Annotated in this window: 49 protein-coding genes (1 of these 49 running past the window's edge); 27 read left to right on the top strand and 22 right to left on the bottom strand. The window is 71.9% G+C overall.

All coding sequences use genetic code 11. From position 1 onward, the window contains the following. The 4 genes in view from CRP27_RS09255 to CRP27_RS09240 are tightly spaced (at most 51 nt apart) and all read right to left on the bottom strand, a layout consistent with a single transcriptional unit that may run on beyond the window. On the bottom strand, nt 1–1,279 hold the start of the coding sequence (locus tag CRP27_RS09255) for a LuxR C-terminal-related transcriptional regulator (protein WP_097180428.1). 1,322 nt of this gene lie to the left of the window's left edge; 1,279 of the gene's 2,601 nt are visible here — the first part of the coding sequence; it begins with the start codon at nt 1,277–1,279; the stop codon falls past the left edge of the window. 51 nt (nt 1,280–1,330) lie between these two features. Then, complete coding sequence (locus tag CRP27_RS09250; RefSeq protein ID WP_097180427.1) at nt 1,331–3,025, bottom strand: SulP family inorganic anion transporter; 1,695 nt, start codon at nt 3,023–3,025, stop codon at nt 1,331–1,333. A gap of 7 nt (nt 3,026–3,032) precedes the next feature. After that, a complete protein-coding gene (locus tag CRP27_RS09245; RefSeq protein ID WP_097180426.1) occupies nt 3,033–5,375 on the bottom strand; it encodes an arylsulfatase in 2,343 nt (780 codons plus the stop codon). Nucleotides 5,376–5,390: 15 nt separating this feature from the next. Then, complete coding sequence (locus CRP27_RS09240; RefSeq protein ID WP_097180425.1) at nt 5,391–6,284, bottom strand: mechanosensitive ion channel family protein; 894 nt, start codon at nt 6,282–6,284, stop codon at nt 5,391–5,393. A gap of 196 nt (nt 6,285–6,480) precedes the next feature. On the opposite strand from CRP27_RS09240, the gene CRP27_RS09235 reads away from it, so the two are divergent. Next, on the top strand, nt 6,481–7,422 hold the full coding sequence (locus CRP27_RS09235; protein WP_255257516.1) for a formylglycine-generating enzyme family protein: 942 nt from the start codon (nt 6,481–6,483) through the stop codon (nt 7,420–7,422). A 27-nt stretch (nt 7,423–7,449) separates the two neighbouring features. On the opposite strand, the gene CRP27_RS09230 is transcribed toward CRP27_RS09235, so the two are convergent. Both CRP27_RS09230 and CRP27_RS09225 read right to left on the bottom strand, forming a co-directional pair. Beyond that, nucleotides 7,450–7,944, bottom strand: coding sequence for a DUF1269 domain-containing protein (locus CRP27_RS09230; protein WP_097180423.1), 495 nt, complete (start codon nt 7,942–7,944; stop codon nt 7,450–7,452). Between the two features lie 32 nt (nt 7,945–7,976). Beyond that, nucleotides 7,977–9,851, bottom strand: a complete 1,875-nt coding sequence (locus CRP27_RS09225) for an alkyl/aryl-sulfatase (protein WP_097180993.1) — start codon at nt 9,849–9,851, stop codon at nt 7,977–7,979. A gap of 254 nt (nt 9,852–10,105) precedes the next feature. Between CRP27_RS09225 and CRP27_RS09220 the strand changes: the two genes are divergently transcribed. Further along, complete coding sequence (locus CRP27_RS09220) at nt 10,106–10,738, top strand: hypothetical protein (protein ID WP_097180992.1); 633 nt, start codon at nt 10,106–10,108, stop codon at nt 10,736–10,738. Between the two features lie 77 nt (nt 10,739–10,815). Here the strand turns inward: CRP27_RS09220 and CRP27_RS09215 are convergent, their stop codons facing one another. Beyond that, the gene (locus CRP27_RS09215; protein WP_097180422.1) at nt 10,816–11,847 is read right to left on the bottom strand and encodes an LLM class flavin-dependent oxidoreductase; all 1,032 of its coding nucleotides are present in this window, start codon (nt 11,845–11,847) and stop codon (nt 10,816–10,818) included. Nucleotides 11,848–12,048: 201 nt separating this feature from the next. Between CRP27_RS09215 and CRP27_RS09210 the strand changes: the two genes are divergently transcribed. Together CRP27_RS09210 and CRP27_RS09205 are read left to right on the top strand one after the other, a co-directional pair. Further along, on the top strand, nt 12,049–13,158 hold the full coding sequence (locus tag CRP27_RS09210; RefSeq protein WP_097180421.1) for an acyl-CoA desaturase: 1,110 nt from the start codon (nt 12,049–12,051) through the stop codon (nt 13,156–13,158). Between the two features lie 11 nt (nt 13,159–13,169). Continuing rightward, on the top strand, nt 13,170–13,382 hold the full coding sequence (locus CRP27_RS09205) for a cold-shock protein (RefSeq protein WP_097180420.1): 213 nt from the start codon (nt 13,170–13,172) through the stop codon (nt 13,380–13,382). Nucleotides 13,383–13,473: 91 nt separating this feature from the next. Here the strand turns inward: CRP27_RS09205 and CRP27_RS09200 are convergent, their stop codons facing one another. Then, nucleotides 13,474–14,430, bottom strand: coding sequence for a zinc-binding dehydrogenase (locus CRP27_RS09200; RefSeq protein WP_097180419.1), 957 nt, complete (start codon nt 14,428–14,430; stop codon nt 13,474–13,476). Between the two features lie 85 nt (nt 14,431–14,515). Between CRP27_RS09200 and CRP27_RS09195 the strand changes: the two genes are divergently transcribed. Continuing rightward, entirely contained in the window at nt 14,516–15,148 is a 633-nt protein-coding gene (locus CRP27_RS09195) for a TetR/AcrR family transcriptional regulator (protein WP_097180418.1), read from the top strand. Between the two features lie 467 nt (nt 15,149–15,615). Beyond that, nucleotides 15,616–16,377, top strand: coding sequence for a glycoside hydrolase family 16 protein (locus CRP27_RS09190; RefSeq protein ID WP_097180417.1), 762 nt, complete (start codon nt 15,616–15,618; stop codon nt 16,375–16,377). Nucleotides 16,378–16,393: 16 nt separating this feature from the next. Here CRP27_RS09190 and arr read toward each other — a convergent pair whose 3' ends face one another. Then, the gene (arr, locus tag CRP27_RS09185) at nt 16,394–16,804 is read right to left on the bottom strand and encodes an NAD(+)--rifampin ADP-ribosyltransferase (RefSeq protein ID WP_097180416.1); all 411 of its coding nucleotides are present in this window, start codon (nt 16,802–16,804) and stop codon (nt 16,394–16,396) included. Nucleotides 16,805–16,890: 86 nt separating this feature from the next. On the opposite strand from arr, the gene CRP27_RS09180 reads away from it, so the two are divergent. From CRP27_RS09180 to CRP27_RS09170, 3 genes are all read left to right on the top strand, one after another. Beyond that, a complete protein-coding gene (locus tag CRP27_RS09180) occupies nt 16,891–17,526 on the top strand; it encodes a hypothetical protein (protein ID WP_141399727.1) in 636 nt (211 codons plus the stop codon). 93 nt (nt 17,527–17,619) lie between these two features. Beyond that, entirely contained in the window at nt 17,620–18,540 is a 921-nt protein-coding gene (locus tag CRP27_RS09175) for an ABC transporter ATP-binding protein (RefSeq protein ID WP_097180991.1), read from the top strand. After that, nucleotides 18,537–19,373, top strand: a complete 837-nt coding sequence (locus CRP27_RS09170) for an ABC transporter permease (RefSeq protein WP_097180414.1) — start codon at nt 18,537–18,539, stop codon at nt 19,371–19,373. The genes CRP27_RS09175 and CRP27_RS09170 overlap by 4 nt, the downstream gene beginning before the upstream one ends. Nucleotides 19,374–19,430: 57 nt before the next feature. Here CRP27_RS09170 and CRP27_RS09165 read toward each other — a convergent pair whose 3' ends face one another. From CRP27_RS09165 to CRP27_RS09135, 7 genes are all read right to left on the bottom strand, one after another. Next, the gene (locus CRP27_RS09165; RefSeq protein WP_097180413.1) at nt 19,431–20,039 is read right to left on the bottom strand and encodes a dihydrofolate reductase family protein; all 609 of its coding nucleotides are present in this window, start codon (nt 20,037–20,039) and stop codon (nt 19,431–19,433) included. Between the two features lie 75 nt (nt 20,040–20,114). Then, the gene (locus tag CRP27_RS09160; RefSeq protein WP_097180412.1) at nt 20,115–20,609 is read right to left on the bottom strand and encodes a tetratricopeptide repeat protein; all 495 of its coding nucleotides are present in this window, start codon (nt 20,607–20,609) and stop codon (nt 20,115–20,117) included. 51 nt (nt 20,610–20,660) lie between these two features. Beyond that, nucleotides 20,661–22,541 (bottom strand): DUF6807 family protein, encoded by a 1,881-nt coding sequence (locus CRP27_RS09155; RefSeq protein ID WP_097180411.1) that lies wholly within the window; start codon nt 22,539–22,541, stop codon nt 20,661–20,663. Further along, nucleotides 22,538–24,226, bottom strand: coding sequence for a hypothetical protein (locus CRP27_RS09150; RefSeq protein ID WP_097180410.1), 1,689 nt, complete (start codon nt 24,224–24,226; stop codon nt 22,538–22,540). Before CRP27_RS09150 ends, CRP27_RS09155 begins: the two co-directional genes overlap by 4 nt. Continuing rightward, nucleotides 24,226–25,164 carry a carbohydrate ABC transporter permease gene (locus tag CRP27_RS09145; RefSeq protein ID WP_255257515.1) on the bottom strand — a complete coding sequence of 313 codons (939 nt, stop codon included), beginning with the start codon at nt 25,162–25,164 and terminating at the stop codon, nt 24,226–24,228. The genes CRP27_RS09150 and CRP27_RS09145 overlap by 1 nt, the downstream gene beginning before the upstream one ends. Next, nucleotides 25,161–26,135, bottom strand: coding sequence for a carbohydrate ABC transporter permease (locus CRP27_RS09140; RefSeq protein WP_217990719.1), 975 nt, complete (start codon nt 26,133–26,135; stop codon nt 25,161–25,163). Before CRP27_RS09140 ends, CRP27_RS09145 begins: the two co-directional genes overlap by 4 nt. A gap of 164 nt (nt 26,136–26,299) precedes the next feature. Next, nucleotides 26,300–27,580 carry an extracellular solute-binding protein gene (locus tag CRP27_RS09135; protein ID WP_255257514.1) on the bottom strand — a complete coding sequence of 427 codons (1,281 nt, stop codon included), beginning with the start codon at nt 27,578–27,580 and terminating at the stop codon, nt 26,300–26,302. A 236-nt stretch (nt 27,581–27,816) separates the two neighbouring features. Here CRP27_RS09135 and CRP27_RS09130 point away from each other — a divergent pair, with 236 nt between their 5' ends. The 4 genes from CRP27_RS09130 (at nt 27,817) to CRP27_RS09115 (ending at nt 32,635) form a co-directional block, all read left to right on the top strand. Next, a complete protein-coding gene (locus CRP27_RS09130) occupies nt 27,817–28,857 on the top strand; it encodes a LacI family DNA-binding transcriptional regulator (RefSeq protein WP_097180408.1) in 1,041 nt (346 codons plus the stop codon). 435 nt (nt 28,858–29,292) lie between these two features. Beyond that, the gene (locus tag CRP27_RS09125) at nt 29,293–30,522 is read left to right on the top strand and encodes a Gfo/Idh/MocA family protein (protein ID WP_097180988.1); all 1,230 of its coding nucleotides are present in this window, start codon (nt 29,293–29,295) and stop codon (nt 30,520–30,522) included. Further along, the gene (locus tag CRP27_RS09120; protein WP_097180407.1) at nt 30,519–31,730 is read left to right on the top strand and encodes a DUF993 family protein; all 1,212 of its coding nucleotides are present in this window, start codon (nt 30,519–30,521) and stop codon (nt 31,728–31,730) included. The genes CRP27_RS09125 and CRP27_RS09120 overlap by 4 nt, the downstream gene beginning before the upstream one ends. Beyond that, a complete protein-coding gene (locus CRP27_RS09115; protein WP_097180406.1) occupies nt 31,727–32,635 on the top strand; it encodes a sugar phosphate isomerase/epimerase in 909 nt (302 codons plus the stop codon). The genes CRP27_RS09120 and CRP27_RS09115 overlap by 4 nt, the downstream gene beginning before the upstream one ends. Before the next feature lie 139 nt (nt 32,636–32,774). Here CRP27_RS09115 and CRP27_RS09110 read toward each other — a convergent pair whose 3' ends face one another. Beyond that, nucleotides 32,775–33,419: a bifunctional 2-polyprenyl-6-hydroxyphenol methylase/3-demethylubiquinol 3-O-methyltransferase UbiG gene (locus tag CRP27_RS09110; RefSeq protein WP_097180987.1), complete on the bottom strand. Its 645-nt coding sequence runs from the start codon at nt 33,417–33,419 to the stop codon at nt 32,775–32,777. 329 nt (nt 33,420–33,748) lie between these two features. Here CRP27_RS09110 and CRP27_RS09105 point away from each other — a divergent pair, with 329 nt between their 5' ends. Next, nucleotides 33,749–37,543: an SGNH hydrolase domain-containing protein gene (locus CRP27_RS09105; RefSeq protein ID WP_097180405.1), complete on the top strand. Its 3,795-nt coding sequence runs from the start codon at nt 33,749–33,751 to the stop codon at nt 37,541–37,543. 227 nt (nt 37,544–37,770) lie between these two features. Here the strand turns inward: CRP27_RS09105 and CRP27_RS09100 are convergent, their stop codons facing one another. Next, nucleotides 37,771–38,511, bottom strand: coding sequence for a FadR/GntR family transcriptional regulator (locus CRP27_RS09100; protein ID WP_079238696.1), 741 nt, complete (start codon nt 38,509–38,511; stop codon nt 37,771–37,773). 165 nt (nt 38,512–38,676) lie between these two features. Between CRP27_RS09100 and CRP27_RS09095 the strand changes: the two genes are divergently transcribed. Genes CRP27_RS09095 through CRP27_RS09070 form a run of 6 tightly spaced genes read left to right on the top strand, consistent with a single transcriptional unit; the run spans nt 38,677 to nt 44,814 of the window. Then, the gene (locus tag CRP27_RS09095) at nt 38,677–40,050 is read left to right on the top strand and encodes an MFS transporter (protein ID WP_097180404.1); all 1,374 of its coding nucleotides are present in this window, start codon (nt 38,677–38,679) and stop codon (nt 40,048–40,050) included. Further along, nucleotides 40,047–41,783: a dihydroxyacetone kinase family protein gene (locus CRP27_RS09090; protein WP_097180403.1), complete on the top strand. Its 1,737-nt coding sequence runs from the start codon at nt 40,047–40,049 to the stop codon at nt 41,781–41,783. Before CRP27_RS09095 ends, CRP27_RS09090 begins: the two co-directional genes overlap by 4 nt. A gap of 10 nt (nt 41,784–41,793) precedes the next feature. Continuing rightward, nucleotides 41,794–42,282: a ribose-5-phosphate isomerase gene (locus tag CRP27_RS09085; RefSeq protein ID WP_097180402.1), complete on the top strand. Its 489-nt coding sequence runs from the start codon at nt 41,794–41,796 to the stop codon at nt 42,280–42,282. Continuing rightward, the gene (locus CRP27_RS09080; protein WP_097180401.1) at nt 42,279–43,070 is read left to right on the top strand and encodes a triose-phosphate isomerase family protein; all 792 of its coding nucleotides are present in this window, start codon (nt 42,279–42,281) and stop codon (nt 43,068–43,070) included. Before CRP27_RS09085 ends, CRP27_RS09080 begins: the two co-directional genes overlap by 4 nt. Continuing rightward, nucleotides 43,067–43,900: a sugar phosphate isomerase/epimerase gene (locus tag CRP27_RS09075; protein WP_097180400.1), complete on the top strand. Its 834-nt coding sequence runs from the start codon at nt 43,067–43,069 to the stop codon at nt 43,898–43,900. Before CRP27_RS09080 ends, CRP27_RS09075 begins: the two co-directional genes overlap by 4 nt. Beyond that, nucleotides 43,897–44,814, top strand: a complete 918-nt coding sequence (locus tag CRP27_RS09070) for a phosphogluconate dehydrogenase C-terminal domain-containing protein (RefSeq protein ID WP_097180399.1) — start codon at nt 43,897–43,899, stop codon at nt 44,812–44,814. The genes CRP27_RS09075 and CRP27_RS09070 overlap by 4 nt, the downstream gene beginning before the upstream one ends. On the opposite strand, the gene CRP27_RS09065 is transcribed toward CRP27_RS09070, so the two are convergent. Then, on the bottom strand, nt 44,804–46,402 hold the full coding sequence (locus CRP27_RS09065) for a hypothetical protein (RefSeq protein WP_097180398.1): 1,599 nt from the start codon (nt 46,400–46,402) through the stop codon (nt 44,804–44,806). The two genes, CRP27_RS09070 and CRP27_RS09065, sit on opposite strands and share 11 nt — an antisense overlap. Before the next feature lie 82 nt (nt 46,403–46,484). Between CRP27_RS09065 and CRP27_RS09060 the strand changes: the two genes are divergently transcribed. Beyond that, a complete protein-coding gene (locus CRP27_RS09060; RefSeq protein WP_097180397.1) occupies nt 46,485–47,243 on the top strand; it encodes an SDR family NAD(P)-dependent oxidoreductase in 759 nt (252 codons plus the stop codon). A 317-nt stretch (nt 47,244–47,560) separates the two neighbouring features. Here the strand turns inward: CRP27_RS09060 and CRP27_RS09055 are convergent, their stop codons facing one another. Further along, nucleotides 47,561–48,517, bottom strand: a complete 957-nt coding sequence (locus tag CRP27_RS09055) for a DUF1648 domain-containing protein (RefSeq protein WP_097180396.1) — start codon at nt 48,515–48,517, stop codon at nt 47,561–47,563. Continuing rightward, complete coding sequence (locus CRP27_RS09050) at nt 48,514–48,864, bottom strand: GntR family transcriptional regulator (RefSeq protein WP_097180395.1); 351 nt, start codon at nt 48,862–48,864, stop codon at nt 48,514–48,516. Before CRP27_RS09050 ends, CRP27_RS09055 begins: the two co-directional genes overlap by 4 nt. A gap of 223 nt (nt 48,865–49,087) precedes the next feature. Here CRP27_RS09050 and CRP27_RS17840 point away from each other — a divergent pair, with 223 nt between their 5' ends. The 3 genes from CRP27_RS17840 (at nt 49,088) to CRP27_RS09040 (ending at nt 51,313) form a co-directional block, all read left to right on the top strand. Continuing rightward, on the top strand, nt 49,088–49,276 hold the full coding sequence (locus CRP27_RS17840) for a hypothetical protein (protein WP_101686003.1): 189 nt from the start codon (nt 49,088–49,090) through the stop codon (nt 49,274–49,276). Beyond that, nucleotides 49,273–50,337: a helix-turn-helix domain-containing protein gene (locus CRP27_RS09045; protein ID WP_101686002.1), complete on the top strand. Its 1,065-nt coding sequence runs from the start codon at nt 49,273–49,275 to the stop codon at nt 50,335–50,337. The genes CRP27_RS17840 and CRP27_RS09045 overlap by 4 nt, the downstream gene beginning before the upstream one ends. Nucleotides 50,338–50,437: 100 nt before the next feature. Further along, nucleotides 50,438–51,313, top strand: coding sequence for an alpha/beta fold hydrolase (locus CRP27_RS09040; RefSeq protein ID WP_097180393.1), 876 nt, complete (start codon nt 50,438–50,440; stop codon nt 51,311–51,313). Here the strand turns inward: CRP27_RS09040 and CRP27_RS09035 are convergent. After that, nucleotides 51,304–52,791, bottom strand: a complete 1,488-nt coding sequence (locus tag CRP27_RS09035; protein ID WP_176505539.1) for a PLP-dependent aminotransferase family protein — start codon at nt 52,789–52,791, stop codon at nt 51,304–51,306. The two genes, CRP27_RS09040 and CRP27_RS09035, sit on opposite strands and share 10 nt — an antisense overlap. Nucleotides 52,792–52,813: 22 nt before the next feature. Between CRP27_RS09035 and CRP27_RS09030 the strand changes: the two genes are divergently transcribed. The 3 genes from CRP27_RS09030 to rlmN all read left to right on the top strand — a co-directional run bounded on the left by CRP27_RS09030 (nt 52,814) and on the right by rlmN (nt 55,958). Continuing rightward, on the top strand, nt 52,814–53,560 hold the full coding sequence (locus CRP27_RS09030; RefSeq protein ID WP_097180391.1) for a pyridoxamine 5'-phosphate oxidase family protein: 747 nt from the start codon (nt 52,814–52,816) through the stop codon (nt 53,558–53,560). 204 nt (nt 53,561–53,764) lie between these two features. After that, the gene (locus tag CRP27_RS09025; protein ID WP_097180390.1) at nt 53,765–54,703 is read left to right on the top strand and encodes a C40 family peptidase; all 939 of its coding nucleotides are present in this window, start codon (nt 53,765–53,767) and stop codon (nt 54,701–54,703) included. A 22-nt stretch (nt 54,704–54,725) separates the two neighbouring features. Continuing rightward, a complete protein-coding gene (gene rlmN, locus CRP27_RS09020) occupies nt 54,726–55,958 on the top strand; it encodes a 23S rRNA (adenine(2503)-C(2))-methyltransferase RlmN (RefSeq protein WP_097180389.1) in 1,233 nt (410 codons plus the stop codon). Nucleotides 55,959–56,576 lie beyond the last annotated feature (618 nt).

Genomic DNA, 56,576 nt, shown 5'->3' with positions numbered 1-56,576 from the left:
CCTCTGCGAGTCGCTCGCGACTGCCGATCCGGTCCGGGAAGGACGGGATGTCCATGCCGAGGCGCAGGACGGCGATGGCGAGGGTGTCCGGCAGGTTCGCGAGGGTCCTGAGCGCGGTCGTGACGGTCGCGCTCCGCCCTTGCATGAGGAGGGCCGCACCCGAGCGCTCGAGCTGGTGCGCGATCATGCCCAGGTCGCGGGAGAGCAAGGCCTGGTGGACCGCGGCGTCGTGGTCGCCGTGCAGTTCGTACCACTCGGCCGCGAGCATGTGGTTCTGGATCGCGAGGTGCTCGTCCCGTCGACGGAGCTCGGCGCGCAGGTAGCTGGTGAGGATCGGGTGGAACCGGAAGCCGTCCCCGCTGCGGTCTGGGTCCACCAGGACGTTCCTGGCACTGAGCCGTCGGAGCACACTCCCGGCGTCCCGGCGGCGGGTGAGGGTGACCGCGAGGTCCAGTGGCACGTGGACGCCCACGGCGGTGCGCATCAGGACGTCGCGGTCGTGCGGGTCCAGCGCGTCGAGCACCCGGACGAGCAGGTAGTCCGCGACCTGGTGCTGGTCGCCGTCGAACTGCGCGATGGCGGCGACCGGGTCGGACTGCGCCGCGAGGTACGGCATCGCCAGTGCCAGTCCGGCGGCCCAGCCGTCGGTCCGCTCCGCGAGGGACTCGGCGTCGGCGACCGCGAGGCGCAGTCCGAACGAGCAGGCGAGCTCGATCGTCTCCTGCACCGTGAACGCGAGGTCGCGGTTCGGGATGACGACCCGGCCCGCTGCGGCGAGGGTGACCTCGGCGAACCCGCTGGGCTCGTACCGTCCGGCGATGACGAGACGGGTGCGGGGTGGGAGCGATGCGACGAGCCGGACGAGTGGTGCGACGCCGCGTCCGTCGAGGAGGCTGTCGATGTCGTCGATCACGAGCCACTCCTCGGCGTCCACGATGCTCGTGCTCGTGCTCGTGCTCGTGCTCGTGCTCGTCGCGTCCGGGTGGGTCGTCGGACCGAGGTCCGCGCTGGTGAGCCAGCGCGCCGTCAGGCCGTCCTCGGCGAGGGCAGCGGCCCACTGTGCGAGGAGCGTGGACTTGCCGGCGCCCGCAGCGGCCCAGATGGTGAGCAGCCGCTGGTCGGATCGCCGGAAGGCACGGAGCTGCGCGAGCAGGCGTGGTCGGTCGAACGCCCTCGTGGTGGACGCGGTTCGGTCGTGCGTGCGGGATCGGGCATCGCCGGACGGCCGCGCCGTCAGCTCCGTCCGTGTGCTCCGTGTCGTCTCGTCGAGCGTGTACATGCTTGCCTTCCCCTGAAAAGGCCCTGATGAGGTCACACACTACGTCGGGGACTATCCGTTCTGTGCGGTGTCTGCCTCAGGAGGGACAGGATCACCCCTCTCGGGTGAGGGAGCCTCGGCTGGGGCTGGGGCTGGGGCTGGGGCTGGGGCTGTCGCCGTCCGCGCTCGGCCGGCTTCCTCGAGGTGACGGAACCACACCGTGCGCCGTGCAACGGTGGCGGCACCATCGGGCACCGACAGGACGACGAGCTGCACGCCGTGCGCCTCGAGTTCGTGGTCGAGGTCCTCGAGGGCGTCCAGCACCGTCACGGACGTCTGTCGCATCTGGTGCAGGTCGAGCAGGACCCGCCGGGTGTCCGGGTCGACGGCCGAGAGGACTGCCCGGCTGTAGCCGAGCACATTCGCGGTGTAGAGCGGACCGCCCACCGTCAGCGCGAGGTCGCCACCGGACCGGTGCACGTCGTCCATCCGGACACGGTTCAGCTCGCGGAGCACGACCCCGAAGGTGCCGAGCACCCCGACGAGCACCGCGGGGAGCAGCCCGACGGTGAGGCCGGCGAACGCGGTCGCCGCGGCGATCCAGAAGTCGCGACGGCTGATGCGGGCGAGCCGGATCAGGGCGCGGACGTCGATCAGGCCGATGACCGCCGTGAAGACCAGCGCCGCGAGGGTCGCCTGCGGCAGCAGCCCGAGCACCGGGCCGAGGAACAGCGCCACGACGACCGCGAGCACGGCGGTGACGATGCCGGACAGCTGCGACCGGGCGCCGGCCCCCTGGTTGACCGCGCTCTGCGAGAAGCCGCCGGCGGCGGGCAGGACCTGGAAGAACGAACCCAGGGTGCTCGCCGCGGCGGTCGCCAGGAGCTCACGGTCGCTGTCGATCGGCGGGTCCTCACGGCGGCGGATCCCGCGTGCCACCGCTGCCGACTCGAGGAACGCCATCGTCGCGATCGCGAACACCCCCGGGAGCATCGCCGGCACGTGCTGGAACGTCGGCAGGTGGGGGACGGGCAGACCGGACGGCACCGGGTCGATCAGCCGGAGGCCGCCCGCCGCGTCCGGCCCGGTGATCGCGACGAGCACGATGCCCGCCACGACGACGACGAGCGGCCACGGCACCCGCGGCAGGAAGCGACGTCCGAGCACGAGGACGGCGATCGAGGCCGCCGCGAGCAGCATCGTCGGTCCGTCCGCCCGGGGGAGCGCCTCGACCGCTGCCACCACCGCGCGGACGAACCCGTGCCCGGAGAACCCGGTGTCGACGCCCAGGACCTTCGGCAGCTGCCCGACTGCGACGGTCGAACCGACGCCGACCTGGACGCCGACGAGGGTGGCCGAGCTGATGTTCTCGACGAGGGATCCCAGGTGGAGCACGCGTGCCGCGAGCAGGACGAGCCCGACGAGCAGCGTGAGGGTGGTCAACGAGCCGAGCGCGTCGGGGGAACCGGCCGCAACGCCGGCGGTGACGAGGGTCGTGGCCGTGAGGGTCGCGATGGTCGACGTCGTGGACACGCTCATCGCCCGGGAGCCGCCGAGCACCGCGTACACCAGCATCGGCACCATGCAGGTGTAGAGACCCACCTGGACCGGCAGGTCGGCGATGGTCGCGTACGCCATCGCCTGCGGGACGACCACCGCGCCGGCGCTCAGCCCCGCCAGGACGTCGGGTCCGCCCCAGGCGCTCCGGTAGTGCCGGAGCGTCGGGGCGAACCACGGCGCGCGGGCGCGGTCGGTGGTGACCGTCACGGTCGGGTCAGTCGCGTGAGTACGCCGCGGCGAGGTGCGCCTCGAGGTCGACGTAGGCGTCGTCCGCGATGTCGAACACGACCTTGTGGATGGTGCCGTCGTGGAACGCGAACCGGTCACCCGCGTACGCCGCGGTCACCGCGTCGCCGCTGTCGTACCCGATGCAGAGCCCTTCACCGCAGAGCGAGAAGTGGCCGAGCACCGTCCGGATGCGCATCTCGGCGACCTGTTCGTCGTCGATGTACAGCGCGAGCGGACCGACGCCCTCGCGGTACTCGCCCATGCCCTCCTTCGTGAACGACACCCCGACGAGGTGCCGCCCGGACGTGGGCGCCGGCGCCTGGACGACGTTCTCCGGCGGGATGCCGAGGAAGTTGTACACGTAGGTGAGCTGGCCGTCCTTGACGTAGAGCGCGTGACCGCCGAACCGGGATCCGTGCGCGAACACCACGCCCTCGGTGTCCGGGGTGAAGTCGACGTCCGCGATGATCCGGTACGAGACGCCGTGCACGTTCGCGGCCGAGCGCTCGGGGACCTCCGTCGTGCCGGGGTAGTAGGTGTACTGCCCGGTGGGTGGCACCGGAACCTTGAACTCCATGTTGACGAAGGTCTCGAAGTCCTTCGGGTTCCCGATGATCTGCAGGTCGTTCAGCGGCAGGACGTCGTTCGCCGTCGCCTCCTCGAACCAGAGCGCCTTGAGCTCCTCGACCTTCTCCGGGTGCTCCTCGGCGAGGTCGTGGGCCTCGGCGCGGTCGACGTCGGTGTGGAACAGCTGCCAGCGGTCCTCGGCGAACCCGCTGATGCCGGAGACCGGCCCGTGCTCGGTGACCGCCTTCCACCCGTCGTGCCAGATGCCGCGGTTGCCGAGCATCTCGTAGTACTGCGTGTGCTTCTCGGTCGGCGCGTCGGCCGAGTCGAAGCTGTACCGCATCGAGACCCCGTCCAGCGGGTTCTGCGGCACACCCGCGTAGGTCTCCGGGAACGTCACGCCGCACGCGTCGAGGATCGTCGGCACGATGTCGGTCGAGTGGTGGTACTGGTTCCGCACCTCGCCCTGCGACGCGATGCCGGCGGGCCAGTGGATGACCAGCGGGTCGCAGATGCCACCCTGGTACGTGTAGCGCTTGAACATCCGGTACGGCGTCGAGAACGCCATCGCCCACCCGGTCGGGTAGTGGTTGTAGGTGTCCGGGCTGCCGAGCTGGTCGACCATCGTCAGGTTCTGCTCGAGGTCGTCCGGGTAGCCGCCGAAGATCTTGCCCTCGTTGACCGAGCCGTTCGGGCTGCCCTCACCGGACGCCCCGTTGTCCGCGCAGTAGATGACGAGGGTGTTGTCGAGCTGGCCGGACTCCTCGAGGTAGTCGACGATGCGGCCGACCTGGGCGTCGGTGTACTCGGAGAAGCCCGCGAACACCTCGGCCATCCGGCTGAACATCGTCCGTTCCTGGTCGTTCAACTCGTCCCAGGGGCGGACGAGGTCCGTCTCGGAGAACGTCCCCGGCAGCATCGGGTTCTCGTCCGTGAGCTCCGTGCCCTCGGGCAGGAGGCCGCGCTCGATCATCCGCGGGAGCACCCACTCGCGGTACGCCTCGTACCCGTCGTCGAACGCACCCTTGTACTTGTCGATGTACTCCTGCGGCGCGTGGTGCGGCGCGTGGTTCGCCCCGGGGCAGAACCAGAGGTACCAGGGCTTGTCCGGTTCGGTCTGCTTCGAGTCGCGGATCATCTTGAGGGCCTGGTCGGCGAGGTCCTTCGACAGGTGGTAGCCGTCCTCGGGCAGGTACGGCTGGTCGATGTAGTGGTTGTCCTCGGCGAGCGACGGGTACCAGTTGTTGGTCTCACCGCCGATGAACCCGTAGAAGCGGTCGTAGCCCTGGGCGAGCGGCCAGTTCTTCTTCGACGCACCGGCGGTCCACTCGTCGATCGGGACGTTGTGGTTCTTGCCGACCCAGAACGTCGACCACCCGGCGTCCCGGAGGACGTTCGCCATGGTGGCGTTCTCGGGCGGGATGTGGGAGTTGTAGCCCGGGAACCCGGTCGACGACTCCGAGATGGTCGCGAACCCGTTCGAGTGGTGGTTCCGACCGGTGAGCAGCGTCGACCGCGTCGGCGAGCACAGCGCCGTCGTGTGCCACTGCGAGTACGTCAGTCCGCCGGCCGCGAGCCGCTCCATCGTCGGCATCTGGATGCGCCCGCCGTACGGCGACCACGCTGCCTGACCGGTGTCGTCGTAGAGGACGACGAGCACGTTCGGCGACCCCTGGGCCGCCTTCTCGGGGATGAACGCGTCCCAGTCGGAGACCGAGTCGCGCACGTCGAGCTCGATCTTCCCGGAGAACCGCTTTGCCATGATCCGCTCCCTCGTTCAGTGGTGCTCCCCAGGGTCCGGGCCGCCGGACGCCCGGCCCACGCCCGGAACGGGTGAGTTCGGCGTGTTCAACGGATCGTCGCCGACGCGCATCGCCGGCCGGGGCTCCGACGTCACGGAGCCGCGCAGCCCCGCTGCCCCGATCACCTCCCGCACCGCGCGGACGACGTCGGACCGAGCGGTCTCCCGCTCGTCGAAGGTCGACCAGAACCGCAGGTCGAGGTCGACGTGGTCGGGAGTGGAGGTGCGGAGCAGCAGCTCGGTGGTCGACCCCGGCAGGACGCCCGCACGGTCGACGGCCTGCACGAGCGACGTCGAGAGCTGGTCCAGGTCACGGACCGCGTGCACCCGCACCCGGACCTCGTTCCGCAACCGCCCCGTCTCGGACGCGTTGGTGAGCGGTCCCTCGAGGAGCATCGTGTTCGGGACCCGGACGGTCCGACCGTCCGAGGTCAGCAGCAGCACCGCGCGACCCGTCAGCTCGATGATGCGTCCGTCGACGTCCGCCAGCTCGATGTGGTCGCCGATCGTGACCGGTCGGCGCGCCTGGATCACGAGTCCCGCGCCGAAGTTCGCGGCGATACCACGGAGCGCCAGGAAGGCCACGATCCCGATGATGATGACCGCGGCGAGCACGGGTTGCAGCGGGGCGCCGAGCACGGTCAGGACGACACCCACGGTGAGCAGCAGGATCGCGTACCGCACCAGCCGCGCCACGAGGTTCGTCGAGCTCGGCGCGAGCCCGCTCCACCGCGCCAGGATCTTCGCCGTGCCACGTCGCGCCCAGACCGAGGCGAACCAGCCGGCGACCAGGACCGCGGCGGCGAGGAGCACGTCCCACAGCCCGAACGAGGAGTTCTTCAGGAGGTCGTCGACGAGGTCGTCCAGCATGCCCGTCGTCCCTTCGCTCGTCCCTCCGGCCGTTCCTCCGGTGGTCGGTGACGGTACGGCTCGTACCGGTGCCGTTCTTCACCCGGCCAGGGTGAGGCCTCGGCACGACGCCGGTGGTGGGCTGTTCCGCATGGAGGAGTCCGCTCACCACGACCACGCGTGCTGCGCGCCGTCGTTCGATCGTCCGACAGAGACGGTGACCGCGACCGACCGCGGGCCGCGCACCGGCGAGCACCACCACGGGGTGGAGCAGGCGCGGATCCCGGCCCAGACGTTCCTGATGGGGGACACCCTCGGTGACGGGAAGTGGGCCGACGGCGAGCAACCGGCGCACTTCGTCTCACTCGCGGCGTTCGACATCGACGTCACCTCGGTGACGAACGACGACTTCGCCCGCTTCGTCGACGCGACCGGGTACCGGACGGAGGCCGAGCGCTTCGGGTACTCGGCGGTGTTCCACCTCGCGCTGGCCGCCGACGACGAGGACGTACTCGGCCAGCCGCCGCAGACTCCGTGGTGGCTCGGTGTCCGCGGGGCCGACTGGAGCCACCCGGGCGGCCCGAGGTCCGACCTCGTCGGGCTCGGCGACCACCCCGTCGTGCACGTGAGCTGGAACGACGCGTCGGCGTACGCGCGGTGGGCGGGGCGGGCGCTCCCCACCGAGGCGCAGTGGGAAGCGGCGTCCCGCGGCGGTCTCGAGGGGGCCCGGTACCCGTGGGGTAACGACCTCGCCGACACCGACGCACCCCGGTGGCGGGTGAACATCTGGCAGGGGACGTTCCCCACCGTGAACACGGCCGAGGACGGGTACGCGACGACGGCGCCGGTACGGAGCTTCCAGCCGAACGGCTACGGGCTGTGGCAGACGGTCGGGAACGTCTGGGAGTGGTGCAGCGACGTCTGGGCCGAGGAGACCTACGCGGCGGACGCGGCAGCCGGACTCGTGCACGAGCCGGTCGGACCGCCGGCCCGGAACGCGGCGCAGGACGCCCGGGTCATGCGCGGCGGTTCGTACCTCTGCCACGACTCGTACTGCAACCGGTACCGGAACGCGGCGCGGTCGTCCAACACCCCGGACTCGTCGATGGGCAACGCCGGCTTCCGGACGGTCGCTCGCCAGGGCGAGCGACGAGGCTGACGAGCAGTGCCCGCTTCCGGGGACGGCCTAGTCGAAGGCGCGCATCTCCCGGACGAGTTCCTGTTCGTCGGAGTCGGTCAAGGTGGTGCGTACGATGTCGCCGCCGGAGCCGTGCAGGCCGTCGTCGAACTCGTCACTCTGGACCCGAGTGGCGTAGACGACCACGGCGGAGTGGCCGTTCGGGACGGCCGCCCTGACGCGTCCTCGGAACGCAGCGTCGACGTTCGTCCGGTCGAGGCCGGCGAACAGGGCGCCGATCGCGCCGCCCGCGGCGAGTCCCAGCAGTGGGATGAAGAAGAGCGCCCCGAGGACCGTCCCGAAGACCGCGCTCGTCGCCGCCCGCGTCGCGAGGTCCGACGTCCTGTCCGGGCTCTCGAGATGGAGCTTCCCGTGTTCGTCGATGTGGACGAACGCGATGCCGGCGATGTCGATCACGAGCCGGTCGCCGAGGTCTTGCACCGCATCGAAGGTGGCGCGCGCTCGTGTCTCGTCGTCGAACGCGATCACGATCAGCTCGGACATCACGCTCCTTCCGACGTACTCAACACGGGGCCCTACGGCACGACGATGTTGAACGAGGGGTCTCCCGGCTGCAGGACGGACAGCAGTGTCGACAGCACGGTCTGGTCGCCCAGCACCTGCAGTCCGTTCGCGCTGGTGTCGCCGCCGACGAGGCGGAGCAGCCGGCTCTTCGTCAGTGTCAGCGTGACGTCCGCGGTCGACGGGTTGGCCGCCTTCTCGACGTACACCAGGGCGCCGTTGCGGAGGGTGAGCCGGTACGAGGTCTGTTCGTCCTCGAGCACGATGTCCAACGCCAGCGTGAGATCCCAGGCGCGGGGTCCGTCGACGGTGATGGCGATCGCGTCGAACAGCTGCGGTGCGGTGAGCTGCGCGAGGATCTCCGGCGCGTTCGTCGTGGTGGGGGTGCCGAAGTTCTCCCCCCGGAGCTCGGTCGCGCCGGAGAGGAAGAAGTTCCGCCACGTGCCGTTCTCGGCGCCGTACGCGAGCTGCTCGAGCGTGTCCGCGTACAGCGTCCTGGCCGGGCCGTGGTCGGGGTCTGCGAAGATCGCGTGGTCGAGGAGCGTGGCGGCCCACCGGAAGTCGCCGACGTCGTAGGCGACCTGCGCGAGCTCGACGACCCGGTCGAGTCCGCCGATTGCGCCGACGTACCGTTCGGCGAGGGGCTTCGGGGGGTGCGGCCAGAGCCGGGCGGGGTTGCCGTCGAACCAGCCCATGTACCGCTGGTAGATCGCCTTCACGTTGTGGCTGACCGACCCGTAGTAGCCGTGCGCGTGCCAGGCGTTCTCCAACGCGGGCGGCAACTGCATCTCCTCCGCGATCTCCGCACCGTTGAGCCCACGGTTGAGCATGCGGAGCGTCTGGTCGTGCAGGTACGCGTACAGGTCGCGTTGCAGCTCGAGGAACTCCCGGATCGCATCGCGACCCCACGTCGGCCAGTGGTGTGAGGTGAAGAGGACGTCCGTGCGGTCGGAGAAGAGTTCGATCGCCTCCGAGAGGTACCGGGACCACCCGTGCGGGTCGCGCACGAGCGCGCCGCGGAGGGTCAAGAGGTTGTGCAGGGTGTGCGTGGCGTTCTCAGCCATGCACAGTGCTCGACGTCCGGGAAACAGGAAGTGCATCTCGGCGGGTGCTTCCGTTCCGGGCGCCATCTGGAACTCGATCTCGATCCCGTCGATGGTGTGCCGTTCCCCGCTGGTGGTGATCTCCAGCGTCGGCGCGACGATCCCGGCGTGCCCGGTCGAGGTGGTCAGCCCGAGGCCGGCACCGACCATCCCCGCTGGGCCCCGCTCCAGCGCTGCGCCGTACATGTACCCGGCCCGTCGGCCCATCGCGGTGCCGGCGTACACGTTCTCTGCCACGGCCTCCGCGACGGTGCCCTCGGGTGCGATCACCTGCACGTTCCCCGATGCGACGTCGTCCTTCGTGGTGACGCCCAGGACGCCGCCGAAGTGGTCGATGTGGCTGTGGGTGAAGATGACGGCGACGACGGTTCGGGCGCCGCGGTGTTCCCGGTAGAGCGCCAGCGCCGCCGCGGCGGTCTCCGCCGAGATCAGCGGGTCGATGACGATCACCCCTGTGTCACCTTCGACGAACGTCACGTTCGACAGGTCGAGTCCGCGCACCTGGTAGATGCCCTCGACGACCTCGAAGAGCCCCTGTTTCGCGACCAGCACGGACTGCCGCCAGAGGCTCGGGTTCACGGTGTCGGGGGCGTCGCCGCGCAGGTACTCGGACGCGTCGGCGTCCCAGATGACGTCGCCGGTGTCGGTGCGAACCTGCCCCGGCGTCAGTGCGGCGACGAACCCCCGGTCCGCACTGGCGAAGTCACGTCGGTCGCTCATCGGGAGTGACTGCAGGAGGTCGGCCTGCTGCTGGCGGATGGCTTCCGATGCGTCGTTCTGCCTCATGGTGTTCTCCTCCTGGTCGCCGTCGGCGCCGCGATCCGGTACGCGGCTGATCACCGGCCGTGACGAGCAGGACTCGGCGATGCCGACACTGTGCTGCGGTCTGCTGCCGTGTGCTTCCCCCGTCTCGGGTGATTCGTCTCGATGACGACGACGGCGACGCCGCCGCGCTCGTCGAGCGGTGTTCACCCGCTCCGGGCGACGACGGGCACGCGGATCCCGACGAGGCTGAGCGGTCTCGGGTCGAAGGGTGGATCATGACGGCGGCAGACAGTTCGGGTCGAACCGGGCGGTGGACGGAACGCCGTGATCTCGTCACGGTCGTCCTGCTGTCCCTGACTGCCGTACTGACCGCCTGGTGCGGGTTCCAGGCGTCGAAGTGGAGCGGGGAGATGTCGATCTCCTTCAGCCAGGCCTCCAGCGCCCGTGTCCAAGCAGGCGACGCCGCCTCGCAGGCACGTGACGCTCGCCAGTGGGACCTCACCATCTGGGTGCAGTGGGTCCTCGCCGACGGCCGCGACGACGCGGCACTCCGCAGCTACGTCCAGGAGCGGTTCTCCGCGGAGCTCCGGACAGCATTCGAGCAGTGGGAGGCGAACGGACGGGCTGCGAACGGACCGTTCGCGACGAAGGCGTACGTCCCCGAAGGGCAGGTGCGCGCTGATCAGCTCAACCACCGCGCCGACACCGAGTTCGCACGCGCGCTCGAGACGAACCAGCTCTCGGACGACTACACGCTGCTCACCGTGCTCTTCGCCCTCGTGCTCTTCCTCACCGCCATCTCCCAACGCGAGCTCCAGGACTGGGCGCGGACCACACTGCTCGTCACGGCACTCGTCGGCGCAGCGGGTGGCGTGGTACTGCTCGCGCTGTTCCCGATCGACCTGTGATCCCACCGGGGGTCGGGAGCGTCGGGGTCGGCCCGTGGCAGACCACTGCGCCTCCGGTCCGAGGATCCGACGTGTTCTCAGACCGCTGGCTCCGGCTCCCACCCCAGCTCCGGCCCGAGCCGCTCCGCCATGTCCGTGATGATCTGCGCGTAGTCCTCCGGCTCGAAGGCGAACGGCAGGGCGAAGGCGACCTCGGTGACCGCCTGGTACCCGGCATCGGCGCGCAACCGGTCCGCGATCTCCGCGGAGGACCCGACGAGGTCGGCGGCGAAGAGCATGCCCGCCGGCCCCATCGGCACGCCGACCCGCCCGGAGCGCCCGTCGGCGTACGCGCGGTAGCGGGCCTCCTGCTCCCGTGTCGCGGTGTCGGTCGGGATGACGACCAGGCCCTGCGAGACCCGGGCGGTGCCGGGGTCGGGGTGGGCTGCGAGGTACGCGTCGATCTGCGCCCGCTGGTTCGTGGCGAAGTCGGTGCCGTCCTCGCTGCGCGTGACGCTCGAGGTCAGCAGGTGGAAGCCGTTCTCGCCGGCCCACACCGCTGATCTGGTGCTGCCGGTCCCGTACCAGATCCGGTCCACGAGGCCGGGGCTGTGCGGCTGGACGGTGCTCGCGAACTCCTCGATCCCTCGACGTTCGACGGCGTCGGTTCCGGTCACCGTGTCGCCTCGCACGAGGTCGCGGAACCGCAGCAGACGGTCGTTCCCGAGGTCCTCCTGGTCGGCGGTGTCGGGGTAGATCGCCTCGCGGTACAGGTCGTAGTGCATCGGGGTGCCGACCGAGAAGCCGGGGTTCAGCCGTCCGCCCAACAGCACGTCGACGGTGCTGAGGTCCTCGGCGAGCCGGAAGGGGTTCTCCGCCCCGATCGGCGTGACCGCGGTGCCGAGGTCGATCCGCGACGTCCGCTGCGAGGCGGCTGCCATCACCGCCACGGGGGAGGAGATGCCGTGCTGCAGGTGTCGGTGCCGGAGCCAGGCGCTGTCGAAGCCGAGTGCCTCGGCGCGCTCGATGACCCGCAGCGTGTCCTCGTGGCCCGCGGACGGCCGGGCGGGGTCGAACGACCCGATGGTCAGGAAGCCGAGCCGTTCCAGGGGAGTTCCGTCGAGGGGCATGCCCCGATCGTGCCAGACCGGCAGCAGACGGGCTGCAGACGGCGCGCGCGGGCTGCACCGGGGTCCCCCGAACCGCGGACCGACGCAAACCGGACTGCCAGGCGAACACGCATCTTCGGCCCCTAGGGTCGCGTCAAGCGCAGATGCGTGAACTCCCTCGTACCGGTTGAAGGACCGATCCGTAACGGAAGGTCGGTCCTGATGACCACCACTCCGCTCGCGCCGGGTTACACCCGCACTCGTCCCGGATCGGGGAGCCGCAACGGCACCTCGACCTACTCCTCGCTCCTGGCGCAGGTGAAGGAGAACGGCCTCCTGCGCCGTCGCACCGGGTTCTACTGGTCGCTGTTCGGCAGCCTGATCGGGACCCTGGCGCTCGCCTGGGTCGCGTTCGCGTTCCTCGGCGACTCCTGGTTCCAGCTCATCGTCGCCGGAGCCCTCGGCGTCATCTTCACGCAGTTCGCGTTCCTCTCGCACGAAGCCGCGCACCGGCAGGTCTTCGCCTCGCAGCGGTGGAACGACCACGCCGGCCGCTACATCGGCACGTTCCTGGTGGGCCTCAGCTACTCGTGGTGGATGAACAAGCACACCCGCCACCACGGCAACCCGAACACCGTGGGCAAGGACCCGGACATCGCGCCGGACGGCATCCGGTTCCTGCCGGAGGACGCCGCGGCCGTCAAGGGCCCGCTCATGACGACGTTCATGCGCTTCCAGGGCTGGCTGTTCTTCCCGCTGCTCACGCTCGAGGGCCTCAACCTGCACCGCTACGCGGTCATGTCGATCGTCACCGGGAACGGCACGAAGGCCGACGTCAAGCACCGCTTCATCGAGGCCGGTCTGCTCGTCGCCCGCTTCGGCATCTACCTGACGATCGTGTTCTGGTTCCTGCCGTTCGGCATGGCGTGCGCGTTCCTCGGGGTGCAGCTCGCCGTCTTCGGCGTGATGATGGGTGCCTCGTTCGCCCCGAACCACAAGGGCATGCCGACGATCGCGCACGACGCGAAGGTCGACTTCTTCTCCCGCCAGGTCCGCACCTCCCGCAACATCCGCGGCGGCTGGTGGGTCTCGTTCCTGATGGGCGGCCTGAACTACCAGGTCGAGCACCACCTGTTCCCCTCGATGCCGCGTCCGGCCCTGAAGCAGGCGCGCCTGCTCGTCCGGGACCACTGCGACACGCTCGACGTGCCCTACACCGAGACCACGCTGCTGCGCTCCTACGGCATCGTCGTCCGGTACCTCAACCGCGTCGGGCTCGCCGCACGTGACCCGTTCGCCTGCCCGATGGTCGCGCAACTGCGCATCCACTAGGGGCGGGGAACATGCCCACCGGAACCGTGAAGTGGTTCGACAGCAGCAAGGGGTTCGGTTTCATCACCCCGGACGACGGATCCCAGGACCTGTTCGCCCACTTCTCCAGCATCGTCGTCACGCAGGGGCTCCGCTCCCTCGAGGGATCAGAGCACGTGCGCTACGAGGTCGGGCCCGGCAAGAAGGGTCCGCAGGCGGACAAGATCTCGGTGATCCGCGGCTGACGCAGGCCGACGGATGACGGACGTCACCACGTGACGGACAGGAGGCACGGTGCCAGCTGGCACCGTGCCTCCCGTCCGTCACTGGTCCGGTCTAGGGCGTCAGGACGATCCGTCCGAACACCTCGCCGTCGTCCATCCGGCGGTGCGCCGCCGCCGCGTCCGCGAGCGGCAGGACGTCGTCGACGACCGCCGTCAGCGTGCCGGCCGCGGCCGACCGGAACAGCTCGGCCCGCTCCGCGGCCAGCGCGTCGCGCGGCACGGAGTCGAGGCTGAACGTCGCGAAGGACCGCGACTGCTGGAACGCCGCGAGCAGCCGGCCGCCGAAGTCCGCCAGCGGCATCCCGGCCACCGCGCCGACGAGCACGAGCCGGCCGTTGGGTGCGAGCCGGTCGAGGAAGTCCGACATCGCGGGCCCGCCGACGATGTCGAGCACGAGGTCGTACGACGACGGTCCGTCACCCTGCCCTTGCCGGTCGAGGACGTGGGTCGCGCCGAGCGCACGGAGCCGATCCCCGCGGGCGGGCGATCCCGCCGTCACCGCGACGGCCGACGCCCCGAGCCGCACCGCGAGCTCGACGGCGGCGATGCCGATGCTGCCGGCGGCGCCGCGGACCAGGACCCGCTCGCCGGCCGCGAGGTGCCCGTGCCCGAGTGCGAACCGGGCCACCGGCGCGGCGGACCCGAGTGCGACGGCGTCGATCGCGCTGAACCCGTCCTCGAGCGGTGTGAGGTCACCGGCCGCCGCGACGACCTGCTCGGCGTACGCGCCGCCGACGCCCGTGAACGCCCACACCCGGCGGCCGAGCCACGCCCGGTCGACGTCCTCCGCGACGGCGACGACCGTCCCCGCCGCCTCGCTGCCGGGGACGTACCCGGGCTCGATGCCGGCGCGTCCGATGGTGCCGCGGCGGATCACCGCGTCGACGCCGCCGACGCCGGTCGCCTCGGCCGCGATGACGACCTGGCCGGGGCCCGGGAGAGGATCGGGGAGGTCGGTCGGGACGAGGCCCTCCGGGGGTCCGAACCGTTCGATCGTGACGGCGCGCATGACTGCTCCTTCGAGATCCCGGGGGTCGGACCAGGACGGAGCGACGCTAACGGACGCCCGCGTCCACTTGGCTAGAGTGAGAGCGATGCACAACGATCTGTCTCACCTCCGCGCCGACGCGCAGGAGAACCGCGACCGCCTGCTGCAGGCGGCCCGCGACCTGTTCGGTGCGCGCGGCCTCGACGTCACGATGCGCGAGGTCGCCCGGCACGCCGGGGTCGGACCCGCCACGCTCTACCGGCGCTTCCCGACCAGGCAGGACCTCGTCGACGCGGCGTTCGAGGACGAACTCGACCTGTGCCGCGCCATCGTCCTCGAGGGAGCCGCGCACCCCGACCCCTGGCACGGACTGCGCTCCGTCGTCGAGCGGACCGTCGAGCTGAACGCCCGCAACCAGGGGTTCGTCGACGCGCTCGTCGCCGCGGGGCAGGTGTCCGACCGGCTCACCCGGCACCGCGCCGAGCTCCTGCACGCGATGGCGGGGCTCGCGGTCCGGGCGAAGGCGGCGGGGCAGCTCCGGGCGGACTTCGTCGTCGACGACCTGGTGCTCGTGCTGCTGGCCGCGCGAGGACTCCGCGGCGACGACCCGGGGGAGCGGCTCGTCGCCGCCCGGCGGTTCGCGGCGCTCGCGCTCGACTCGTTCCGGGCATCGGCCACGAACGAGCGCTTGCCCGAGCCGGCCCGTGTCGCGGGCGCGGCGCTCCGCGTCGCGGTCTGACGCGGGTGGCGCTCGTCCGCGACGCCGAGTCTCGGCCTGGGCGACGTTCCTCGCGTTCGCGGACGCGAGATCGGTCGCCCGGCGCGAGTCTCGCGCGCGCCGCGTTGCCGGGCGCAACCGCCTGACGGCCTGGAGGCGCGGTGCGGGCCCGCCCCGCGCCTCCAGGCCCGTGGTGGTGTGGCCGTGACGTTCCTTCCCAGAGCGCCCACGATGGAAAGTGAAATCGGGCGTACCTGGTCGAAAGTTCTTGGCAAGTACGCCCGATCCCGGCAGGTACGCCCGGAACGACCAGGGGGACAGACCGCCCCGCACACCCTCGGACTGGGTACCGGCGCACCCTCGTACTGGGGACGGAGCTGCCCGGATCCGCGTCCCTGCGCCGATTAGCGTTCACGGCGAACGGCCGACACCCGGTCGTTCCGGCGCCTCGGGACGGGCGCCGCGGGTCACCGAGGGAGTGACAGCGCATGCAGCAGCGCTCGACGGTGCGGGTGACGGTCGCGGCCGTCCTCCTCAGCGCCATGATCATCGCCGTACCGGTGGGGCAGAGCTCCACCGCCGAGGCCGCCGCTGGGGCGCCCGTCGGCAACATCGGCAAGTTCAAGCAACGGGTCATCGAGAACTTCGGCACCACGGCCGTCGCGGCCAAGGGGAAGTTCGCGAAGACCTACGCGAAGAACTGGCAGCCGTACCCGGACGGGACGGGCGGCATGTACTTCTCCGGGTCGCAGATCAGCGGCCACGACGGTGTGATGGACGTCCTGCTCGACGGGAAGAAGGGCGCGGCCGGGACGTTCGGCACCGCTCAGGAGGCCTGGACCCACGTCGGCGGGAAGTTCACCGTCCGGGCCCGGGCGACCGGCGGCGACGGGAACGGTGCGGCGTTCATGCTCTGGCCGAACTCGAACCGCTGGGCCGACGGCGAGATCGACTACCCGGAGGGCAACTTCGAGGCGTCGCCGATGGTGTTCCAGCACTCGATGACCCCCGGCCGGGAGATGAACACCACCGAGCACTGGACGGGTGTGTCGTGGCGGGCCTGGCACACCTACTCGATCGAGTGGATCCCGGGGAAGTCGGTGACCTACCAGCTCGACGGCAAGGTCATCAAGACGATCACGCGGGACGTCCCGACGACCGGGCATCGGTACATGTTCCAGGTCGGGAACTGGGGAAAGCAGGGGCACCTCTACATCGACTGGTTCACGACGTACGACTACGTGAAGTGACCCCGGTCGAGCGCCGTCAGTTGATGATCTCGCCCCGCTCGTCGGCCCGCAGCACGGCCAGCCGGTCGCGCCACGCCTGCAGGGCCTCTGGCGTCAGCCGCGGCCAGTCGAGCACCTCGGCGACCACCCGCAGCGGCTCGACACTGCGGTACGAGCGCGTCGGGTTGCCGGGGAACTTCTTGTCGGTGACGTTCGGGTCGTCCTCGTACGGGCCGGTCGGCTCGACCTCGTAGACGCGGGGGAGCCCGTCGCCCGTCGCGAGCTCGGCGGCGAGCCCGGCACCGTCACGGAGCGCGGTGAAGTACACGTGGTTCATCACGACCTCGGGCCGGTAGTTCGACCGGAATCCGGCGGTCAGCAGGTCTCCCACACGGAGGTCCGCCTTCGTCCCGTGGAAGAAGGGCCCGTCGTCCAGCGCGTCGCTCACGGCGACAGGCTAGCGCTGCCGATCGTGCGCTGCACCGTGCGGATGTGCTCGCCGAGGTCGCCCCGGCTCGCGCGTACGCTGCCCGCATGACGTGGCAGACCGACCTCCTCGAGCGGATCCGCTCGCAGGTACCCGCCGGCAGCACGGTCGAGCCGTACGGTTCGGTGACCGAGCCCGGCACGCTCGACGGCTGGAGTGACGTGGACGTGACGCTCACCCTCACGGCGGACGTCGACGCCGAGGCGCTGCTCGACAGCACGCCGTGGGCGTGGCAGGAGCACGAGACCGAGACCACGCAGACGCTCCGGCTCGTGCTGGTCGACGGGCGGCGGGTCGACCTGACCGTGCTGGGGGAGCGCGTCCGGCTGCCGACACCGCCGGCGGACGACAGCGTGCGGTTCGACGCCGCGCTCGCCGCGGTCCGGTTCGGCCGTCGGAACGACCTGATCGGGATGCACCTCGTGCTCGGCATCGTCCGGACGGCCCTGGTCGACGTGATGGTCGCGATCGACGCTGAGACCGGCACCGACCACCACCGGTCCGGATCGCCACTGGACGCCCGCGCGTCGGAGGCGCATGCGCTGCTCGCGGAGCCGCTCGGTCCCGACCTCGCACTGCGGGCAGCCGAGTTCGCGGGACGCTGCCGGACGGCGATCGACCCCGGCCACCGTGCGGACTGGTCCGGTCTCCGTGCCGTGATCGCGCTGGGCGCGGGCGGCTGACGGATCGGACGCGTCGGGTCCGTCGCGCGGTGCACGGCATCTCCCCCTCAGGGCGGACGCGGCCGGGGGCACCGCTCCCGTAGCGTGGCCGCCGTGATCGAAGTCGAGCACCTCACCAAACAGTACGGTCCGAAGACCGCCGTCGACGACGTCTCGTTCGTCGTGCGGCCGGGCAGCGTGACCGGCTTCCTGGGCCCGAACGGCGCCGGGAAGTCCACCACGATGCGCATGATCATGGGACTCGACCGCCCCACCGCGGGACGGGCGACGGTGAACGGTCAGCCGTACCGGAGCTTCCGCGACCCGCTCCGGCAGGTCGGCGCGCTGCTCGAGGCGAAGGCGGTGCACCAGGGTCGGAGCGCGTACAACCACCTGCTCTCCCTCGCCGCGACGCACGGCATCCCGAAGTCCCGTGTGCACGAGGTCATCGACATGACCGGCCTGGAGTCGGTCGCCAAGAAGCGCGTCGGCGGGTTCTCCCTCGGCATGGGTCAGCGGCTCGGCATCGCGGCGGCACTCCTCGGCGACCCGAAGAGCCTCATCCTCGACGAGCCGGTGAACGGACTCGACCCGGACGGCGTGCTCTGGGTCCGGCAGCTCGCTCGACGGATGGCCGCCGACGGTCGAACCGTCTTCCTGTCGAGCCACCTCATGAGCGAAATGGCGCAGACAGCGGACCGCGTGGTCGTCCTCGGCCGTGGCCGGGTGCTCGCGGACGCCCCGATCCAGGAGTTCGTGGCCGGCGGCGCGGCGAACGGCGGCGGCAGTCGTGTCGTCGTCCGGACGCCCGCGCCGGACCAGTTGTTCCAGGCGATCGGCCCGAACGCGTCGATCACCCCGCGCGAGGACGGCACCTTCCTGGTCGTCGGTCCGGACGCCGTGACGGTCGGGAACATCGCCGCGCAGGTCGGCGTGCCGCTGCACGAGCTCACCCCGGTGGGCGCCAGCCTCGAGGAGGCCTACATGGCCCTCACCCGCGACGACGTCGAGTACCGATCGGAGGGCACCCGATGACCGCCACCGCCACCGCCCTGCCCGTCACCGTCCGGCTCGGGTTCGGCCGACTGATCCGCAGCGAGTGGATCAAGCTCCGCAGCATCCGGTCCACCTGGTGGTGCTACGCCATCCTCGTCGCCGTGACGGTCGGGATGGCGGCACTGCTCGGCGGTGCCGTCGGCGCGCCGGGCAGTGACGTCCCGCAGGACGCCCTGAACGGCAGCTTCGTGAGCATCAACACCGCCAGCGTCAGCTTGACCGCGCTCGTGGTCGGCGTGCTCGGCGTGCTGATCATCACGGGCGAGTACGGCACCGGCCAGGTGCGCTCGACGTTCACGGCCGACCCGGGCCGGACCGGTGTGATCCTGGCGAAGGCGACCGTCCTCGCGGTGACGACGTTCGTCGTGAGCATCGTCTCCACCTGGATCGGCGTGCTCCTGTCCACCGCGCTGCAGTCGGCGAAGGGTGCCGACGTCGCGATCGGCGACCCGTCGGTCTTCCTGCCGATCCTCGGCTCGTCGGTGTACGTGACGCTCCTCGCCCTGCTGGCGTACGGCATCGGGCTGCTCCTGCGGTCGAGTGCCGGTGGCATCGCCGTGACCGTCGGCATCCTCCTGGTGCTCCCCATCGTCCTGTCGGGCATCGGCAACCTGATGCGTCAGCAGTGGGTGCTCGACATCGCGAAGTTCCTGCCCGACCAGGCGGGGATGCAGCTCTACACGTACTCCTACACGGGCGCGCAGCAGGACGGGGTCGTGCTGAACGGCTGGGGTGGGTTCGCCGTCCTCGTGGCCGAGGTCGTGGTGATCGGTGCGCTTGCCCTGTCGGTCGCGCGCCGACGCGACGTCTGACGCGACCGCGATGCGGACTGGAGGCGCGGTGCCAGCTGGCACCGTGCCTCCAGTCCGTCACTTGGTCGCGGTCCGCAGGATCTCGTACCGGTGCATCGTGACGCCGTTGTCGAAGCGGCGCTGCTCCAGCAGCTCGAGCTGCAGCGGCTGCCGGATCGCGTCGGCGGGGGAGTCGAACAGCGGCCGGCCGGCTCCGAGGACCGCCGGGTGGGTGAAGAGCAGGAGCTCGTCGAGGAGGCCCGCGGCGAGCAGTTGCGTGGCGAGGTCCGCACCGCCGACGCCGATGTCGCCCTCGGACTCCTGGCGGAGCTCGGCGAGCCGGGCGATCGCGTCGTCGCCGTAGATCGTCGTGTTGTGGTCTGCCGCGGTGCGGGAGCGTGACACGAGGATCTTCGGCTGCTCGGTCCAGATCTCGCCGTACTCGCGGAGGTAGTCAGGCAGCGACTCGTCGGTCCGGGCATCGGGCCAGAACGGGTCCATCATGTCGTGGATCACGCGGCCCTCGACGCCCATCGTCATCGCCTTCGCCCGTTCGTTGAAGAAGCGGTGCAGTTGCTCGTCGATGCGGATCCAGTCGGGTGCGCCGAGGTCGCCAGCCGGCGCCGGACGGCCCTCGATGAAGCCGTCGAGCGAGATGTTCATCCAGTACACGAACCGTGCGGGCATCGCTGACTCCTTCGTCGGGCGGTGGCGCCGAGCATACGCGCGCGGGGCAGGCGCGTGCGGGTGGGCGAATGCTCCCTACGCGGGGTCGGGCTCGGTGAGCGCTGCGGCGTAGGCGCGGACCGAGCGGTTGTAGCGGGGAAGGGTGGGCTCGACGGCCTCGATCGCGACGCGCAGGGCCTCGTCGTACCGGCCGGCGCTGTGCAGGGCGAGCGCGAGGAACACCCGCGGGGCAGCGCCCGTCGACGGGTGGGTGGGTGCGTCCCGGAGCATCGCGATCGCCTCGTCGACCCGGTCCAGGTTCCGGAGCGTCGACGCGTGCTGCACCACGAGCTGGGCGGCACGGGTGGGGTCGATCTCCGCGAGGCCGGCGGCGGTGGCGGCGGTGTAGTGGACGTCGGCCTCGGCCTCGTGGCCGGCGGAGTCGAGCGAGCCGCCGAGTTCGAACGCTCCGAGGGCGGGGTGCGGGGCGGCCGAGGCGAGTTCGTGCATGCGGTCGATGCGCGTGGTGTCGTCGATCGTGTCGTCGGCCCAGAGTGCGACGACGCGGGCTTCCCAGTCGGTGTCGGTCATCCGGACACCGTAGCGGGGTGTCCGCGCGCATCGGCACGGGGTTGGTTGTGCTCAGTCGGTGACGGTCGCGCGGAACGAGCGCACGAGGGGGATGCCCGGACAGACGATAGCCGGCTCGCTCCACGCCAGGGCGGACCCGATCGCGGGGTACTCCGCAGCACGGACGAACCACGGGTCGCGGTGGTCGAGCGCCTCGAGGCGGACCGCCGCCGGGGCCCCGTCGAACACGGCCGACCACTCGATCCACGGTGCGACCGACCCGTGCACGGCGTCCTCGCCGGTGGCGTCCGCCGTCCGGACCGTGATGTCCGCGCACGGCGGGAAGCGCCAGAAGAACCCGCCGTAGCCGGCACCGACGCGGCCGTTGCTGCCCGGGCCACCGAGGTGCACGACGGCGTCGCCCGGTGTCCGGAAGGAGGACGACCACGTCAGCTCCCAGCCTCGGTCGACGGCGCGCCAGGCCAGGGATCGGTCCTCGTGGAGGGTGACCGCGCGATCGGGCCCGCGCCAGACGACCTCCTGCTGCAGCGCGTGTCCGTGCAGCTCGGCGTGCGGCACGTCCGCGCTGCCGTGGTCGTCGCGCCAGACGTAGCCCTCGCCGTGCACGTACGTCCGGCCGCCCCAGCAGTTCACCCCGTCCAAGTCCGGGATCGCGAACCCGACGCCGCAGTGCCAGTCGTGGTCCGGCGGGTGGTGGGCGCTCACGGTCGTGCCGCGGAGCGTCCGCACGGGGTGCAGGTACGGGCGGGGGGACGACGTCGCGATGGTCCCCGCGCCGTCGAGCATCGTCGCGACCGGGGTGCCGTCGACGAGGAGCTCCTGCAGGACCTCGTCGCGGGTGGTGTGCGCCCACGGAGCACCGACCTCGGAGAACAGGGCGCGTTGGTCGGCGGCTCGGTCGACGATCGCCTCGACGTCCGCGACGAGGGGCCGGCGCTCGGGGCCCTCGCCCTCCCCCGTCACCCAGGGGTGGTCGATCTGCACCGGCTCGGTCGCACGGACGGCCTCGAGCACCTCGACGAAGGTGCCGGTCGACTCGAGCGGCACCAGGAGCTCGTCGCCGCGGGAGCGGTGGGCGAGCAGGTTCTCGAGCAGGTCCGTCCGACCGAGGTCCCGCGTGACCCCGTCGACGGTGACCTCGTCCGTCGTGTAGCCGAGTGTCGCCGCGCCCGTCGTGCCACGGACCCGCACGGTGGGCAGGACCTCGGACGGAGCACAGAGGGTGAGCGCCGCGGTCGCCTCGAGCCCGGCCGTCGTGGTGACCCGGACGGCCGAGGTGTCGTCGCCCTCGATCGCGTTCGCCCGGTACAGCTCGACCTCGACACGGGCGACCTGGTCGGCACGGCGGCAACCGACCAGCGCGAGTGCGGTGGCCACGGCGTGCGCGAGCGGGTTCGTGACGACGCCGTCCAGGACGTCCACCCCGCCGAACCGTCGACGTCCGGCCCACGCGGAGCGGTCCCAGTACGCCTGGTTCCGGGTCCAGGTCCCGACGGCCGCGGCGGAGCGGACGGCCCCGACGAGTTCGCCGGAGCGGAGAGCCGGGATCGCGTGCGACCCGAGGCTCTGGAACCCGACCTGGACCACGCGGCCGGAGCGGTCCGCCGCGTCCAGCAGTGTCGCGAGTGCCGCGCGCGTCGTCACCGGTGGCTTCTCGAGCAGGACGTCCGCCCCGGCTTCCAGAGCAGCGAGCGCCAGCGGCAGGTGCGCGCCGATCGGAGCGGCGACGACCACCACGTCGACCGACCCGACTCGCGCAGCGGCGGCGACGTCGGTGACCACCGGGACACCGCCGTCCGTCTCCGTGCCGAGGGTCGGGTCGACGACCGCCGTGAGTCCGCACACTCCGGCAGCGACGAGCCGGTCGATGTTCGCGCGGTGGTGCAGGCCGAAGCCGCGCGCGCCGACGAGCACCACGCCGGGCAGGCTCATCGAGCGGTGCCGATCACGATTCGGGTGCGGCCCGGAGAACGCCCGGTGACGTGCACGTGCTCGCCGTCGGGCCGGTCCGTGCCGCCGAGGAAGGCGTAGTCCTGGCCGGGCGCGTAGAACGCCGGCTGGCCGGGCCCCGAGCCGTTGCCGGGGCCGAACGTCACGGTGTCGCTGCCGACCCGGTACGACCCGGTCCCGGCGTCGAGGACACGCTCCCCGGTGCCGGCGTCGGTGCTCACACCCGAGAAGGTACCCCCGGCGCGGAAGGTCAGCTGGAGCGACCACGGCACGTCGGCACCCGCGGTCTCGACGTCGAGCACGACCTCGCCGGGTGTGACGGCCACGTCGACCGTCGTCGTGAGCGCGACCGAGTCCAGCGCGCGGTCGCCGAACGACATCGACGCCGAGAACCGTCCCTCGTCCGTCAGGTCGTAGTCACCGAGCGGGCGGCGCGTCTCGGCGGCGAGCGGCTGGTGGTAGCCCGCCGTCACCCGCTCGGTCAACCGGAAGCGTCCGTCGTCGAGCACGTCGAGCACGTCGAGTTCGGTCGGGCGGAACGGCCCGAGACCGAAGAACTCCCGCGACAGCCGCACGTCGGACAGCACGACCGAACCGGCGAACACACGCAGGAAGGTCGGGCTGTTCGCCAGCCCCGAGCGCACGTGCCCCTGCGCCGGGACGTCCGAGCCGGCGAAGAGCACGACGTCGCGGTCGGCCTCGCGGACGTGCACGAGCCGGGCGCCCGTGAACGCGGTGGTGCCGACCGGGAGCGGGTCGCCGCCGGGCAACGGCTGCGCCAGGAGCGGGTCGGTCATGGCGCGCGCGGCGACCGCCCCGGGCTGCCACATCTCGGCGGTCGCGGCGCGGGCGGCCACGGCGGCCAGGTCGTGACGGCCGTCGAGGACCGCGACGTGCCAGAGCAGGGGAGCGAAGGCCCCGATGCCGAACGGCTTCGACTGGTCCTGCCGGCGGGACTGCACGGTCTCGACGGTGTCGTCCGGCAGCAGCAGCGCGAGCGTCGCGTCGAGGGACCGGCGGACCGGGTCGAGCAGCGCGGGGCGACCGAGCACCTCGGCGAGCACGAGGAACGACGGGCAGGAGACGGCGGCCGCGTAGTTCGGGCTCCGTTCCGACCACAGGCCGTCGTCGTCGATGTCCGGGCCCTCGGCGAGCCACGCGTCGATGCGTTCGACGAGCGCCGGGTCGGGGAGCAATCGGTGGACGCGGGCGAGCGCAGCCGAGATCTCCCAGCGGTGGTTCGGCGTGTGCACCCCGCCGGTCAGCAGTGCGGGCGTCGCACGGTGCACGATCCCGTCCAGGTCGTCGGCGAGTGCCCCGGCCGCCGGCACGGTCGCACGGTGCGGCGCGAGGAGCTCGAGGGCGTCGCACACGTCGTTCACGGTGAACGCGGAGTCCGGCGGGGAGAGCACGTTGTCGCCGCCGACGAAGGTCCCGCCCGGCGACTGCCGGGCGGCGAGGTGCCGGACCCAGCCGTGCGCGGTGGCGAGGTCGGCGTCGTCGGGGCGATCCGTGCCTCCAGGCCGGTTCCGGGCCCACGCGCCGACCAGCGTGAGGGCACGCGCCATCAGTTCCCGGTGCTGGAGCGTCGCGGGGTCGTCGTCGGTGCGCCGGAGGCGAGCCGCGTCGGCGTCGGCGGCCGGACCGACGAGGTCGAGGAAGCCCATCAGTCCTTGAGGCCCGCGTTGAGGTCCGCGCCGTTCACGTACTTCTGGAAGACCAGGTAGATGAGCACGAGCGGGATGATCGAGATCACCGAGGCGCCCAGCAGCACCGTCCAGTTGACGTTCTCCGCGCCGACGATGCTCTGCAGGGCGATCTGGATCGTGAACTGGTGCGGGTCGTTCAGCACGAGCAGCGGCCAGATGTAGTCGTTCCACCGCCACTGGAACGAGAAGATCGCCAGTGTGAGCATGATCGGACGCGAGATCGGCAGCATGATCCGCCAGAAGATCCCGAACTCGCTCGCACCGTCGATGCGGGCGGCCTCGACGAGGTCGTCCGGCACCGTGATGAAGAACTGCCGGAACATGAAGATGCCCGTGGCGGTGATCACCGACGGCACGATGATGCCCGCGAGCGAGTCGTACATGCCGAGGTCCCGGATGACGATGAACGTCGGGGCGAGGATGACCTCGGTGGGGAGCATCGTCGTCGCGAGGATGCAGACGAAGAACACCTTGAGCCACCGGTTGTCGTACTTCGCCAGGGCGTACCCGGTGGCGGCGCTCGCCAGGACCGTGAGCACGGTGGTGACCAGGGCGACGATGACGGTGTTGCCGAAGTAGCGGGCGAAGTCGTAACTGGCCCAGGCCTCGGTGAAGCCGCTGACCGACCAGTTCTTCGGCAGCAGGGTGAGCGGGTACGAGAACAGTTCGCCGCCGGGCTTGAACGCGCTGAGGACGAACCAGAGCACCGGGAAGCCGAAGGCGATGATGAAGACCCAGAGCAGAGCGGTCGCGGCGATGGCACGGGGACGCGGCGCGCGGTTGCCGCCGTGCGCGGGCTTGGTCTTCGTCTCGTGGTCCGTCGCTGACGAGCGGGACGCGCCGGGTGCTCCGTGTGCGCCGGACGCGCCGGGGGCGCTGGGCAGGGTGGCGGTCATCGACGGGCCTCCGTCCGGCGGTTCACGGCCAGCTGGATGAGCGCGATGGCCATGAGGATGAGCATGAGGACCATCGACGCCGCGCTCGCGTAGCCGATGTGGGCGTTCTGGAACCCGTTCGTGTAGATGTACTGGACGAGCAGGTTGTTGTCGGTGCCGGGGCCGCCGCCGTTGAGCGCCTGGATGGTCGCGAACTCCTTGAACGCCCCCAGTGAGGACAGCAGGATCACGATGAACGACGTCGGGGCGATGCTCGGCAGCGTGATGTAGCGGAACTGGTGCCAGGCGCCGGCACCGTCGAGCGACGCGGCCTCGTAGTAGGACTGCGGCACGTTCCGGATCGCGGCGACGAACAGCAGCATGTTGAACGCCGCGCCCGCCCACGCGGTGGCGAACACCACGACGAGCAGGGACAGGTCCGCGTTGGACTGCCACGGCACGGCCTTGCCACCGAGGGACTCGATGACGAAGTTCGCCAGCCCGAAGTTCTCGCCGAACATCCACCGCCAGATCACACCCGTGACGATGGGGGAGATGAGCCACGGCACGAAGAACACGATGCGGGCGACGCTCCGGCCCTTCGCGGCGGGGCTCGTCAGCATGAGCGCCATGGACAGCGCGAGCACGAAGCCGAGCGGGACCGCGACGACCGCGTAGAGGAAGGTGCGTGCGAGCGCCGCGTAGAAGGTGTCGTCGGCGAAGAGCTGGAAGTAGTTCTCGAGACCGATGAACTTCGGGGCGACGACACCGTTGTAGTCGGTGAACGAGTAGCCGAGGCCGATCACCGCGGGCCACACGAAGAACACGACGAAGAGCACCGCGTTGACGCTGACGAACAGGATCGGGGCGAGGACGGGCTTGCTGACGCCGGAGCGTCGACGTTTGGTCGTCCTCGTGGCACCAGGCCGCCGAGGCGGCACCGGGGTGGGCACGGCGGTCTGCACGTCGCCGGCTGCGGTGGGGATGCTCACGATGATCCTCTTCGTTCGTCGTGCTGGAGCTGGAGCTGGAGCTGGAGCTGGAGCTGCGGGGCGGGATGGGCGCCGGGCGGCGCCGGCGGCGGGCGCGGCGGGCGTCGGGCAGAGCGGGGGAGGCGGACGCCAGGGGCCGGGCGCACACGCGCCCGGCCCGTCGGTCACCCCACGTGGTCCTCGTAGTACTTCGTGATCGTCTCGAGGGTCTTCTTCGCCGACTGCTGCCCGTTAATGAGCTTGCCGACCTCGGCCGTGGTCGGGTCGGTGCCGAGCTCCTTGCCCTCGACTGCCCACTTCGCGCTCTCCTTGGCGTAGGAGCTCGAGATGGGATCGGCGGCGTCGATCTCCTTCTGGTACAGCGCGAAGGAGTCCTTGGCGGCCTGCGACTCGAACGGGTAGGTGATGTCCAACCCGGTCTCGACGGGCAGGAAGCCGTTCGTCGTGACGAGCTTCGCGTAGTTCGTCGGGTCGTACATGTACTGGATGAACTTCTTCGCCGCTGCGCCGCGGGCATCGGAGTTCTGGAAGCCGACGATGTTGCCGCCGTAGTTGATCTCGGTCGCGTGGGTCGGGTCCGCCGGGGTCGCGGCGCTCGCCCACTCGAAGTCGGTGATGTTCGACGCGAAGTCCGACGACTGCCACACGCCCGAGAAGTAGGCGACGACCTGGCCGCTCTTGAACAGCGCGTTCGGGTCCTGACCGCTCGTCCACACGGACTTCGGCATGGTGGAGTCGTCGTTCATGTCGGCGAAGTCCTGCAGCGCCGTGACCGTCTTGGCATCCGTCGGGAACGAGCCGTCCTTCGCCTGCTGCATGAAGTCGGTGCCCTTGGTGAACATGTACGCACGCAGGCGCGACGGCGAGGAGTCGAAGGTCAGGTCGTACTTCGCGCCCGTCTTCGCCTTCACCTGGTCGGCGGCCTGCAGGAACTCGTCCCAGGTCCACGCCTTCGCCGGGTCGGTCGGGTACGAGACGCCGGCCTCGTCGAACAGCGACTTGTTCACGAAGAGTCCGGCCGCGGTGACGTCGGACGGGATCGAGGTGACCTTGCCGTCGTCGTCCTTCGCGATGATGTCCTCGTCGATCTTGTTCGCGTCGTCGTCCACGATCGAGGACAGGTCGACGGTCTTGCCGGTCCAGATCGGGTCGATGCCCGCGGCGCGGACGACGTCGGGGAGCGAGTTCGCCTGTGCCGACTCGCGGAGCTTCGTCTGCAGCCCGTCGTAGGGCAGGTTCACGATCTTCACCGTGACGCCCGTCTTCTGCTCGTACGCGGTCGCGAGGTCCTGGTACCCCTTCTCCTGCGCGGTCGAGGTGCTGAGCCAGAAGGTGAGGTTGTCCACCTTCTCGCTCGACCCCGAGCTGCCGGACGCACAGCCGCTCAGGAGCGCGAGCGCGGCGATCCCGCCGGCGAGCGCGAGCATTCTCTTGGATGACTTCATCGTCACTGCTTTCGTTCGGGACCACGGTCTGTGCCGCGGGCGAGCGTTCGGGATGTCTCGGCCGAGGACACAAGGTCTACACGACGTGAGCGCTCAGGGCAAGCGCTTTCCTTGCGAATGTCGAGACATTGTGACCTGGCCGCCGCACCTGCGGTGCGGCGGCGATCCGTGCCTCCTCGGAAATCGCTATCCTCGCCACAGACGACGCACGGCGCAGACCGGACTGGAGGCGCGACATGCCTGAACGGAGCAACGTCACCCTGGCAGACGTGGCGGCGCGTGCAGGCGTGTCGCTCGCGACCGCCTCGCGGGCGCTGAACGGCAGCACGCGGAAGGTGCGGCAGGAGTCGGTCGAGCGCGTGCACGAGGCCGCTCAGGCGCTCCGCTACACCGCCAACGTGCAGGCGCAGGCTGTTGCCCGCGGGACCACGACGACCCTCGCGCTGGTCGTCGGGGACATCGCGGACCCGTACTTCGCGGCGATCGCGGCCGGGGCGATCCGGGCTGCCGACGAGGCCGGACTCGTCGTCACCATCACGTCGACCGGGGGTGACCCCGCGCGGGAGGCCACGCTGCTCGGCGTCGTCGCCGGACTCCGGCCACGCGCGGTCGTCCTCGCGGTGAGTCGACGGCTCGGCGCGGGCGGCGAGGTCGCGGCCGCGGTGGCCGGGCTGGTCGCCGCCGGCGCAGGGGTGTCGGCACTCGTGTCCGACCTCGACGGCGCGGTCACGGGCGTGGAGGGCGTGCAACCCCTGGTCATCCGCAACCTCAGTGGCGCCGCGGCCCTCGCCGGAGCGCTCGTCGAGCAGGGGCACGAATCGTTCGCGGTGCTCGCCGGGGACCCCGAGCTCGTCACCGCCCGGGCTCGGGTGGACGGCTTCGTGGCGGGGCTCGCGGCGCACGGTCTCCGGGTCCCCGACCGGGCGATCGTGCCGTCGGAGTTCTCGCGCGACGGCGGGTACCGGGCGATGTCCGCGCTGCTCGACGCCGCTGCCGACGGCGGTCCGGTGCTGCCGCGGTGCGTGTTCGCGGTGACGGACCTGATGGCGGTGGGGGCGGTCGCGGCGATCCGCGAGCGCGGGCTCGTGCCGGGCGTCGACGTCGGTGTCGCGGGCTTCGACGACGTGCAGATGCTCGCCGACGTCGTGCCGGCGCTGAGCACGGTGCGGCTGCCCCTCGAGGACATCGGGGCGCGGGCGGTGCGGCGAGCCCTCGGTGTCGAGGTCGACGGGGCCGTCGACGGCGAGGTCGTGCTGCGCGCGAGCACCGCGCGGTAGGGCTGCCGGGCCGGGTCGGGGCGGGTCACGTCGGGGCGGGCCGGTCGACCTCGAGAGGGCACGATGTGTCGCTCTCGACGCTCGCGCGTGACCATTCGTGCCACCTCGGCGGACGTGAGCGGCAGGTCGTGCCCGCTCAAGCGAGCCGGGGGTCGCGTGCGCCGATGCTCGCGCACGCCCGGGTGCGTCGCGGCGAGCGGGCACGAACTGCCGCTCCGAGGGCTTGAGTGGGACGATTCGTGCCCGCTCGGCGGACGTGAGCGGCGTGTTCTGACCTCTCGGCGGCCCCGCCTCGGAACGCACACGAACGAACACGCGCATGCGATCGGCCCGGCACGTGGTGTACGGTTCCGGCAAGCGCTTTCCCGTTGATCGGGAAGCGGGCCACAGCGAGCAAGGGAGCACGCGTTGACCACGCGCACCATCGGCATCATCATGAACGGCGTCACCGGACGCATGGGGTACCGCCAGCACCTCGTCCGGTCGATCCTGGCCATCCGCGACGACGGCGGGCTCCTCCTTCCGGACGGCACGAGGCTGCAGGTCGAACCGGTCCTGGTCGGCCGGAACGCCGCGACGCTCGAGGAGATCGCCATGCGCCACGGCATCGAGCACTGGACGACCGACCTCGACGCCGCCCTCGCCGACCCGCGCTGGGACGTCTTCGCCGACTTCGCCGTGACGAGCGCCCGAGCCGGTGCCCTGCGGAAGGCGATCGCCGCCGGCAAGGCGATCTACACCGAGAAGCCGACGGCGGAGACCTCCGCCGAGGCGCTCGAGCTCGCCGGACTCGCGGCCGCGGCGGGCGTCCCGAACGGCGTCGTGCACGACAAGCTCTACCTGCCTGGGCTCCGTAAGCTCCGCCGCCTGATCGACTCCGGGTTCTTCGGGAAGGTCCTCAGCGTCCGGGGCGAGTTCGGCTACTGGGTGTTCGAGGGGGACTGGCAGAGCGCGCAGCGACCGAGCTGGAACTACCGGAAGCAGGACGGCGGCGGCATCGTCGTCGACATGTTCCCGCACTGGAACTACGTCCTCGAGCAGCTGTTCGGCCGCGTGGAGTCGGTGTACGCCCGCGCGGTGACGCACATCGAGGAGCGCACCGACGAGCAGGGCTCGGCGTACGAGGCGACCGCCGACGACGCGGCCTACGGCGTGTTCGACCTCGCCGGTGGCATCACGGCGCAGATCAACTCGTCGTGGGCGGTCCGCGTCGACCGCGACGAACTCGTCGAGTTCCAGGTGGACGGCACGGACGGCAGCGCCGTGGCGGGCCTGTTCGGGTGCCGGATCCAGCCGCGGACGGCGACACCGAAGCCGGTGTGGAACCCGGACCTCAAGGACGAGCGGGACTACCGCGGGCAGTGGCTCGAGGTCCCCGACAACGAGGAGTTCGGCAACGGCTTCCGCGCACAGTGGGAGGACTTCCTGCGCGACCTCGTCGCCGGTCGCCCGCACCCGTACGACCTGCTGTCGGGTGCCCGCGGCGTGGCGCTCGCGGAGGCCGGTCTGCGGTCGAGCGCCGAGGGTCGACGCATCGACCTGCCGGAGCTGAGCCTGCCCGCCGGGGCCGAGCCGCGCCTCCAAGGCGACAGCGTCGACAGCGCCGCCCGCGCCGACGTCCCAGAAGTCGTGCAGCGAACCGAGACCGTCGGGGCACGCGCATGACCACCCTGACCCTCCTCGCCCCCGACGGCACGACCAGCCGCGTCGACCTGCGCGAGCCGGCCGTGACGGCCGCGGCGAAGCCGACCGCGCCGCTCACCGAGCGCGTCGTGTACGCCGCAGCCCACGTCGTCCCGCGCGTCGCGGCCGACAACACCCCGGGCGCCCCGGCCGACCTGGACTGGGACGCCACCCTGGCGTTCCGGCACCACCTCTGGTCGTGGGGCCTCGGTGTGGCGGACGCGATGGACACCGCGCAGCGGAACATGGGGCTCGACCCGGCGGCCACCCGCGAGCTCGTGACGCGCAGCGCCCGCGAGGCACAGTCCGTCGGCGGCCGCATCGTCATCGGCGTGAACACCGACGACCTCCCGGACCAGGTCGCCACCGAGCAGGAGATCGTCGACGCGTACGTCGCCCAGCTCCACCACGCCGAGGACGCCGGCGCGGGGGTCGTGCTCATGGCGAGTCGGCACCTGGCTCGCCTGGCCGGCGGCGATCCTGCCACCTACCGCCGCGTGTACCGCGAGGTCATCGAGCGTGCGGGTGCGCCGGTCGTCCTGCACTGGCTGGGGGAGGCGTTCGACCCCGCCCTCGCCGGGTACTTCGGCGGCCAGCAGGGCCCCGACACCGTGCTGGACATCATGGGCGACGCTGGGTCGAGGGTCGCCGGCATCAAGATGAGCCTGCTCGACGCCCGGGCCGAGGTCGCCCTCCGCTACCAACTGCCCGCGGGCGTCCGGATGTTCACGGGCGACGACTTCCACTACGTCGACCTCATCGCCGGGACGGACCGGAACCACTCCGATGCCCTGCTCGGGGCGTTCGCCGCGGTGGCGCCGATCGCCTCCGCTGCCGTGCAGGCCCTCCCCGACGAGGCCGCCTACCGCGCCCTGCTCGGCCCCACCGAGGCGCTGTCCCGTCACGTTTTCAGCGCCCCGACCTGGCACTACAAGACCGGCATCGCGTTCCTCGCCTGGCTGAACGGCCACCAGCCCGCCTTCGCCATGGTCGGCGGCCAGCACGCCGGCCGCTCGCTACCGCACCTGTCCGAGACGGTGCGGCTCGCGAACGCCTGCGGCGCGCTCGAGGACCCGTCGCTCGCGGCGTCGCGCTGGCACGACCTGCTCGCGGTGGCAGGGGTGCCGGTGGCTGCCGGGAGGCGCGGCTCGGCCCCCGCCGACCGCCCGCTCTCCGGGGTGGTCGCGTGAGCCCTTCGGTGCAGGCCGCGCGGACCGGTGCGGTCCCTGGCTCTGCACACCCGCATCCACGACTGTCGATCAACCAGGCGACGATCAAGTACGCCTCGCTGCGGGACGCCCTCGACACCGTCCGCGGCGCCGGTGTGCAGGCGATCGGCACGTGGCGGGAACCCGTCGCCGAGGTCGGACTGGACGAGGCCGTGCGGATGGTCGCCGACTCCGGCCTCCGGGTGTCGTCGCACTGCCGCGGTGGCTTCTTCACCCTCCCACCCGGCACCGATCGGCAGCGCGCGCTCGACGACAACCGGCGGGCGATCGACGAGACGGCGGCGTTGGCGGAGGCCGGAGCGCCCGGGTCCGCGCCGGTGCTCGTGCTCGTCGCCGGCGGACTGCCCGGCGAGTCCCGCGACCTGGTCGGCGCCCGCGGCCGTGTCGCCGGCGCCCTCGCCGACCTCGTTCCACACGCGCTCGACGTCGGCGTGCAGCTCGCCGTCGAACCGCTGCACCCGATGTACGCCGCCGACCGGGCCGTCGTGTCGACCCTCGCGCAGGCCCTCGACCTCGCAGCGCCGTTCCCGGCCGCTGCCGTCGGGGTGGTCGTGGACACGTTCCACGTCTGGTGGGACCCGGAACTCGCAGCGTCGGTGGCCCGCGCGGGCGCTGCGGGTCGGATCGCGAGCTACCAGGTGTGCGACTGGCTCACCCCGATCGCCGCCGACCCGCTGCTGTCCCGCGGTGTGATGGGCGACGGGCACATCGACTTCGGGCCGGTGACCGCTGCCGTGACCGCCGCCGGCTACTCCGATGACGTCGAGGTGGAGATCTTCAACCAAGCGGTGTGGGACGCCCCGGCGGCGGAGGTCGTCGACCGCGTCGTCCGGGCGTTCGCGTCCGAGGTGCCCCTGCCCCGCTGAGGTCCGCCGACCTCACCGTGCGGGGTCGGACGCGGCGCCGCCGCGCAGGGTGCGAGGTCCCACGCGTCGTGCGAGGCTCGGCGCGTCCCACGGAGCGCGGAACCTCGCACAATGCCGGAGCGAGGCCCGCCCGGGTGGGTCAGGGCCGCCGGGCGAGCACCACGCTGTCGAGCACCTCGTGCGGCGCACCCTCGGGCGTCGTCGCCGTGCGCGGCCGGAGCTCGGCGGCGAGGACCTCCCACGAGTCGTCGAGGTCGAGCGCTGCGAGGTCCTCCTCCGGCGTCGGGAACCGGTACGCCCGCAGTTCCTCGGGCAGGTCGCCGTGCGGCGGTGCGGCGTGGGCCGTCACGAGCAGGTGCCCGCCGGACGCCACGAGCCCGGCGGCCCGGCGCAGGATCGCCTCCCGTGGGATCTGCACCGGCCACGACTGCAGGAACGAGGCCGTCACCAGGTCGAACCGTGCCGCGGTGTCCCACGCGTCCAGGTCCGCCGCGACGAACGCCGTGCGGTCCTCCACGCCCGCGGCGACCGCGGCCCGGGAGCCACGCGTGATCGCCGTCACGGACAGGTCCACCCCGGTCGCGTCCCACCCCTGCCGGGCGAGCCACACCACGTCGCCGCCCTCCCCGCACCCGAGGTCGAGCGCCCGCCCCGTCGGCAGTGCGTCGGCGACGTCGGCGAGCACCGCGTTCACCCGGCCCGACCAGATGCCGTCGCGCTCGGCGTAACGGGCCTCCCACCAGGCGCGGGCGGTCGTGTCGGTCGGCTCCTGGTGCGTGTGCATGCCGTCACTCCACCGCATCCCGCGCTCGCCGGACAAGCACCGTTGCCGAACCGGCAACGCCGCGGCTCGCGGTGTGAACGGCGGGGCGGACCGGGGGACAGGTCCCGATCGGCAGCGTGCGGCCGATCGCCTTCCCGGCCCGTCGGCACCAGGGGGACGGCTGTCCCCCGTTCGAGGGGCACACTGCCAGGTCCGCGTAACCGGCCGGTCACTCGCGGTGCACGAGGAGCCGTCAGCATCGAACGATCACCGCACGGCACCGCCGCACCGCACCGTACCTGCACCACTGCAACGCCATTCGTCACGCCTGAACCAGGGGAAGGCCCGACATGACGTCCACGGACACGGTGGTCGACGCGCGCAACGCGTCGACCACGAACAGCACGGATCAGGAGTCCCGGCCCCCGGTGGCGGTGGCGGAGCCGCCGTACCTCCCCACCCCGCCCACCGACCGCGAGAAGTACTGGTACATGGGCGCGCAGCACCGTTGGATGCTCTTCGCCCAGGCCGCCGCGTTCGCCCTCATCGCGTCGAGCATCTGGCGCTTCTCGACGTCCGCTCCGGGGCTCCTGCTGTTCCTCATCCCGACGACGCTGTACTGCCTGACGCTGTGCATCTCGCTCGCCACGAGCTCCCGGCGCAAGCGCTTCGGCAAGCGCGACCACATCGAGCGCGTCCAGGGGTGGCAACCGGCCAGGTACCCGACCGTCGACGTGTTCCTGCCCACGGCGGGGGAGCCGATCGCGATCCTCGAGAACACCTACCACTGGGTGGCGCAGCTCCGCTGGCCGACGACCCTGACGGTGTACGTGCTCGACGACGGGGACCGGCCCGAGGTGGCCGAGCTCGCCCGCCGGCACGGGTTCCGGTACGAGGTCCGACCGAACCGCGGCCACCTCAAGAAGGCCGGCAACCTCCGGTACGGCTACGAGCAGTCGGACGGGGACCTCATCGCCGTGTTCGACGCCGACTTCGCGCCGCGTGCCGACTACCTGCACGAGCTGGTCCCGTACTTCGACGACCAGGCGCTCGGCATCGTGCAGTCGCCGCAGTTCTTCGACGCGCAGAAGGGCATGCACTGGCTGCAACGGACCGCCGGCGCGACGCAGGAGCTCTTCTACCGCTGGATCCAGCCCGCCCGCGACCGCTCGAACGCCGCGATCTGCGTCGGCACGTGCGCGATCTACCGTCGAGCGGCCCTCGAGCAGGCCGGAGGGTTCGCCCAGATCGGGCACTCGGAGGACGTCCACACGGGCGTGAACCTCATGCGCGTCGGGTTCCTGGTGCGCTACGTGCCGATCATCGTGTCGAAGGGCATGTGCCCCGACGACCTCGCCTCGTTCCTCAACCAGCAGTACCGCTGGTGCACGGGCTCGATGTCGCTCCTCGCCGACACGACCTTCCACGAGAACCCGCACATCAGCCTGCGGCAGCGGATGTGCTTCTGGTCGGGCTTCCTCTACTACATCTCCACCGCGGTGAACGTGTTCCTGTCGCCCCTGCCCGGACTCGTGATGCTGTTCGGGTTGCCGCAGTGGATCATGCCGCAGAACTCGGTGTGGCTCCTCGGCGCGATGGTGATGTGGTTCGTGGTCGTCCCGATCATGTACAAGTCCCGCTGGCGCATCGACGTCCTCCGGATCCAGACGCTGTACTCCTTCGCCCACGCGGTCGCGATCGTGCACGTCCTCACCGGCACGACCCGGGAGTGGGTGCCGACCGGCGCCGCGAAGAAGATCACCACACCGCTCGGTACGCAGATCGCCAGGGTGATGCGGATCACCGTCACCGTCTCGCTCCTCGTCACGTGGACGGGACTCGCCTGGGCCACCGTCCGGTACGGGTTCGACATGCTCTGGGCGATGTGGATCCTCGCCGCGATCCACGCCTACGTGCAGGTCCCGATGCTGTTCCTGACGGTCCCCGCTGCGCCCAAGCGGGCCCGGCGCTCGCCGGTGGTGACCCCGTCGACACCGGTCGGCTCCCTGCCGGAGCCGAGCCGCGCCTCCAGTCCGACGCCTCCTGCGTTCGGTGAGCGGCTGGACCCGGTCGCGCTCCCCACGACCGCCGCCCCCGTCGAGGAACCGGTGCAGGCCGAGCGTCCGCAGGCCGCCGGGCCGCGCCGCTTCCGGCCGGACATCCAGGGGCTGCGAGCGATCGCCGTGCTGCTCGTGGTCGTCTACCACGCGGGAGCGCCCGTCCTCACGGGCGGGTACGTCGGGGTCGACGTCTTCTTCGCGATCTCGGGCTTCCTCATCACGGGGCAACTCCTACGCGAGGTCGAGCGGAACGGCCGCATCGACTTCGGGTCCTTCTACGCCGGTCGCATCCGACGGCTGCTCCCCACGGCGCTCCTCGTGATCGGCGTCACCGTGGTCGCGACGCGGGTGTTCGACTCGATCCTCCGGGCGTCGAACGTCGCGTGGGACGGTGTCGCGGCGACGTTCTTCGCGCTGAACTACCGGCTCGCCGCACAGGGCGTCGACTACCAGGCGGCGGACGGCCCGGCCTCGCCGCTCGAGCACTTCTGGTCGCTCGGCGTCGAGGAGCAGTTCTACCTGCTCTGGCCGCTCGTCCTCACCCTGGCGATCGTGCTCTGGAAGCGCCACCGTCGCCTGCCGATGACCGCGGTCGTCGCGCTCGTGTTCGGCGGATCGATGTGGGCGTCCGTCACGATCACGGCACACGACTCACCGCTGGCGTACTTCTCGATGCAGACCCGCGCGTGGGAGCTCGCCGCCGGGGCGGTCCTGGCGCTCGGCGCCCGGTACGTCGCACGGATCCCGGGCGTGCTGCAGATCGCACTCACCTGGCTCGGCCTCGGCGCGATCCTGGCGAGCGCGTTCCTGTACTCCGACGAGACGCCGTTCCCCGGCACCGCCGCGCTCCTGCCGGTCCTCGGTGCCTGCGCGGTCATCGCCGGCGGTGGCGTCCACCGGCGCGGGTCCGTCGAGACCGTCCTCCAGCTGAAGCCGTTCCAGGCGATCGGCAAGGTGTCCTACGGGTGGTACCTCTGGCACTGGCCGATGGTCGTGCTCGTCCCCGTGATGGTGAACCGCGACCTCGGCTGGCTCGAGAAGCTCGAGGTGATGGCGGTCGCCCTCTGGGTCGCCACCATCACGTACCACCTCATCGAGTCGCCGTCGGCGCGTGCCCGCTGGAAGCGCATCCGGTGGGCGGCGGTCGGAGCGGGCGCCGCGGCGGTGACCACGGCGACCGCGGTGGTGGTCGTGTTCTCGGTGCCGGCGCTCGTCGGCAGCGGTGGGACCGTGCAGGCGGCGCAGCTCGACCAGGGGGACTCCGCCGAGATCCAGACCACGATCCAGTCCGCGCTGCAGACGTCGGACGTGCCGGCGAACCTCACCCCGAGCCTCACCGCGGCGGCCGACGACCAGCCGGACTCCACGGACAACGGCTGCCACGCGGGCTACCTGCAGATCGAGCAGAAGGCGTGCGTGTACGGCGACCCGACCGGCTCTCGCACCGTGGTGCTGTGGGGCGACTCGCACGCGCAGCAGTGGTTGCCCGCGTTCGACGCGGCCGGGAAGTCCGAGGGCTGGAAGGTCGTCGCCTGGACGAAGGCCGCCTGCCCGGTCGCCCAGGACGTCGAGCTGTTCAACTCCTCGCTGAAGCGCACCTACACGGAGTGCCCGGAGTGGCGGGACGCGTCCATGCGGCGCATCGAGGCCCTCGCCCCGGACCTCGTGGTGATGGCGCAGTCGGACAACGTGCCCGGCAAGCAGGTGTCGAACACCACGTGGGCGGACGGCACCGCCGAGACCGCGGCCACGATGCAGGCAGCGGGTCTCAGGACCGTGTACATGCTCGACACCCCGGTCCCCGAGGGCGACGCGGTGTCCTGCGTGGCCGAGCACCTCGACACCGTGGGGGAGTGCAACCAGTCCGAGCAGCGCGCCTACGCGGTGTCCGGGCGGCACGAGGACGTCGCCGACACCGTGCGGGCGGCCGGGGTCCCGACCGTGGAGCCGCGCGACTGGTTCTGCACCGAGGACGGGTGCCCGGTGGTGGTGCAGGACAAGCTCGTGTACCGCGACCAGACGCACATGTCGACGGCGTACTCGCGGTGGCTCGAGCCGCTCGTGGCGCCGTTGCTGCGCACGTAGGCGCGGGCGCCTGCGGTCGGCGGTCGGCGGGAGGCCACCGGCGGTCGGCCGGGGCGCGGCGCGTTCGCAAAAGCGACAGTGTGCCGCCGACCTCCGGCGGCACACTGTCGCTCTGCCGGGTGCGACGGAGGGACATCCCGGCAGCGTGTCGCTTTCGCGGGACGCGGGACCTGGGACGCGCGACGCGGACGCGGGGCGCGTGCCGCCGACGACCGCCCGCTCCGCGCTCAGTCCGCCGGACCGGCGTGCTCGATGCGGGCGCTCGCCGTGGCCATGTGGTCGTCCATCGCCCGCTGCACGGCGAGCACGTCCCCGGCCCGGAGCGCGTCGAGGATCGCCCGGTGTTCCTCGTACGCGGCCTCGGTCGCCTGGCGGGTGCGGACCCGGCGGCCGACCCACACGCTGAGCATCGACCGGAGGCTCTGCAGCAGGTCGGCGAGCACGTCGTTCCCCGCGGAGCGCGCGAGCAGCACGTGGAACCGGACGTCGGCGTCGATGAAGGCGTCCGGGTCGTCGAGCGTCTCGTGCTGCCGGTCGATGTAGGTCTGGAGCTCCTCGAGCTGCGCGGGCGTCGCACGCTGAGCGGCGAGGATCGCGGCCGTCCGCTCGAGCGAGGACCGGATCTCGAGCAGCTCCCGCGTCCGGTTCGACGCGAGCATGAGCCCCCACGACAGGGTCGTCGGCAGCAGGTCCGAGGTGCCGCCCTGCAGGTACGTGCCCGAGCCGGGCCGGATCTGCACGATGCCGAGGATCTCGAGAGCGGCGAGGGCCTCGCGCACGGCGGATCGGCCGACCCCGAGCCGTTCGGCCAGGAGCCGCTCAGAAGGCAGCCGCGAGCCGGGGGCCAGCTCGCCCGCGGTGAGCAGGGAGACGAGCTGTCGGGCGACCTCGGAGGCGGGCGACCCCGCCGGTACCGACTCGAGTTCGAGGCGGATGTTGAGCGGGTCGTCCGGGCTGAACGCGGGCATGCAGTGAGCGTACCGTTCGGTCAACCGGTTCGGGCTCCAATCGTTTGGTCAACCGGTTGACAAGTTGCGGACGACCGCGCACACTGGTCCGTGCGCACCGATGCGCCACCTCCGTGCCCGGCGCAGCAGCCCCGCGGAGCACCACCCCACCGAGCAGGAGTCATCGTGGACATCCCCGCCACGCGAGGCATCCCCACCTCGGTCGTCGAGAAGACGGCCATCCGCAAGATCGCGATCCGCATCGTGCCCTTCGTGGCACTGATGTTCTTCATCAACTTCCTGGACCGGACCGCGATCTCCTTCGCGGCCCCGAACGGCATGGAGGCGGACCTCGGTCTGACCGCCGCCCAGTTCGGCTTCGCGTCCGGCGTGTTCTTCATCGGCTACCTCGTGCTCGAGGTCCCGTCCAACCTGGCGCTCCACAAGTTCGGCGCCCGGGTCTGGCTCGCCCGCATCATGATCACGTGGGGCATCGTCTCGCTGCTCTTCACGTGGGTGCAGAACTACCCGCAGCTCGTCGGACTGCGCTTCCTGCTCGGCATCGCCGAGGCCGGCTTCTTCCCCGGCGCGATCCTGTTCCTCTCCACCTGGGTCCCGGCACGCCACCGCGGCAAGATGCTCGCGCTGTTCTACCTGGCGCAGCCCCTCACCAGCGTCATCGGGTCGCCGCTCGCCGGTTGGCTGATGACCCACGAGGGCCTGCTCGGCGGCCTGGCCGGCTGGCGCTTCATGTTCCTCTGCGTCTCGATCCCGGCGATCATCGTCGGCATCCTGTGCCTGTTCGTGCTCAAGGACAAGCCGTCGCAGGCGAAGTGGCTCGACGAGGACGAGAAGCTGTGGCTCGAGAGCGCCCTCGCGAAGGAGAACAGCCAGAAGGAGGGGAACGCGCACGGCAAGGGGGGTCTGCGCGCCGCCTTCGGTTCCGGTCGTGTCTGGATGCTGGCCGCCGTGTACTTCGGCTTCATCTACGGCCTGTACGCCCTGAGCTTCTTCCTGCCGACGATCATCGACGGCTTCCAGGAGCAGTTCGGCACGACGTTCGACCTGTTCCAGAAGGGCCTCATCACGGCGATCCCGTACGTGCCCGCCGCCGTGGTCCTCTACTTCTGGTCGCGTGACGCGTTCCGCCGCGGTGTCCGGGTCTGGCACATCGCGGTCCCGGCGCTCGTCGGTGGTCTGAGCATCCCGGTCGCGCTCTACATGAACAGCCCGGCCGCCACGGTCGCCGTCATCGCGGTCACCGCGTGCTCGATCTTCGCAGCGCTGCCGAACTTCTGGACCGTGCCGACGCAGTTCCTCACCGGCGCCGCGGCGGCAGCGGGCGTCGCGCTCATCAACACCGTCGGCAACCTCGGCGGCTTCGCGGCCCCGTACATCACCGGCGCCGTGAGCGAGTGGACCGGCGGCTACCAGGTCCCGATGTTCATCGTCGGCTTCTTCATGGTGCTGTCGAGCGTCCTGATGTTCACCCTCGCCCGGAACACGAAGCAGCACGAAGCGGCCGAACCGCAGCAGACCGCCCAGGAGACCCACGCATGACCCGTCTGTTCAACGACCCGGCCGACTTCGCGGACGAGATGGTCGACGGCTTCGTCGCCGCGAACCGGGCCCGGGTGCGGAAGGTCCACGGCGGTGTCGCCCGCGCCACGACCAGCCCCGAGGGCACCGTCGCGCTCGTCGTCGGCGGTGGCTCCGGCCACTACCCGGCGTTCGGCGGCCTCGTCGGGCACGGACTCGCGGCCGGTGCGGCGATGGGCAACCTGTTCGCCAGCCCGAGCGCGCAGCAGGTCACCGCGGTCGCGAAGGCGTCCGAGCACGGTGGCGGGGTGCTGCTCAGCTACGGCAACTACGCCGGCGACGTGCTCAACTTCGACGCAGCGGCGCGCGCCCTGACCGAGGCGGGCATCGACGTCCGCACGGTCCGCGTGACCGACGACGTCGCGAGTGCCCCGAGCGCCGAGGCCCACAAGCGCCGCGGCATCGCGGGGGACCTCTGCGTCTTCAAGGTCGCCGGTGCCGCCGCCGAGCAGGGCCGCAGCCTCGACGAGGTCACGGCCGTCGCCACCCGTGCGAACGACCGTACCCGCAGCTTCGGCGTCGCCTTCTCCGGGTGCTCGCTCCCCGGTGCGGACGAGCCCCTCTTCACCGTCCCCGAGGGCCGCATGGCGATCGGCATGGGCATCCACGGCGAACGGGGGATCGACGAAGCCGACGTGCCGACCGCCGACGGACTCGCGGAGCTGCTCGTCGAGAAGCTGCTCACGGAGCTCCCGTCCGGTGTCGCGGTCGACGGGGCACGCGTCGTCCCGATCCTCAACGGCCTCGGTTCCGTCAAGTACGAGGAGCTCTTCGTCGTCTTCGACGCCGTGCAGCGCAGACTGACCGCGGCCGGCGCCGTCGTCGTCGAGCCCGAGGTCGGGGAACTCGTCACGAGCTTCGACATGGCCGGGGTCTCCCTCACCCTCTTCTGGCTCGACGACGAACTCGAGCAGCTCTGGGCGGCGCCCGCCGATGCCCCCGCCTACCGCAAGGGAGGCGCCGTGCCGCAGGAGCGCGTCCCGGCCGACGTCCTCGAGCAGGGCGAAGCGGTACCGGTCACGGTGGGCTCGGAGGAGTCGCGGGCCAGCGCCACGACGGTCGCCACCGCGATCGAGGCGATCAAGACCACCATCGACGCCCACGCCGACGAGCTCGGCCGGATCGACGCGGTCGCCGGTGACGGCGACCACGGCATCGGCATGCAGCGCGGGTCCACCGCCGCCGACGCGGCCGCGCAGGACGCCGCCGCGCGCGGCGCCGGTGCGGGCTCCGTCCTCGCCGTCGCCGGCGACGCGTGGTCCGACAAGGCCGGCGGCACGTCCGGTGCGATCTGGGGAGCCGCCCTGGAGGCACTGGGTCGCGTCCTCGGGGACGACCAGCGTCCGTCGGCTGCCACCGTCGCGCAGGCCGTCGGTGCGGCCACCGAGGCCGTCCTCGCCTTCGGGGCCGTCCCGGGTGACAAGACCATGGTCGACGCGCTCGTCCCGTTCGACGAGGTGCTCACCGCCCGCACCGCGGCCGGCGACGACCTCGTCACCGCCTGGTCCGCCGCCTCGGCCGCCGCCACGACCGCGGCCGACGCCACCGCCGACCTGCTGCCGCGGATGGGCCGTGCCCGCACCCACGGCGAGGACGCGGTCGGCACCCCGGACGCCGGCGCGATCTCGTTCGCCCTCATCACCGCCGCGGTCCTCGCGACGCTCGCAGCGACCTCCGACAAGACCGAGAAGTAAGGAAGCCCCCATGACCGAGCAGCAGTTCCGCATCGTCGTCGGCTCGGACGACGCCGGGTTCGACCACAAGGAGATCATCAAGGCCGACCTCGCGAAGGACCCGCGCGTCGTCAGCGTCACCGACGTGGGCGTCGACGCGGACGGGCACACCGCGTACCCGCACGTGGCCGTCGACGCAGCACGCCTCGTCGCGAACGGCGAGGCGGACCGCGCGATCCTGATCTGCGGCACCGGCCTCGGCGTCGCGATCGCCGCGAACAAGGTCCCGGGCATCCGTGCCGTCACCGCGCACGACTCGTTCAGCGTCGAGCGCTCGATCCTCAGCAACGACGCCCAGGTGCTCTGCATGGGCCAGCGCGTCGTCGGCGTCGAGGTCGCCCGGCGCATGGCGAAGGAGTGGCTCGGCTACACCTTCGACCCGACGAGCGCCAGCGCCGAGAAGGTCGACGCGATCTGCAGCTACGACGGCTCCGCCCCGGTCGGGACCGACGCTCGATGACCGGCACCACGGCGGCCGCCCCGATCACGATCGGGGTGTCGCTGAAGATGTACTTCTCCCACGCCCGGACGCTCGCGTGGGCGGCCGCCGTGGCCGACATCGCCCGGACGCACCCCGCGGTGCAGTCCGGCGCCGTCGAGCTCTTCGTCATCCCGACGTTCCCCGCGCTCGTCCCGGTGCGCGACGTGATCGGGGATGCCCCCGTGACGCTCGGCGCGCAGGACCTGGCGTGGGCGGACAGCGGTGCCTACACCGGCGAGGTGTCCGGCGCCGAGCTGCGCGAGATCGGGGTCGACCTCGTCGAGATCGCCCATGCGGAACGTCGCTCCTTGTTCCGCGAGACGGACGACGACGTCGCGGGGAAGGTGCACGCCGCGTTCCGCAACCACCTGCGTCCGCTGATCTGCGTCGGCGAGCCGAACCGTACCTCCGGTCAGACCGCCGTCGACGAGGTGACCGCGCAGCTCGACCGGTTCCTCGCGACCGCGACCGCGGACGGCCTCGCCGGCCCGGTCATCGCCGCCTACGAGCCCGTCTGGGCCATCGGCGCTCCGGCTCCGGCGCCCGACGACCACATCGTCGAGGTGCTCGCCGGCATCGAGCAGTACCTCGCCACGCGACCCGAACTGCAGGGCAGCACCGCGATCTACGGCGGCAGCGCCGGCCCCGGTCTGCTCACCCGCGGGCAGGGGCGCATCGGCGGGCTGTTCCTCGGCCGGTTCGCGCACGACCCGGAGGCGATCCGCACGATCCTCGACGAAGCGGCACAGCTGGGGGCGACCGCATGACCTCCCTGCTCGGCCTCTCCACGTACGCCTACTCCTGGCGGATGTCCGACCGCGTGCCGTCGCCGATGTCCCTCGACGACGCGCTCCGCGACGCGGCAGCGCACGACGGCGTCGACCTCTTCCAGATCTGCGACCACCTGCCGCTCGACACCGCGTCGGACGACCGGCTGGCCGCGATCCGGGCACTCGCCGACGAGCTCGGGCTCGCGCTCGAGGTCGGCACCCGCGGCACGGACCCGGCGCACCTCGCGCGCTACCTGCACGTCGCGCAGGCGCTCGGCGCGACCCTCGTCCGGTCGATGTGGACGAGCGGCGACGACCAGCCCGATGCGACGGAGACCGAACGTCGCCTGCGCCAGGCGCTGCCCGCCTACGAGGCCGCCGGGGTCACGCTCGCGCTGGAGACCTACGAGGTGGTGGCGACCGCCGACCTCGTGGCCGTGGTCCGTGCGATCGGGTCCGACCACCTCGGCGTCTGCCTCGACCCGGCGAACACCGTCGCACGGCTCGAGCAGCCCGCCGACGTCGTCGCGATGACGGCTCCGCACGTCGTCAACTGGCACGTCAAGGACTCCGGGTTCACGCGTTCGCCGGGCTGGGTCGGGTTCCAGTACACCGGCGTCCGCACCGGCACCGGCGTCCTGGACTACGACGCCGTCCGCGCCGCGATCGATCCCGACACACGGGGCATCAACCGCGTCATCGAGTTCTGGCTGCCCTGGCAGGACACGTCCGTCGGCAACACCGAAGACCCCGCACAGACCACCACCCGCATCGAAGCGGCGTGGACCGAACACACCATCGAGTACATCAGGAGCAAGGAATCATGACCGACACCGCCACCACCACCCACACCGTCGCTGCCGGATCCGGCACGGCCGACGTCACCGTCGCCGTGATCGGTGCCGGCGGCAAGATGGGCACCCGCGTCTCGAACAACTTCGCGAAGAGCGAGTACACGACGCTGTACAGCGAGGCCTCGCCCGCCGGTCAGGAGCGCATCGAGGCCCTCGGCCGGTCGCTCACCGACAGCGTCGAGGCCGCCAAGGTCGCCGACGTCGTGATCCTCGCCGTGCCCGACGTCCTGCTCGGGAGCATCTCCGAGCAGCTCGTCCCGGTCATGAAGTCGGGCGCCAGCATCCTGACGCTCGACCCTGCTGCCGCCTACGCCGGCCTGCTCGCCAAGCGCGAGGACATCCACTACGCCGTGGCGCACCCGTGCCACCCGTCGGTGTTCCTGGAGCGCACCACGAAGGAGGAGTGGGACGACACCTTCGGCGGCATCGCCGCTCCGCAGGAGGTCATCGCGGCCTTCGACGCGTCCGAGTCGCTCGGTGACCAGGACGACAGCGCCAAGGCCGTCGCCGAGGCCGTCATCACGACCATGTACGCGCCCGTCATCCAGGTGCACTGGGTCACGGTGAAGCAGCTCGCCGTGCTCGAGCCGACGCTCGTCGAGACCATCGCCTGCATGATCGGCGACTTCCTCAACGACGCCCTCGAGGAGACCGTCACCGGTGTCGGCGTGCCCCGCGAGGCCGCCCGCGCCATGCTCTACGGCCACACCTGGATCGCCCTGACGAACGGCCTGCGCGGCTCGAACCCGTTCTCCGACGCCTGCCACATCGCGATGGGCTACGGCCGCGAGAAGCTCATCAAGGAGGACTGGAAGCAGGTCTTCGACGACAGCGAGCTCGACTCGGTCATCGCCAAGATGCTGAAGATCGACGCCGTCAAGCGCTGATCGGCCCCATGGACCGGAACGCCCCGCCGACCCCCTTCCGGCGGGGCGTTCCTCGTGGGCCCCACGCCTCGGCGAGCGTGATCGAGGCGACGCCGGGCTCTGTGAGGGCCTCCACCGCGGCGGCGAACCACGCCGCTGCGGCCGCCGAGTGCTGCTCCGGATCCGTCGCGTCCGGCACGAACTCCGGCCCGTGGCCCGCGTCGACGGACGGGTCCGTCACGACGCGACGCGGCGACGTCGCCACCGCGTTGAACCGCGGCCGCAGGGTCACCGGTCCGACGTGGAGCGGCCTGCCGGTGGCCAGCCTGGAGGCACTGCTCACCACCCAGCGCTGCATCCGCACCGACTCGGTCACCTGGGCACGGGACCGGTCGTGCATCTGCGGCGTCACGCTGAACGTCAACGGGCCGTCCCAGTCGCGGAAGAGGTCGATCGTCCGGTTCAGCTCGGTGAAGTGCGCACGCGTGCCGGCCACCACGCCGAGGTCGTCGCCGTGCGCCGCCACCGCCGCACGGAGTGCCCGTTGGAGCGCGGGGGTCGTGACGTGGGTCGCCGGGTCGAACGCGCCGACCCGGACGACCGGCCCGGACGCCAGCACGTCGTCGATCGCCGCGCGCAGCAGAACCGGGTCGTCGGTCACGAACCGGACGTCGAGCGGAGCACCACCGGCGTCCCGTCGCGCCGAGGCGAGGACCGCGGCGACGTTCGGGTCGCCGAGGACGGGTTCGACGAGGATCGGCACCCCGTCTGCGAGCGCGTGGTCGTCCGGACGCGCAGCGGCCGGGGCCGACGCGGCGAGCAGCTGGATCGTCGGCGGGGTGCCCACCGAGGTGGAAGGTGCGCCGTCGAGCAGGGCGAGGTCCGTGGCGGGGGAGGCCGTGCCTCCAGGCCGTGGTGTGCCCGACGGGCCGCAGGCGAGCGTCACGGACTGGTGGATCGCGGTGCCGGCGTCCAGCGCGACGGGGAACGGCTCGGACAGCGGCGTCGAGTACGTCTTGAACGAGGCGTCGGTCCAGTTGCGCTGGTCCTCCATCTCGAAGCCGTCGCCCGCCAGGGAGACGTCGACGTCGATGCCGTCGACCGTCCACGCGTACCCGACGACGTCCGTGGCCGGCTGGTGCGGCGCGATCCAGACCGGGAAGGTGCCCTGGGTCGGTGGCGCGGTCGTGTGCCGGGTGGTGAACGGCGTCCCCGCGAGGGTCGGCGGGTGCAGGACGACCAGGCCGATGCGGTTGCGGCGGAACGCGGTGGTCGTCGTGGCGACGGCGTCGACGTGCACCGTGCCGCCGTCCAGGGCGACGTCGAGCCGGTAGTCCAGCACGGGGTCGCCGTCGTACCCGCTCGTCGCGTCGATGCGGACGTGGGCGCTCGGGACGTCGTCGTGCACCTCGACGCTCCGGCGCACGACGGTGTCGTCGGCGGTGCGCCAGTCGTGGTCGCGGGTGACGAACCGGATCGCGCGCAGGACCGTCACCCCGCGGTGGGTCAGGTCGGCGATCTCGGTGCCCCGCAGCACGAACCGCCACGGTCCGACCTCGACGACGTCCTCCGGGTCGGGGGCTCGGTCCCAGGTGTCGTCGTCGGTCACGGTCTCTTGCTACCAGTCGGTCAACCGGTTGCGCAATGATGGGGTTCGTGGAGCAAGGGTGCTCCGAGGACGGAGCGCACGCATGACCGCACGACTGACCGGCAGGACCGCACTGGTGACCGGCGCCGGAGCGGGGATCGGCCGCGCGATCGCGGACCGCTTCGTCGCCGAGGGGGCACGCGTCGTCTACGCCGACCGGGACGCAGTCGCAGCGGCCGGTGCGGCGGAGGCTGCGGGGGACAGGGCGATCGCCCTGACGGTGGACATCGCCGACGAGCCCAGCGTCGCGGCCGGGTTCGCCGACCTCGCCGCCCGCGGAGCCACCCCCGACGTCGTCGTCGCCAACGCCGGCGTGCAGCTCTTCGGCCACGACGCCAAGGTCGCGGACGTGTCCCTCGAGACCTGGAACCGGACCGTGTCGGTCAACCTCACGGGCACGTTCCTCACGGTCAAGCACGCCGTGCGGGCCATGCTCTCCGGTGGCGGCGGGTCGATCATCGCGACGGGGTCCCCGACCGGGCTCAACGGCGAGGGGGCCGACTTCGCCGCGTACTCGTCGTCGAAGGGCGGCATCCACGCCCTCGTCCGGGCGACGGCGATGGCGTACGCGCGGGACGGCATCCGGGTGAACACCGTGGTGCCCGGCTACACCGAGACGTCACTCGTGTCGACGATCTCGGGCGACCCCGCGGCGCGTGCGGCGATCGTGTCCCGGACGCCGCTCGGCCGCCCCGGGACGCCCGACGACGTCACCGGGATCATGGTGTACCTGGCGAGCGACGAGTCGGCGTACGCGACGGGCGCGGTGTTCCGCGTCGACGGCGGCATGACGAGCCTGTAGGGCCGGGCCGGGTCGGGCCGGGCCGGGCCGGGCCGGGTCGGGCCGGGCCGGGCCGGGCCGGGTCGGGCCGGGCCGGGCCGGCGGGCCGGGCGGACCAGCGGGGCGGCGGGGCGGCGGTCGCCGGTCCCGCCAAAGCGACAGATTCCCGCCGCCATCCGGCGGCACTCCGTCGTTTTCGCGACAACGACCACGCGGCTTCCGAGCAGCGTGTCGCTTCTGCAGGATGGACCGAACACCGGCCTGGAGGCACAGGTCGGCCCCGCCACGCGCCTCCAGGCCGGCACATGGTGAGCCGCGGGCCGCGGCCGCGCGCAGCGCTACGCGGCCTCGCGTGCCGCGAGCAGCGCCCCGAGCGCCGCCGCCCCGCGCTCGGCGTCGGGCACCGTCACCATCCGGGCGCCCCCACCACGCAGCCGCGCGACGAGCCCCGGCCCGGACCGCACCACGAACGCGACACCGCGCCCCGAGATCCGGTAGCCCCAGCCGCCCCACTGTCCGGGCGAGACGTCCTCGTACCCGCACGACTCGATGCGGTCGAGCGGCACGCGCATGAGCGGGATCCGGGTCCAGGTCGAGGTGAGCCGCATCCCGCGCCGGTCGACGGTGACCTCGACGCGGGCGAGGACGAGCACCGAGAGCCCGGCGAGCAGGAGCAGTGCGCCGGTGAACACCGCGACGCCGACGTCCTCCGTCGCCGTGAGCCACGTCGCCCAGGCCCCGGCGAGCACCACGAACGCGCCGACCGCGGCGAACCACCGGCTGCCGATCCGTGCCCGCCACGCGACCCGCGCGTCCGGCGCCACGTCGAGCGGCTCGACGTCGTGCGCGGGCACCGGGGGAGCGGACCGGACGAGCGCGAGCGCCGGCGGCAGGGCCGCGGCGACCGCCACCACGAGGAACACGATCGTCCACCACCACGGCATCGTCGGGTCGCCGGCCGCGTTCGACAGGGCGATCACGATCCACACGCTGACGAGGACGCCGGCGAGCAGGTCCAGGACGACGGTCAGCATCGCGGCGGTGCGCCGGTCGCGGAACCGCAGCGCGGCCACCGCGAGGACGACCGCGCCGACCGCGACCACCGCCGTGATCCAGAAGAACACCCACGGGGACCCCCACCCGTTCGGCGTGCCGCTGCCGTCGAAGTGCGTCGCGACCCGGCCCGGCAACCTCGGGCCCACGGTCACGGCCACCACGCCGAGCACTGCGGCCACCACCACGGGCGGCGCCACCACCGCCACCCGCGCCCCGGTCCCCATCGATCGTGTCGTCATCGTGCCCCCTTGATCATCGTGTACAGGTCGTCGAGCGGCACCCCGAGGGTCTCTGCCTGGTCACGGAGTTCCACGACGAGCGCGCGCAGCCGGTCGAAGGACGCGTTGCCGGACCGGAGCACGGTCGCACCCCGGCCACGGCGGAGCTCGATGAGTCCGTCGTCCTGCAGCTGGGCGTAGGCGCGGAGCACCGTGTGCATGTTCACGTCGACGGCGGCGGCGAGGTCCCGCGCGGACGGCAGGCGCTCGCCGCTCCGGAGCTCACCGCGGGCGATGGCGTACCGGACCTGGGCGGCGACCTGCTCGGCGAGCGATGCCTTCGCGGCCGGGTCGACGGTGATCAACATGTTCGCATTGTATGCGAACAATGCGCTGGCGTCCGGATAGCGCGGACTGGGTGCCCGCTCCGCGCCGGTGTCCGGGATGCGCGTACCGTCACGAACAACGACGATCTCACTCTGCGTCCCAGAGGCGCTCCCGTGGCACCTCCGTGACCCCGAGGACCGTCCTGGACGTCCGGCCCACTCGCGGGCCGACGCGGAACCAGCGGTCTCGAACAGGGAGCACGGCATGACCACGTACGAATCGAACGACGACGTCCAGCCGGTCCGGGTGACCACCTACCGGCACCTCCGGAAGGCGACGCGGCGCGGATGGGCCGTACCGGTCGAGTCCGAGCCCTCGCTGGCCGACCTCATGAGCAACGGCGCACAGCCCCTCACGCGTGGCCGTCGGGTCGGCGGAGCGGAGCGCACGTGAGCACCGCGGCCGCCGGACCCGACGACGGCCCACTCTCCGACGTGCCGATCGAGGAACTGCGCCAGACAGTGGTCCGCGAGACCGTCCGCAGCGGCACCGACCCCGATGAGGCGGTCGCGTTCTACCGGGGCGTCTACGACAGCCCCGACTTCGCCGTCGCCCTCGGCGACACCGGCTTCGGCTTCCGGTACCGGGCCACCGGCGACGGCCGCGTGAGCCTCCGCACCTCGTCCGTGTCCGCCCGCCGTGCCGGACTGCTCGCCCCGCAGCGGCAGTACCTGCTCGCGTGGTCGGTGGAGGGGAACGTCACGATCGACGTCGATCGCGACGACCCCGTCGGCCTGCACGCCGGAGTGCCGGTCATGCTGCCGGCCGGTCGTCCGTTCCGGGTGGCCGCCGACCCGGGGACGGTCCACTTCGTGCACTTCGACGCCGACTTCCTCGAGGCAGTGGCGGTCGTCGGCACCGAGTCCGCCCCGATGCCGCTCGGCTTCCCGGTGGCGGTGTCCCCGGAGCGCCTCGCCCCGTTGCAGTCGGTCCTCCGCGAGATCGCACGTCCGATGCTCGACGTCGACGTGGCCGACGGCGACCGCGCGGTGCTCGACCTCCGGCTCGCCGAGGCTGCCCTCGACGCGTTCCGACCGGCCCCGGACGAGCTCGACCTCGGGGTCCCGGTCGGCACCCTGGCCCGCGCGAAGGCCTTCATGTACGCGCACTTCGACCGGTCACTCGCCGCGACCGACATCGCCGCCGCGGCCGAGGTCAGCGTCCGCACCCTGCAGGAGGCGTTCCAACGGCAGGAGGGCAGCACCCCGATGGGCTACCTGCGCGACCTCCGGCTCGAGAAGGCGCGCCTCGGCCTGCAGCTCGCGGATGCCCATGAGACGTCGGTCTCGGCCGTCGCGCAGTCCTGCGGGTTCCGGCACATGGGCCGGTTCTCGGGCGCCTACTTCGCGACGTACGGCGAGTACCCGGGCGACACGCTCCGCGGTCGCCGCCGGGTCGTCGCCGTCGCCGACCGCCCGGAGCGGACCGACCCGCCGGCGTTCGTGCTCGGCTGACCACCGGTCCTGAGTCGACCATCAGGACGGCCTGGAGGCACGGGGCGCGTCCCGTGGTCCCGCCCAGCCCGTCCCGTGGTCGCGCGGATATCGTCGGGTGATGCAGCCAGAGACGTGTCCGGCAGCGACCGCGGCCGGTGCCGAGGTCGCCACCCGCGGCGTCGGCGCACCGGTCCTCGTCGTGCACGGGACGCCCGGCGGCATCGACGTGGCAGAGATCATGGCGCGGTTCCTGCCGTCGGCGGACTTCCGCGTCGTCACCCTCTCGCGGCCCGGGTACCTCCGGACCCCGTTGCCCACGGCCGCGCCGACGCTCGACGACGAGGCCGACCTGTACGCCGCCGTGCTCGACGACCTCGGCATCGACCGGGTCGGCGTGCTCGCCTGGTCGGGTGGCGGACCGGCCGCCTACCGGTTCGCCGTCCGGCACCCGGACCGGGTCCGGTCCCTGGTGGTGGCCGCCGGGCTGACCGGCTCCTGGGCGCCGCCGGAGGTCTCCGCGCCGGAGCGGTTCGTCGGCGGCACGGCGTTCGGGGCGTCGCTCGCGCGCGCTGCCGCTCGGCTGCTCCCGAGGGTCGTGGTGCGTCTGGCGGTGGGCGGTGTGAGCTCGCTGCGCGGGGCGGCCCTGCGGGAGCACGTCGCCGGCGTCCTGCACGACCCCGTCCGTCGGGCGTTCGTGCTCGACCTCGCCCGGACCGGCAACACCTCGGGGCCGCACCGCGACGGCTGGGACACCGACGTCCGGAACCTCGGGGCGATCGACGACCTCGGACTCGCGGCGGTGCGCGCCCCGACGCTCCTCGTGCACGGCGACGCGGACACCGACGTGCTCCCGTCGCACAGTGCCAGGGCGGCGGCCGAGGTCCCCGGAGCCGAACTCGCCGTCCTGCCCGGCGGCACGCACTTCGCGCTCTGGGACCACCCGGAGGCGGGGGCCGTGCAGGCCCGCGTGCGCGAGCACCTCCGTCAGGCCTGACCGAGGGCGCCTCCGAGCGCACCGCCGAGCGAACCTCCGAGCGCACCGCCGAGCGCACCTCCGAGAGCACCGAGCAGCGCGTCCAACGCCCGGTCGAGCTCGGGCAGGGTGAGCCCGCCGTACCCCAGCACGACGCCGTCCGGAGCGCTGCCCGGGGCCACCTCGTACTCCGCGAGGGCGCTGACGAGCACGCCGGCCCGCGCCGTCCGTGCCACCACGGCCCGCGCGGTCGCCAGAGCCGACCACGTCACCACCGCGTGCAGTCCGCCGTTCAGGGCACGTGCCTCCAGGCCGGGGACCCCGTCGAGACGCGACGCGATCAGCTCACGTCGGTGCGTGTAGTCCCGCCGGACCCGGCCGAGGTGCCGGCGGAGCGCGCCGGTCCGGAGCAAGTGCGCGAGCGCGACCTGCACGGGTTCCGCGACCACCGGCCCGCGCGCCACCCGCGCGGCCGCGACGGCGTCCGGCACGGCGCCGGGCGGCAGGACGAGGTAGCTGCAGCGCAGCCGCGGGTCGAGCGTCTTCGAGAACCCGCCGACGTGCAGCACGACGCCGGCGGTGTCGAGCGCCGCCAGCGCGGGGACGGGGGAGCCGCGGTGCCGGAACTCCGAGTCGTAGTCGTCCTCGACCACGGTCGTCGCCGTGTCGACGGCCCAGGACAGCAGCCGCTGCCGCCGGGCGACCGGCATCACGGAGCCGAGCGGGTACTGGTGCGTGGGGGTGACGACGACGGCGTCGACCGGCGGGAGCGCAGGCAGGGCGTCGACGTCGAGGCCGTCGTCGTCCACCGGGACCCCGACGAGTTCGGCCCCGGCGCTCGTCATGGCCCGTCGTCCGGAGCGGTAGCCGGGGTCCTCGACGGCGATCCGCGGGGTGCGGCCCAGGTGGTTGCGGAGCGCCTCGACCACGAGCGACAGTGCTTCGGAGGTCCCACCCGTGACGAGCACGCGGGAGACGTCCGGCGCGAACCCGCGGCGCAACCCGAGCTGCGCGGCGATCTGCGCGCGGAGCTCGGGCAGGCCGGCGGGATCGGACAGCGCGTTGCGCAGCGGGGCGTCCGCCGCGGCACGCCAGGCCGCACGCCAGTCCCGGGTGGCGATCGCGGTCACGGCGGGGATACCGGGCCGTGCGTCGAGCAGCGGGACGGGCCCCGACGCGTCCCGAGCCGGCGACCGTCGCACTGGACCGGTCGTCGCCGCGCTGACCGGCATCCCCGGCACGCCCGGAGCGACGCGTGCCACAGCCCCCTGCCGCGTGCGGATCCACCCTTCGCCGTCGAGTTGCTCGTAGGCGGAGACCACCGTGCCGCGCGCCACCCCGAGCTCCGCCGCGAGCGCCCGGGTCGACGGCAGTGCGTCACCGGCCGCGAGCGTGCCGTCCTGCACCATCGCGCGCACCCGCGCCACGACACCCGCCGTCTTGCCCGCACCCGACTGGTCCACCGGAGTACCGCCCATCTGGTCCACGATCCGGACCACTCGCGAATCTAGCGTGACACGCATGCGCACCACGAGCCTCCCGTCCGACGCCCCAGCCAGCCCCTCGCTCACCGTCCGCCGCCTGCGTGACCGGCAGTCCCACGACCCCGCCGACCTGCGGGCGATCCTCGACGAGGCGATCGTCGCCCACGTCGGCTTCGTGCGCGGCGGCCACCCGCTCGTCCTGCCGTTCCTGTGCGGCGTCGGTGACCTGGGTGACGGCGCCGTGCTGCTGCTGCACGGCTCCACCGGCGGCGGGCTCTTCCTCGACGCCGGCGCGGTGGGCGTCCCCGTCGCCGCCACGGTCACCCACGTCGACGGGCTCGTCTTCGCCCGCTCGACCTTCGACAGCTCGGCGAACTACCGCAGCGCGATGATCGTCGGCAACGCCACGGTCGTCCCGGACGGCTTCCGAGCCGAGGCGCTCCGGCAGGTCGCCGACCACCTCATGCCCGGCCGTCGCGACGAGGTGCGCGAGATGACCGCCAAGGAGGTCCGCGCCACCCAGGTCCTGCAGCTCCCGCTCGACCGCGCGAGCGTGAAGATCCGGGCGGCCGGTGTCGGCGAGGCCGTCGACGACGGCGAGGACCACGCGGTCTGGGCGGGCGTGCTCCCGCTCGCCGTCCGTGCCGGGGCGCCGCTGGCGGGGGACATCTCGGGGGACAGCCCGGTCGACGGGTCGGTGCGCGCGACGGCGGCCCGCCTCGACGAGTTGGCGATCGGCCGGGAGGCGCGGATCGCCGCCGTCATGCGGCCCACGCCCGCCTGACGGCCGGTCCGGCGCGGGGCGCGAGGGGGCCGACGGGCCCTCGAGGCCGCATCTGAGCGGGCTGCGAGGAACGGCCCAGGCTGTGACGACCCGCAGGAACGCGCCGGGACTGCCCAGCCGGGTTCAGGTTCGTGACCAATACGTTATCCAACCGAGTCGCCTCGTTCCCTGCTCGGGTCGGCTCGTGAAGACCCGGAAGGAACCATGGGACGCCACGCACTCCCCGCAGCACCCGACGCTGCAGTCAGCGCTGCCGCTGATCGCCCGTCCGTCGCCGATCCCGGTGCGCTGCGTCGTCCGCGTGGTCGCCGTTCCGCGTTCGGCCCGGCCGTGGCCCGGTCGACGTTCGTGGAGCACACCAAGCCGGCCCGTTCCGTGTCGCTGTCCCAGCACCGCCCGGTCGCGTCGACCGCGGTGGCCGGGGCCGCCGTCCTGAGCCGGTCCGCCGCGCTCCGTGCCGAGCGAGCGGCCGACCCGCGACACGTCCGCCGTGCCGCGAACGCCAAGCGCGCGGCGATCCTCCTCGCGCCGGCACTCGCCGTGACCTCGAGCCTGACGCTGTCCGTGCCGGCGAACGCGGCCACCCCCTCGACCGACGCGCACCACGGCACCACGACGTCGCAGCAGGCGCAGGAGTACACGGTCGCCCGCGACGTCCAGGTCCCGGTCGTGTCGACCGACGGCATGACGACCACCACGACGGTCGTGTCCTACCCGACGATCGTGACGAAGTTCGGCGTGAGCACCCAGCAGGCCGAGGACGCCATCTCGAAGGTGCTCTCCGCCGGCGGGGACCGCGCGACGATCGTGTCGACGGCGCTGCAGTACATGGGCGACCCGTACGTCGAGGGTGGGGCGAGCCACCAGGGCATCGACTGCTCCGGCCTGACGATGGTGGCGTACGCGGCCGTCGGCATCCCGCTGGTGCACTACGTCCCGACGCAGGACGCCGCGGCGACGACGATCCCGGAGTCCGAGGCGAAGGCCGGCGACCTCGTCGTGTACGACAACGAGGACCACGTGGGCATCTTCCTCGGCGACGGCCTCGTGCTGCAGGCCCCGCACCCCGGCGACCCGGTGGACATCGTCCCGATGTACTCGGCCGCCCACCACTTCGCGCGGGTCCTGCCGGCGGGGGCCTGACGGGATCACGTATCCTGGAGTGATGGCCTCCGACACACGCACCCCGTTCGAACAGCAGCAGTCTGCTCGTCCGCAGGTGCGTCCGCGCACCGAGGGCTGGACACAGGCACAGGACTCCGAGGGTCGGCCCCTCCTGCAGTTCGCCTCGCCGAAGCGCGGCAAGCCGCCGGTGCACCTCGCCGACATGACCGTGGCGGAGCGCGAGGCCGCCGTCGTCGCTCTGGGACTTCCGAAGTTCCGCGCGAAGCAGCTGTCGACGCACTACTTCACGCACTACTCGTCCGACCCGGACACCATGACCGACCTGCCGGCCGCCCAGCGCGAGGAACTCGTCGCGGGCATGCTCCCGCCGCTCCTCACCGAGACCCGTCGACTCGCGACGGACAAGGGCGACACGATCAAGTTCCTCTGGAAGCTGCACGACGGCGCCCTGGTCGAGTCGGTGCTCATGCGCTACCCCGGCCGGATCACCCTCTGCGTCTCGTCGCAGGCGGGTTGCGGCATGAACTGCCCGTTCTGCGCGACGGGGCAGGCCGGCCTCACCCGGAACATGTCCACGGCCGAGATCATCGAGCAGATCGTCCGGGCCAACGCCGCCATCGCCGCGGGGGAACTCGGCGGTGACCCGCGCAAGGGCGGGAAGGACCGCGTCGACGCCGAGCGCGTCACGAACATCGTCTTCATGGGCATGGGGGAGCCGCTCGCGAACTACAAGCGGGTGATGGACGCCGTCCGGACCATGGTGGCGCCGCAGCCGCACGGGCTCGGCATGAGCGCCCGCGGCATCACGGTGTCCACGGTCGGTCTCGTCCCGGCGATCAGGAAGCTCGCCGACGAGAACATCCCCATCACGTTCGCCCTGTCGCTGCACGCACCGGACGACGAGCTCCGTGACGAACTCATCCCGGTGAACTCGCGGTGGAAGGCCGACGAGGCGATCGACGCCGCGTACGAGTACTACGCGAAGACCGGCCGTCGGGTCTCGATCGAGTACGCGCTCATCAAGGACATGAACGACCACGCGTGGCGGGCGGACCTGCTCGCCGAGAAGCTCAACAAGCGCGGCAAGGGGTGGGTGCACGTCAACCCGATCCCGCTCAACCCGACGCCCGGCTCGGTGTGGACGTCGTCCGAGGTGCACGTGCAGGACGAGTTCGTCCGCCGCCTCAACGCCGCCGGCATCCCGACGACCCTGCGCGACACCCGCGGCAAGGAGATCGACGGGGCGTGCGGACAGTTGGCCGCGGCCGAGTAGGTCGGTTCGGTTCGTTCGTCGGGAGGCACGGTGCGGGTTCGCACCGTGCCTCTCGTCGTTCCCGGGTCGGGCCGGCCGGCGCGCGGCGCGGGCGCATGGTGCGAGGTTCCGCGCACGGTGGCACGTTCGCGGGGTCGCACACTGGCCGGAACCGCGCACGATCCGCGTGGTTCCGGGCCTCGAGCAGCCGACACGCCCGGGATGTGAGCCGGGTTGGTGCTGCCGTTCACCTCTGCGTAAAGTAATCACTCGTTGCCGCTGAGGCGGAGAACGGAACGGCCGAGACGGTCACCTGGTCACAGACCCGGAGATCTTGTCCGCCACGGTTCTTCCCCGGGCAACGAAAACCTAAAGCCTCTCTGGCGACGCTCGCTTCTGCGAGTCGAGTGGGGAGTGCGTCTGGTCCTTGAGAACTCAACAGCGTGCACATTGTCAATGCCAATTTATTGACCCCGTGCGTGATCAACTTCGGTTGTGATCGTCGGAGACAATTCCTTTTGGATTGAAGATTGTCAGTAGACAGTCAACAGTCAGAATCAACTCGCTGGCACTTCGGTGTTGGTTGTAATTTTTTTACGGAGAGTTTGATCCTGGCTCAGGACGAACGCTGGCGGCGTG

It is taken from the genome of Curtobacterium sp. 314Chir4.1 (assembly GCF_900215175.1).
Taxonomy (GTDB): Bacteria; Actinomycetota; Actinomycetes; order Actinomycetales; family Microbacteriaceae; genus Curtobacterium; species Curtobacterium pusillum_A.
Note: the sequence above shows the minus strand (reverse complement) of the source record. Positions and strands in the feature narration are given on the sequence as shown.

Excerpts from the sequence above, each read along its gene's own strand:
- CRP27_RS09245 (WP_097180426.1), bottom strand. The coding sequence starts at position 5,375 with ATGGCAAAGCGGTTCTCCGGGAAGATCGAGCTCGACGTGCGCGACTCG.
- CRP27_RS09240 (WP_097180425.1), bottom strand. The coding sequence starts at position 6,284 with ATGCTGGACGACCTCGTCGACGACCTCCTGAAGAACTCCTCGTTCGGG.
- CRP27_RS09230 (WP_097180423.1), bottom strand. The coding sequence starts at position 7,944 with ATGTCCGAGCTGATCGTGATCGCGTTCGACGACGAGACACGAGCGCGC.
- CRP27_RS09225 (WP_097180993.1), bottom strand. The coding sequence starts at position 9,851 with ATGAGGCAGAACGACGCATCGGAAGCCATCCGCCAGCAGCAGGCCGAC.
- CRP27_RS09220 (WP_097180992.1), top strand. The coding sequence starts at position 10,106 with ATGACGGCGGCAGACAGTTCGGGTCGAACCGGGCGGTGGACGGAACGC.
- CRP27_RS09215 (WP_097180422.1), bottom strand. The coding sequence starts at position 11,847 with ATGCCCCTCGACGGAACTCCCCTGGAACGGCTCGGCTTCCTGACCATC.
- CRP27_RS09210 (WP_097180421.1), top strand. The coding sequence starts at position 12,049 with ATGACCACCACTCCGCTCGCGCCGGGTTACACCCGCACTCGTCCCGGA.
- CRP27_RS09205 (WP_097180420.1), top strand. The coding sequence starts at position 13,170 with ATGCCCACCGGAACCGTGAAGTGGTTCGACAGCAGCAAGGGGTTCGGT.
- CRP27_RS09200 (WP_097180419.1), bottom strand. The coding sequence starts at position 14,430 with ATGCGCGCCGTCACGATCGAACGGTTCGGACCCCCGGAGGGCCTCGTC.
- CRP27_RS09195 (WP_097180418.1), top strand. The coding sequence starts at position 14,516 with ATGCACAACGATCTGTCTCACCTCCGCGCCGACGCGCAGGAGAACCGC.
- CRP27_RS09190 (WP_097180417.1), top strand. The coding sequence starts at position 15,616 with ATGCAGCAGCGCTCGACGGTGCGGGTGACGGTCGCGGCCGTCCTCCTC.
- CRP27_RS09180 (WP_141399727.1), top strand. The coding sequence starts at position 16,891 with ATGACGTGGCAGACCGACCTCCTCGAGCGGATCCGCTCGCAGGTACCC.
- CRP27_RS09170 (WP_097180414.1), top strand. The coding sequence starts at position 18,537 with ATGACCGCCACCGCCACCGCCCTGCCCGTCACCGTCCGGCTCGGGTTC.
- CRP27_RS09165 (WP_097180413.1), bottom strand. The coding sequence starts at position 20,039 with ATGCCCGCACGGTTCGTGTACTGGATGAACATCTCGCTCGACGGCTTC.
- CRP27_RS09160 (WP_097180412.1), bottom strand. The coding sequence starts at position 20,609 with ATGACCGACACCGACTGGGAAGCCCGCGTCGTCGCACTCTGGGCCGAC.
- CRP27_RS09155 (WP_097180411.1), bottom strand. The coding sequence starts at position 22,541 with ATGAGCCTGCCCGGCGTGGTGCTCGTCGGCGCGCGCGGCTTCGGCCTG.
- CRP27_RS09150 (WP_097180410.1), bottom strand. The coding sequence starts at position 24,226 with ATGGGCTTCCTCGACCTCGTCGGTCCGGCCGCCGACGCCGACGCGGCT.
- CRP27_RS09145 (WP_255257515.1), bottom strand. The coding sequence starts at position 25,164 with ATGACCGCCACCCTGCCCAGCGCCCCCGGCGCGTCCGGCGCACACGGA.
- CRP27_RS09135 (WP_255257514.1), bottom strand. The coding sequence starts at position 27,580 with ATGAAGTCATCCAAGAGAATGCTCGCGCTCGCCGGCGGGATCGCCGCG.
- CRP27_RS09130 (WP_097180408.1), top strand. The coding sequence starts at position 27,817 with ATGCCTGAACGGAGCAACGTCACCCTGGCAGACGTGGCGGCGCGTGCA.
- CRP27_RS09125 (WP_097180988.1), top strand. The coding sequence starts at position 29,293 with ATGAACGGCGTCACCGGACGCATGGGGTACCGCCAGCACCTCGTCCGG.
- CRP27_RS09120 (WP_097180407.1), top strand. The coding sequence starts at position 30,519 with ATGACCACCCTGACCCTCCTCGCCCCCGACGGCACGACCAGCCGCGTC.
- CRP27_RS09110 (WP_097180987.1), bottom strand. The coding sequence starts at position 33,419 with ATGCACACGCACCAGGAGCCGACCGACACGACCGCCCGCGCCTGGTGG.
- CRP27_RS09105 (WP_097180405.1), top strand. The coding sequence starts at position 33,749 with ATGACGTCCACGGACACGGTGGTCGACGCGCGCAACGCGTCGACCACG.
- CRP27_RS09100 (WP_079238696.1), bottom strand. The coding sequence starts at position 38,511 with ATGCCCGCGTTCAGCCCGGACGACCCGCTCAACATCCGCCTCGAACTC.
- CRP27_RS09090 (WP_097180403.1), top strand. The coding sequence starts at position 40,047 with ATGACCCGTCTGTTCAACGACCCGGCCGACTTCGCGGACGAGATGGTC.
- CRP27_RS09085 (WP_097180402.1), top strand. The coding sequence starts at position 41,794 with ATGACCGAGCAGCAGTTCCGCATCGTCGTCGGCTCGGACGACGCCGGG.
- CRP27_RS09080 (WP_097180401.1), top strand. The coding sequence starts at position 42,279 with ATGACCGGCACCACGGCGGCCGCCCCGATCACGATCGGGGTGTCGCTG.
- CRP27_RS09075 (WP_097180400.1), top strand. The coding sequence starts at position 43,067 with ATGACCTCCCTGCTCGGCCTCTCCACGTACGCCTACTCCTGGCGGATG.
- CRP27_RS09070 (WP_097180399.1), top strand. The coding sequence starts at position 43,897 with ATGACCGACACCGCCACCACCACCCACACCGTCGCTGCCGGATCCGGC.
- CRP27_RS09060 (WP_097180397.1), top strand. The coding sequence starts at position 46,485 with ATGACCGCACGACTGACCGGCAGGACCGCACTGGTGACCGGCGCCGGA.
- CRP27_RS09055 (WP_097180396.1), bottom strand. The coding sequence starts at position 48,517 with ATGACGACACGATCGATGGGGACCGGGGCGCGGGTGGCGGTGGTGGCG.
- CRP27_RS09050 (WP_097180395.1), bottom strand. The coding sequence starts at position 48,864 with ATGTTGATCACCGTCGACCCGGCCGCGAAGGCATCGCTCGCCGAGCAG.
- CRP27_RS17840 (WP_101686003.1), top strand. The coding sequence starts at position 49,088 with ATGACCACGTACGAATCGAACGACGACGTCCAGCCGGTCCGGGTGACC.
- CRP27_RS09040 (WP_097180393.1), top strand. The coding sequence starts at position 50,438 with ATGCAGCCAGAGACGTGTCCGGCAGCGACCGCGGCCGGTGCCGAGGTC.
- CRP27_RS09030 (WP_097180391.1), top strand. The coding sequence starts at position 52,814 with ATGCGCACCACGAGCCTCCCGTCCGACGCCCCAGCCAGCCCCTCGCTC.
- CRP27_RS09025 (WP_097180390.1), top strand. The coding sequence starts at position 53,765 with ATGGGACGCCACGCACTCCCCGCAGCACCCGACGCTGCAGTCAGCGCT.
- rlmN (WP_097180389.1), top strand. The coding sequence starts at position 54,726 with ATGGCCTCCGACACACGCACCCCGTTCGAACAGCAGCAGTCTGCTCGT.